General features: G+C 56.6%; 40 protein-coding genes and 3 tRNA genes. 32 read left to right on the plus strand and 11 right to left on the minus strand.

All coding sequences use genetic code 11. The features are described from left to right. Positions 1 to 227 precede the first annotated feature (227 nt). The 17 genes from IPL32_18205 (at position 228) to IPL32_18285 (ending at position 22,397) form a co-directional block, all read left to right on the plus strand. Positions 228 to 692: a hypothetical protein gene (locus tag IPL32_18205; GenBank protein ID MBK8467751.1), complete on the plus strand. Its 465-nt coding sequence runs from the start codon at positions 228 to 230 to the stop codon at positions 690 to 692. 9 nt (positions 693 to 701) lie between these two features. Continuing rightward, a tRNA-Trp gene (locus IPL32_18210) sits at positions 702 to 774 on the plus strand. A gap of 5 nt (positions 775 to 779) precedes the next feature. After that, a tRNA-Tyr gene (locus IPL32_18215) sits at positions 780 to 863 on the plus strand. A 100-nt stretch (positions 864 to 963) separates the two neighbouring features. Next, positions 964 to 2,862, plus strand: coding sequence for a hypothetical protein (locus tag IPL32_18220; GenBank protein MBK8467752.1), 1,899 nt, complete (start codon positions 964 to 966; stop codon positions 2,860 to 2,862). Next, positions 2,863 to 3,156 carry a hypothetical protein gene (locus IPL32_18225; GenBank protein ID MBK8467753.1) on the plus strand — a complete coding sequence of 98 codons (294 nt, stop codon included), beginning with the start codon at positions 2,863 to 2,865 and terminating at the stop codon, positions 3,154 to 3,156. A gap of 10 nt (positions 3,157 to 3,166) precedes the next feature. Next, on the plus strand, positions 3,167 to 3,367 hold the full coding sequence (locus tag IPL32_18230; protein ID MBK8467754.1) for a hypothetical protein: 201 nt from the start codon (positions 3,167 to 3,169) through the stop codon (positions 3,365 to 3,367). 6 nt (positions 3,368 to 3,373) lie between these two features. Next, the gene (locus IPL32_18235; protein ID MBK8467755.1) at positions 3,374 to 4,999 is read left to right on the plus strand and encodes a hypothetical protein; all 1,626 of its coding nucleotides are present in this window, start codon (positions 3,374 to 3,376) and stop codon (positions 4,997 to 4,999) included. 288 nt (positions 5,000 to 5,287) lie between these two features. Continuing rightward, on the plus strand, positions 5,288 to 14,062 hold the full coding sequence (locus IPL32_18240; GenBank protein MBK8467756.1) for a hypothetical protein: 8,775 nt from the start codon (positions 5,288 to 5,290) through the stop codon (positions 14,060 to 14,062). A 125-nt stretch (positions 14,063 to 14,187) separates the two neighbouring features. Then, a tRNA-OTHER gene (locus tag IPL32_18245) sits at positions 14,188 to 14,309 on the plus strand. 125 nt (positions 14,310 to 14,434) lie between these two features. Continuing rightward, positions 14,435 to 15,070: a hypothetical protein gene (locus tag IPL32_18250; GenBank protein ID MBK8467757.1), complete on the plus strand. Its 636-nt coding sequence runs from the start codon at positions 14,435 to 14,437 to the stop codon at positions 15,068 to 15,070. A gap of 25 nt (positions 15,071 to 15,095) precedes the next feature. Continuing rightward, positions 15,096 to 16,250 carry a DUF5309 family protein gene (locus tag IPL32_18255; protein ID MBK8467758.1) on the plus strand — a complete coding sequence of 385 codons (1,155 nt, stop codon included), beginning with the start codon at positions 15,096 to 15,098 and terminating at the stop codon, positions 16,248 to 16,250. A gap of 78 nt (positions 16,251 to 16,328) precedes the next feature. Beyond that, positions 16,329 to 16,925 (plus strand): hypothetical protein, encoded by a 597-nt coding sequence (locus IPL32_18260; GenBank protein ID MBK8467759.1) that lies wholly within the window; start codon positions 16,329 to 16,331, stop codon positions 16,923 to 16,925. A 12-nt stretch (positions 16,926 to 16,937) separates the two neighbouring features. Then, entirely contained in the window at positions 16,938 to 17,288 is a 351-nt protein-coding gene (locus tag IPL32_18265; protein MBK8467760.1) for a hypothetical protein, read from the plus strand. 75 nt (positions 17,289 to 17,363) lie between these two features. Beyond that, a complete protein-coding gene (locus IPL32_18270; protein MBK8467761.1) occupies positions 17,364 to 18,251 on the plus strand; it encodes a hypothetical protein in 888 nt (295 codons plus the stop codon). Further along, entirely contained in the window at positions 18,251 to 19,471 is a 1,221-nt protein-coding gene (locus IPL32_18275; GenBank protein MBK8467762.1) for a hypothetical protein, read from the plus strand. Before IPL32_18270 ends, IPL32_18275 begins: the two co-directional genes overlap by 1 nt. Positions 19,472 to 19,482: 11 nt before the next feature. Continuing rightward, a complete protein-coding gene (locus IPL32_18280) occupies positions 19,483 to 21,792 on the plus strand; it encodes a hypothetical protein (GenBank protein ID MBK8467763.1) in 2,310 nt (769 codons plus the stop codon). Beyond that, positions 21,792 to 22,397, plus strand: coding sequence for a hypothetical protein (locus IPL32_18285; GenBank protein MBK8467764.1), 606 nt, complete (start codon positions 21,792 to 21,794; stop codon positions 22,395 to 22,397). The genes IPL32_18280 and IPL32_18285 overlap by 1 nt, the downstream gene beginning before the upstream one ends. Positions 22,398 to 22,632: 235 nt before the next feature. On the opposite strand, the gene IPL32_18290 is transcribed toward IPL32_18285, so the two are convergent. After that, the gene (locus IPL32_18290) at positions 22,633 to 22,776 is read right to left on the minus strand and encodes a hypothetical protein (protein MBK8467765.1); all 144 of its coding nucleotides are present in this window, start codon (positions 22,774 to 22,776) and stop codon (positions 22,633 to 22,635) included. 158 nt (positions 22,777 to 22,934) lie between these two features. On the opposite strand from IPL32_18290, the gene IPL32_18295 reads away from it, so the two are divergent. After that, the gene (locus tag IPL32_18295) at positions 22,935 to 23,423 is read left to right on the plus strand and encodes a MerR family transcriptional regulator (GenBank protein MBK8467766.1); all 489 of its coding nucleotides are present in this window, start codon (positions 22,935 to 22,937) and stop codon (positions 23,421 to 23,423) included. A gap of 371 nt (positions 23,424 to 23,794) precedes the next feature. Here the strand turns inward: IPL32_18295 and IPL32_18300 are convergent, their stop codons facing one another. The 4 genes from IPL32_18300 to IPL32_18315 all read right to left on the minus strand — a co-directional run bounded on the left by IPL32_18300 (position 23,795) and on the right by IPL32_18315 (position 29,499). Beyond that, complete coding sequence (locus IPL32_18300; GenBank protein MBK8467767.1) at positions 23,795 to 26,716, minus strand: hypothetical protein; 2,922 nt, start codon at positions 26,714 to 26,716, stop codon at positions 23,795 to 23,797. Positions 26,717 to 26,961: 245 nt separating this feature from the next. Further along, positions 26,962 to 27,849: a hypothetical protein gene (locus IPL32_18305; protein MBK8467768.1), complete on the minus strand. Its 888-nt coding sequence runs from the start codon at positions 27,847 to 27,849 to the stop codon at positions 26,962 to 26,964. Then, entirely contained in the window at positions 27,846 to 29,228 is a 1,383-nt protein-coding gene (locus tag IPL32_18310) for a hypothetical protein (protein MBK8467769.1), read from the minus strand. Before IPL32_18310 ends, IPL32_18305 begins: the two co-directional genes overlap by 4 nt. Before the next feature lie 67 nt (positions 29,229 to 29,295). Next, positions 29,296 to 29,499, minus strand: a complete 204-nt coding sequence (locus IPL32_18315; GenBank protein MBK8467770.1) for a hypothetical protein — start codon at positions 29,497 to 29,499, stop codon at positions 29,296 to 29,298. Positions 29,500 to 29,684: 185 nt separating this feature from the next. Between IPL32_18315 and IPL32_18320 the strand changes: the two genes are divergently transcribed. Together IPL32_18320 and IPL32_18325 are read left to right on the plus strand one after the other, a co-directional pair. Further along, positions 29,685 to 30,581: a hypothetical protein gene (locus IPL32_18320; GenBank protein MBK8467771.1), complete on the plus strand. Its 897-nt coding sequence runs from the start codon at positions 29,685 to 29,687 to the stop codon at positions 30,579 to 30,581. Between the two features lie 14 nt (positions 30,582 to 30,595). Next, positions 30,596 to 30,781 carry a hypothetical protein gene (locus IPL32_18325; protein ID MBK8467772.1) on the plus strand — a complete coding sequence of 62 codons (186 nt, stop codon included), beginning with the start codon at positions 30,596 to 30,598 and terminating at the stop codon, positions 30,779 to 30,781. A 306-nt stretch (positions 30,782 to 31,087) separates the two neighbouring features. Here IPL32_18325 and IPL32_18330 read toward each other — a convergent pair whose 3' ends face one another. The 6 genes from IPL32_18330 to IPL32_18355 form a co-directional block, all read right to left on the minus strand. Further along, positions 31,088 to 31,573 (minus strand): hypothetical protein, encoded by a 486-nt coding sequence (locus IPL32_18330; GenBank protein ID MBK8467773.1) that lies wholly within the window; start codon positions 31,571 to 31,573, stop codon positions 31,088 to 31,090. Further along, a complete protein-coding gene (locus IPL32_18335) occupies positions 31,560 to 32,033 on the minus strand; it encodes a hypothetical protein (protein ID MBK8467774.1) in 474 nt (157 codons plus the stop codon). The genes IPL32_18330 and IPL32_18335 overlap by 14 nt, the downstream gene beginning before the upstream one ends. A gap of 12 nt (positions 32,034 to 32,045) precedes the next feature. Beyond that, on the minus strand, positions 32,046 to 33,536 hold the full coding sequence (locus IPL32_18340) for a hypothetical protein (GenBank protein ID MBK8467775.1): 1,491 nt from the start codon (positions 33,534 to 33,536) through the stop codon (positions 32,046 to 32,048). A 2-nt stretch (positions 33,537 to 33,538) separates the two neighbouring features. Next, positions 33,539 to 33,748, minus strand: a complete 210-nt coding sequence (locus IPL32_18345; GenBank protein MBK8467776.1) for a hypothetical protein — start codon at positions 33,746 to 33,748, stop codon at positions 33,539 to 33,541. After that, positions 33,745 to 34,665: a hypothetical protein gene (locus tag IPL32_18350; GenBank protein ID MBK8467777.1), complete on the minus strand. Its 921-nt coding sequence runs from the start codon at positions 34,663 to 34,665 to the stop codon at positions 33,745 to 33,747. The genes IPL32_18345 and IPL32_18350 overlap by 4 nt, the downstream gene beginning before the upstream one ends. A 165-nt stretch (positions 34,666 to 34,830) precedes the next feature. Beyond that, the gene (locus IPL32_18355) at positions 34,831 to 34,998 is read right to left on the minus strand and encodes a hypothetical protein (protein MBK8467778.1); all 168 of its coding nucleotides are present in this window, start codon (positions 34,996 to 34,998) and stop codon (positions 34,831 to 34,833) included. A 211-nt stretch (positions 34,999 to 35,209) separates the two neighbouring features. On the opposite strand from IPL32_18355, the gene IPL32_18360 reads away from it, so the two are divergent. From IPL32_18360 to IPL32_18415, 12 genes are all read left to right on the plus strand, one after another. Continuing rightward, positions 35,210 to 35,437, plus strand: coding sequence for a hypothetical protein (locus IPL32_18360; protein ID MBK8467779.1), 228 nt, complete (start codon positions 35,210 to 35,212; stop codon positions 35,435 to 35,437). A 2-nt stretch (positions 35,438 to 35,439) separates the two neighbouring features. Next, positions 35,440 to 35,889 (plus strand): hypothetical protein, encoded by a 450-nt coding sequence (locus IPL32_18365; protein MBK8467780.1) that lies wholly within the window; start codon positions 35,440 to 35,442, stop codon positions 35,887 to 35,889. A gap of 104 nt (positions 35,890 to 35,993) precedes the next feature. Further along, positions 35,994 to 36,362, plus strand: coding sequence for a hypothetical protein (locus IPL32_18370; protein ID MBK8467781.1), 369 nt, complete (start codon positions 35,994 to 35,996; stop codon positions 36,360 to 36,362). 689 nt (positions 36,363 to 37,051) lie between these two features. After that, complete coding sequence (locus IPL32_18375; GenBank protein MBK8467782.1) at positions 37,052 to 37,588, plus strand: hypothetical protein; 537 nt, start codon at positions 37,052 to 37,054, stop codon at positions 37,586 to 37,588. A 38-nt stretch (positions 37,589 to 37,626) separates the two neighbouring features. After that, on the plus strand, positions 37,627 to 37,878 hold the full coding sequence (locus tag IPL32_18380; protein ID MBK8467783.1) for a hypothetical protein: 252 nt from the start codon (positions 37,627 to 37,629) through the stop codon (positions 37,876 to 37,878). Beyond that, complete coding sequence (locus IPL32_18385) at positions 37,878 to 38,291, plus strand: hypothetical protein (GenBank protein MBK8467784.1); 414 nt, start codon at positions 37,878 to 37,880, stop codon at positions 38,289 to 38,291. Before IPL32_18380 ends, IPL32_18385 begins: the two co-directional genes overlap by 1 nt. Further along, on the plus strand, positions 38,288 to 38,500 hold the full coding sequence (locus IPL32_18390) for a hypothetical protein (protein MBK8467785.1): 213 nt from the start codon (positions 38,288 to 38,290) through the stop codon (positions 38,498 to 38,500). Before IPL32_18385 ends, IPL32_18390 begins: the two co-directional genes overlap by 4 nt. Then, a complete protein-coding gene (locus tag IPL32_18395; protein MBK8467786.1) occupies positions 38,484 to 38,801 on the plus strand; it encodes a hypothetical protein in 318 nt (105 codons plus the stop codon). The genes IPL32_18390 and IPL32_18395 overlap by 17 nt, the downstream gene beginning before the upstream one ends. Next, positions 38,782 to 39,078 carry a hypothetical protein gene (locus IPL32_18400; protein MBK8467787.1) on the plus strand — a complete coding sequence of 99 codons (297 nt, stop codon included), beginning with the start codon at positions 38,782 to 38,784 and terminating at the stop codon, positions 39,076 to 39,078. The genes IPL32_18395 and IPL32_18400 overlap by 20 nt, the downstream gene beginning before the upstream one ends. Before the next feature lie 47 nt (positions 39,079 to 39,125). Beyond that, positions 39,126 to 39,296, plus strand: coding sequence for a hypothetical protein (locus IPL32_18405; protein ID MBK8467788.1), 171 nt, complete (start codon positions 39,126 to 39,128; stop codon positions 39,294 to 39,296). 115 nt (positions 39,297 to 39,411) lie between these two features. Then, positions 39,412 to 39,825, plus strand: coding sequence for a hypothetical protein (locus tag IPL32_18410; protein MBK8467789.1), 414 nt, complete (start codon positions 39,412 to 39,414; stop codon positions 39,823 to 39,825). Further along, the coding region (locus IPL32_18415) for a hypothetical protein (GenBank protein ID MBK8467790.1) at positions 39,813 to 41,231 on the plus strand (1,419 nt) is incomplete at its 3' end. The genes IPL32_18410 and IPL32_18415, both read left to right, overlap by 13 nt.

The raw sequence follows: 41,231 nt of genomic DNA on the forward strand, positions 1-41,231 counted from the left end.
CCTTGCTTGAAAAAAAGCGCAAGACGAAAAAAGTCATTAAGAGGGCATATTGGAAATAACAGCAGAACAGTTTCAAGCCCTGCGGGGCCGGGTGGATGACCTGGAACGGATTCTAGCGGTAGTATTGCATTCGTTTCGTCAAACTGCTATTATGAACACAGGGGCCATCGAGGCAGCGACAGGACTGGATCGCACCCGTCCGCCCCGGAAAGATAAGGGAAAAAAAGTTGCAAAAAAACCGTCTGGACCTCCAATTGCTACTCGCCAAAGCTAACGCCAACATGCCGACGTTGGGCTTTGATCCGAACCCGCCCAAGTCGCCACGCCCGGCTTATCAGTTTGTCGGCTTTATGATCACGCCGACCGACGTTCACGATTACACCGTCGATTTTCAGGTCGACGAAATCGAGGGCTACACAGAGGACCCGGCCACGGGCGAGTATACGGTCCCGTCTGAAACGTTGCCCTATCTGACTTGTATGATCAAATGGGATTCGTGCAGTCATTTTACATTTGGCGACGGGGGCGGCTATCTGCATTTGTGCGGCGTGCGCGATCAGATTCGCCATTTGGCCCTGATGCACCATTTGTACACGCAGGCTTTTATGCTAATGAGGCGGGCACCGGAAAAAAGCGAAGAATGGCCCAAGACCGATGAAGAATTGGCGGCCATTGTCAGGACGTTTATGTAAGAATGTTTCGGGTGCCGTGGCGCAACGGTAGCGCAGCAGTCTCCAAAACTGCCGGTTGTAGGTTCAAATCCTACCGCACTCGCCTTTGTGTAAGTATCCAAGCGGCCAAAGGGCGGCGACTGTAAATCGCCTGGCGCAATGCCTTCGCTGGTCCGATTCCAGCCTTGCACACCTAATCGAATAATAGTCCTACCGGGCAAAACCTAGCGGGCAATTTGTATCATCTGATACAGGTTGCCCGCTTTTTCTATTGTGTGGAAATTACAACGAAATGAGACTGACAGAACAGCAGATTTTGGATCGGGTGAGTCGAACCGAAGCCGAACGCAACAATTACGCCATTAAGGCCGAAATTTGGGAAAATATGTGGCGGCTAAAGCAATTTGAACTGACGCCCCTGGAAGCCGTCGAACAAAACGCCCAAGAACAGGTCACGCTGCCCACGCCGCGCAACGTCGTCAACCTGGCGCAGCGGTTGATCTCGACCTTGCCCAAGATCGACGTGCCAAGCCCCAAGGTGTCCAAGGAAGCCGACGCCCTGGCCGAAAAAACCGAAGCCTGGCTGTCTGCCGTCTTTCAGTCGGCCAATCGCCAGCAAAACCGCAACTTGATCAGCGACGCCACTTGGCAATCGTTGGTCCGGGGCCGCTTCTGTTTTGAAGTCAAATGGATCGGGGATGTGCTGCCGGAACGCCTGAAAAAGACGACGCTGCCGATCTTGATCCGGACGTTGGACCCGCTGAACGTGGGGATCAAACGTGGCCCGATCTATACCCATTGGGCCTACCACAAATGCGACGAGGAACGCCTGAACGTCATGGCGAGTTTTCCCAAGCTAAAGCTGGATGAAATCGTAGCGGTCGACACGGGCGACGACGTACGCACCGAAAAAGACACGGTCGAGGTGGTCGATTTTTGGTGGACTAGCCCGACGACGGGCGACATTTGGAACGCCATTTTGGTCAACGGGCGCTTTGCCAAAAAGCCCTCGCGCACCGATTACCCGGATATTCCGATCATCGAAAATTATGGCGACACGGCCCCAATCGAGGATGAAGAATACCGGGGCATGTCGATCCTGGACCCGATCCGCGAGTTGTGGCCCTACCAAAACCGCCTGGCGTCGCAGATGGGCACCGGCCTCTTGTGGTACTTCTGGCCGTCGATCACGGTGATGAATGAACACGGTGAAGAAGTGGGCGACATTAAAATCAAGCCGGGCGAAACGACCCATTTGCCGATGGGCACCACGACGAACGTGATTCAAATCTCGCCCAATGTGCCGCTTGCGACACTCATGGACGGGCGCATCGACGCCGAAATCCAAAACTCGACCTTTCCGGGCGTGATGTACGGTAAGGCACCGGGCGAACTGTCTGCCGGGTACGGCGTGAGTTTGTTGTCGGATGCCGCCAAGGGGCGCATCAAATCGACCCTTGAAAACTTGGAGTTTGGGATCGCCCGTGTCTGCCAAATGGTGCTGGGCCTGGTGGCTGCCTTTGGTGACAACAAGGACGGCGTGGCGGCCTGGGGCATTGACGACCGGACAACCAAAGCGTATCGCCTGTCGATGACCAAAAAAGAGGCCCAAGACTTTTGCGACGTGGTGGTGAGTCTCAAGCCGCAAGTGCCGCAAGACTTGCAACAGGTGCAAACGCTGGGCCTTCGCCTGGTGGAAGCCGGGATCATCTCGATCCGCACCTATCGCGATAAATTCATGTCGATCACAATCCCGTCCGATGAACAAGCGCGGGTGGAGTTGGAAAAAGCCTTTAATAGTGAGGCCATCGCGCCAGTGGCCCAAGATTCGGCCCTGGAATTGTACTTTGGCAAAAACTGGAAAGAAGAATTGGGCATTGTCCCGCCGCCGCCGCCCGAACCGCCGCCCGCCCCGCCTGAAATGATGGGGCCGCCGCAAGGGCCGCCAATGCAGGGGCCGCCGCCTGGCATGATGCAACAGGGGCCGCCGATGCCGCCCGGCCAATCTGAGGCCGTGCTAACCGGCCCGATGGGCGGGGGCATTCCGCCCGAACTATCCGGGCAACTGACGCCCGAAATGATGGGGATGCCTGCCGATATGGACCCAATCGAATGGGCACGACTGACAGGCCGCCCGATGCCGCCCGCGCAGGAATTGAACCGGCTGCAAGGGCTGCCGCAAGGGGGTTAAGTGGACGCGGATCAATTCGTTGAACTCAAGGCGGCCCTGTACGTCATCCAGAACGCCGACCGGGCGGGCGATTATGAGACACGCAACCGATTCGTAATTGGGGCCGTGTTTGTGGCCCTGGGGGCGGGCCTGGTGGCCGGTTTTCGCATCGACCCGCAAGAACCGGATTGGCCCGCCGCTTTTATCGAACTTCCGACCGGACAAGTATCTTGGCACCTTCCGCAACACGGCGTCGCCTACGATGGGCACACGACCGACGAAAAGAACGGGCGGATCGATGCCTTTCGCAAATAGAGGAAAAAACATGATCGCACTAATGAAAAGCCTATTACGTGGTAATTACATCGAAATAGCAATCTTTCTAACCCTGGGCATGGCCTGTCTGTTGCCCTTGAACGCCCGCGCGGGTGAACAACCAATCGCTGAACCGGCGCAGGCGCCAACCGCTACGCCCTCGCCCATTACGATCAATACCGTATTTCTGCCCCTGGTGGCAATGGAGTAAAACAAAATGGCAACACCGTACGATTTTGCCCGTAGGGGCGAAGGATCACAACCCGGCTACGGGGGCGGCGCGCAGGCGCAACCCAATCGCTACGCTATGCCCCAAGGGGGCGGTGGTGGGTCGGCGGGCTGGAATAGCCAGGCGCAAAACCAGCAGCAGGGCATGGCCACGCGACAAGGGCAACAGGCGGCAACGGGCGGCTATCGTGGCCCGGCGACGGGCATGGCCAACCCGAACGGCCAAGGCCCGGTGACAGGCATGGCCAACCCGAACCAATACGGCATGGATACGCGCATGGGTGGCGGGGCGCTGCCGGGCGGTAATACTCGCGGCATGACGATGACCTCGCCCGGTGCCCAACCTGCCGTCCAAACGGGCGGCTATCGTGGCCCGGCGCAAGTTTATCAGCCGGGCACGGGTGTTCCGGGCCGTAGCCTGCAAGGGCAAGGTATGGCCAGCGGCACGCCCGGCCAAAGCACGCAACCGACCAACCGGCCCACGACCGGCACGCAGGGCCAGAACGCCCCGCAACAGTACAGCGGGGGCAACGGGCAACCGCAACCCAACCCGGACCCTTACGGGTCGCCCTGGGTGGATTACGTCAACCCGGACGGGTCGCCACATATTAACTACCAATACGGGCAAAATTCCGGGGGTGGCGGTGGCCAGCAGACGCGACAGACCGGCCCGAACGGCGGAAGCAATGACTATTGGACGGGCGGTGGCGGCCAACCGGAACGCGTGCCCGTGGGCGGGGGCGATAATTCGCACGGCCCGATGTATGGCAACATCCCGCAAGGGCCAGGTCAGCAGGGTTTGCCGTTTACGTGGGATCAGTACGCCGCGGCCCGCAACGACAACCCGCGTATTGCCCAAGAATACGCGCAAATGAATCAGCCGTATGTGCAGATGGCCCAAAACGCCTACCAATACGACCGTGATTTTGGCGAGTCGACCCGGCGCGATGATCGAAACTACGGCTTGACCCGTGAACAACAGACCTTTCAGCAGGGCATGGACACGCGCCAGCAGAATATGGCCGAACAGTCGTACCAAACCGGCGTCAACCAGTGGGATCGCCAGTTTGAACAGACCAATAATCAATTCGACCAAAATTTTGGGCTACAACAAAACCAGCAAAATTTCCAGCAAGGCATGGATACGCGGGGCATGAATTTGCAGGAGTTGAACAGCAATCGGCAATACGGCCTGGATAACCGGGGCATGGGCTTGCAGGAGTTGAACAGCACCCGGCAATATGGCCTGGATAACCGGGGCATGAGTTTGCAGGAATTGCAGAACAGCCAAAACTACGGCCTGCAAAATCAACAAATGGGCCTGAATGTGCGCAATCAAAACATGCAGGAACAGGGCCAATCCCAACAGTACGGCCTAGCCCAAAACGCGCAGGCCATGCAATCGCAGCAGATGCTTCATTCGATGGGCATTGACACGCGGGGCATGAACTTGCAAGAGTTGCAACAGGCCACCCAAGCGGCCTACCAGCAGCAGCAATTGACGCAACAGGGCCAAATCTCACGCGAACAGATGGCGAGTCAAGAACGCCAAGCGCTAATGGCGGCCACGGGGCGCGATCAGCAAACCGCGCTGAAATGGGTACGCAGTTGGTAAAGGAAATTTCTTTCCGCGAAGGAAAATACCCTTTTAATTTTTACCTGGGCAAGCGGGGGGTGTATGTGTTCCTCCGTATCGGGGATCACAACCTCCGCTTGTTCAATTACGGGGCCGGGTGGAAGTTGCGCCACGAAGTCGCCCCTTTCCCGTGGTTAGCCCTCTTTGACGGGGCCACGGGCACGCAGCACGGCCCGCCCTACTTCGCCACGGGGGCGCGGTGTATGTTTCGTCGTTAGTGGTGGTATAAATCAGCCTTGCCCGTCCTGTGCGGTTTAGGGGTAATCTATGGCAATCAGTTCAATCGAAGAAATTTTGGAACAACGCCGCCGCCAAGCGGAAACCAAAAAGCGCAACGAAGAAAAAGCCAAGCGCGACGCGCAGCGCCAGCAGTACGGGCCACAAACCCAAGCGCAGGCGCAAGCGGCCAAACAGGAAAAACCGCAATTCTTTGCGGGCTACGGCGCGCAACCGACCAAGGCCCCGGTGAAAGCGCCTGCCCGTAACCCGGTCTACGCGCCGATCAAGTTTGTGCCCGCCGCCAGTGATCGCACGAAAGACGATCAGGCGCAACCGGCGCGCTATGTGCCGGTGCCTTACCAAGTGCCCGAAATGAAAAAGGATAATGACAAACCGGACCGTTATACGCCGATGCCTTATGGCCCTGCGGGCATGGGCAAGGACACACCGGCCCTGATCCCGGTTGGGCGGCCAATGGAGATCGGCCTAACCTCGGATCGCCCCGATACGGGCGTGGCCGACCTAAACCAAACGCAGATCGCCCAAGCGCCGACGACCGCACTTGATCCCCGTGGGTGGCGGCCCGAACGGACGAAAGACGATGAAGCGTTCCCGGTCAAGAAAAAGCCCTGGTACACCGATTGGGGCAAAGATAGCCCGATTGGGGCGGGCGCGGCCCTAGAGTACGGCGTGCAACAGATGGGCGCGGCCAAAGACTTCTTGCGGCCTGACACGGGCGCGACGAATAATCCGGCATGGGATTATCGCGACGAACAAATCAGAGAACGCGAAGCCCAAGACAAAAGTAATGTGGGGGACATGACGTTTGAAAACCCATTTAAAGGCGTCATTAACTCTGCCGGTCACCATCTGGATGGAACGGTAGATAACCCTGACGCCGGATTGGGTGGGTACTTCGATCCAGGTCGCCTTTGGTCTAACCTGTCCAAAAACACAGAGTCCATCCCTGGCGTTGGTGAGTTGTGGCGCGGTGCTGGCGACTTGGCATGGAACGGCGCTGATTGGTTGAGTGCATTGAGTACGGATGCATTGTCGACGCGGGTGCCAACACCCATTGTCGATCCCGAAACGGGTGAAGTGACCGTCACGAATGACGCCAATATCGGTCAGGCGAGTAACGCTTTCTTTGAGACGGTCAACGATACGCTTAATCCATTCTCGGACGACTACAACCCAATCGGTAAGGAGGACGCTACAACCGATCCGTGGGAGAAATGGAATAATAATTCGCCGATTAATCAACTCGGTAATGCATTCATGGACAACTTTTACCGAAATATAGGCGAAGGTGTTGCAGCGAGTACGATGGATGATGCCGATAAAGTTGGTTTGACGCCAGAAGAAATCGCCAACCAAGAAGCTGTTGTGAAAACGATGCTTTCTTTTAGTAGCGTTGAAAGTCAAGAATCGGCCCTGCGCGACCTTGCGACACAAGATGAAACCGTGGCAAAGATGGAAGCGGAAGCGGCCCGGCTTTTGGCGATGGCGAACGGCGACGGTATGACGGTGTTTGAAGAACAGATCGCGGCGATGGCCTACGATCCAAGAACGGACCCGGCGAGTAAAGAAAAGATTTGGCAGATTGCCACGAATCCAGAAGCGGCGTTGCTTGATCCGGTGCTTTCCGATGAAGCCAAGAAGCTGGCGCAACAAGTCATTGATGCCCGAAACATGACCGACGAGGACCGTAAGGCGATGCAGGCCGCGGCTGCCGATCTCGGTATGCAAGCTAACGACTTGCGCAAAATGACGCCAAACGACATTGTTGATCAGCATACCGACGTTCTGCGAACGCTGGCGCTTGGTATCCTAGTCGACCCGCTTGATTGGGTTACGGGTGCCGCTGGTGCGCTTGTAAGCCTTGCGCCCGGTGCGCGGCGTCTTAGCAAGGCTGTTAGCGCTGCCGACAAACTAGACGAAACGACTGTGATTAAAGCGTTGACAACGGCTGGTAAATTCGACTTTGGCCCGGATATTGCAGCGATTGCCAAAAATGTCCCTGGAATGAGTTTCCTGGACCAAGTCGACACGGCCATCTTTACGCCCAAAGTCACCAAGGCGGCGCAAGAATCAAAAACGCTTTTCAGTGGGATCGCCGTCTTGATTAGAGACGCCGACACGACCGACGACATAAAAACCATCTTGCGTATTCTGGCAACCGATCCGGCCCAACTCGTAAAGGGTGTTCCAGCCAACGTGTTTAGTGGCGCAGGTCTACAAGACTTGGCCCATAATGGCGTCGTAAAGTTTGCGCCGCAAGTCTTCAATAAACAATTTGTCGATGCGTTGCAAAGGAGTTATCGATCCGTGGTTGGCGAAATCCTAAACAGCGCTACATTGTCCAAAGCTGGCCTAATCGACAAGATTCCGTTCATGGATGAGTTGGTCGCTAACCTGAATCAAGGCGGTGCCCGCGTTTATAACGTGGCGACGGCGTTTGGTGAAGCGCCCATCGGCACCACAAAGGCGACTGCGCGCATGACGGGCAACGGTCAAGCGGTGATTGACTATATTGACAGTAAGGGCACATTACTTGGATCGTCGGACGAGATGGCCGCCGCGGCGGCGCGGCGGTCGGCAATGGCGATTGAACAACAAGCGAAGGTTGGCAAGATCACTGATCCTAACTTCGTGCGGAATATTGGCAGTACACAGCGTAAAATTCAATCGGCTATCAGTCTAAACTTGTCGCCTGGATCGATTGTGACAAATGCGGTCGGTGCCAATATGCAACTGATCACGGACGGCAATTGGTCATTCCGTAGGATTGACGACATTATGGAACACGCCGCGCGGTTTGGTGGTGGCGGGCAACTCAACCTGCGCATGGCGGGCGACACGACGGCAAAAGAATTTGTCGGCGGCATCGGCCTGGGTCAAATCCGTGGCGGCAAGGCGTCGGTGCCGTTGACGGGTGGACGGGTCGGCTTGGGTGAAGAAAACTTGGCGGCCCGCGCTTGGTACGGCGCATTCAAACGTTCGTTCGATAGGTTTTGGGAACGGTCGATTAACGTAAATGTCAACGCTATTTTTGACGCCGTTGGTATTGACGATCCGTCGTTCCGAAAGTCGTTCATGGGTGCAATTCGTGATGCTGGTCGCCACGGCGACAAACAAGCCATGATCAAGACGGTGGGCGACATTGTGGCGGGTAGAACGCGCCCGTTTGACCTGGGCGATCTAAATCCGATCTTCGTGGAAGCGCTTACACCGGACGGCCTGACCGAATTTAACAAAATTATTGCTACTGCCAATCCGGCTGACCTTGACGCCACGCGCAACGCAATTGCCGACTTGATGCTTAAAGAACGTTTCCGGTGGGAAAACTACCTACTAACCGATCCACCTGTAACCGGGCGCACCGTGTTCTCTCAGATGGACAACACGCGCGACGTGGCCGACATGCAAACCGACGCCAAGGCGTTTATTAAGGCGGGCGCCGATCCGGCTGCCGTGAATGCAGAACTTGAAATTGGCCTTGAAGCGCAAAAACAAGTTCAAAACCAACTTGACACGTTGTCGGCTATGATTGCGGAAGCGGGCGATCCGAAACAGCGCTATGTTCTCTACAATACGTGGATGGAACTTTACGACCTAAAAGCCGGTATCCGTATGGAGATTGGGAAACTGGCCGAAGAAGCAATGGAAGCGGGCGGTGACACGTGGAAAACGGTCTATTATCCAAGGGCCGCGGCGCTGTGGCAAGAATACGGTGATAAGGCCGGGATTATATTGGCCGACGCCCAAACGGGTCTGACGAGTGGCTTGCCTGTCAAGACAAATTTTTCGGCCTGGGATATTTTTCAGAAGCAGGCGGAAAAGTCAAACGCCGAACTACGCGCCGCGATGGATGTGGAAGTTGGCGCCGGAAAGTTTGACAGCCGCATGAAAGGCGTCATCGAGGCCGGGCGCGCAATGGAAGATAAGGCGGTAACGACCGCTTTTGCTGCGGCGCGTCGCTTCCAAGTCGATGGCGCAATGGATTACATTATCAGCGCCGAAAAGGACGCCCGTTACATTGGCGCCCAAGGATCGGCCTATCTCCAAAAAACGTTTGATGATGTGGTCCGGCCCGCGTTAGCTAGTGGCAATAAAAAGAAAATTGATGAGGCTTACCAAAAATACTTCGCTATCAGAAATCAGATCTGGCGTGAAGTCCGTGACGGGCAAGTCGAACGTTGGGCGGCAACCACGCGTCAAATTGTATCCGAAGGGATCGGCGGCGGTGCGCGCAAAGACCTAAGTTTCGACCTGGGCGGAACAATGGGTCAAGTGACACTGATTGGCCCTGGCACCGGCAAAAACAAAGGCATGTGGGCTGTCGCCCTCGATGATGGAAAAGTCCATTACATTCCTGGTGAGGATGCCAAGAAAACAACCGGCGTTGTTACGTCGGAACAATTCTTTGTGCCCAATACGGTCATCGACAAATACAAAAACCTGTCGAAAGAATCCAAGATCGCCGTTGAAATGGAGTTGGACAATATCGCCTCGGCGCAATTCGTGCTAAAGAATACGCCAGAAGCGCCACCTGTCCGCCCTCCTGGGACACCCACGGCTACAGAGATAGCTTATAAGGAACGCGATGCCAAGCGCGCCGAATCGATATGGAATACGAGTGGCGCAACCCAACAGTCGACTGGCGGTCTACCTGCACGAACGGTGATGCCTCCGCCTGTGGTTGGTGTTACGAAGTCCAACCTTCCCAACATGGGCGACATTGCCAAGGAACAAATCGCCGCCATTGCAGAAGCGCGCAATACAATGCGCGCCGAATGGGAACGGATCGCCGTGGGCGAGTGGGAATTGCCGTCGCTGGACACGTTGGTGATGCAGTATCAACGGAACGGCGTCGTGAACGTGCCCGAAGATTTGGCCGAAGATTTGTACGGTTCCGTGATCGCTGGCAACCGGATCGACAGTCAAAAAGATATTGAAACCTTCATTACCGATTACTCGAATATGAAGCGCCAAACGGACAAGTCGGCGGCAACGGTTCAACAGGCAAAAACTTATAGCAAGATGGATCGTGATGCGATCATCGAAGCGCGCGGCGTTGACTTGGCGGCCAACGGTTACACGCCTGAACAACTAGCGCGCATGAATCGACGCGAAGTCATCACGGCGCTAGATACGATTGACGACGTAATGCCCGATGAGGTCGGCGTGGCCGGTTATGATGGCGCGTTGGGTGGCCCGGAGTCGGTGCGGCTATGGAGTGAGACAAAAGACGAAAACTTACTCAATATCGGCAACATGAAGAACGGCCCGCAAGCGACGATGAACGAAGTCGTGGAAGCCACGACCAAGCGCGGCACCAATAGCGGCAATATTAAATCATGGACACTTAGCGACACGGCAACGCGCCAGATCGATGTTTTGACCAACTTGGAGAACGTCATCCAAAGACGGCTAGATAGCATCTTGGCGGCTTCACCAACGGCGCTGAATCCTAATCAGCAATTGCGGTTCATCGATATGTTCCGGCGCACCATTTTGCCAGAGTTTGACAAGATCGTTATCACGGCAAACGACTTTGGCAACAAGATGCAATCGTTCACGATGGTTGATTTTACAAATAACTATCACATCGACAACATTATTTCGGCAGCGGGCGTGCCTTACCATTTCTGGTTTACCCGCAGCGTCAAAAACCTCATTGAACGTTTCTTGACGCAACCCAATATCGTTAGCAAGCAGGCATTTTACGAACGAATGAACACGGTCGAGGACAAGCAAAGCGACGTTGCGCCGCGAGACCGCGGCACGGTCCCAATCAAGATTGGCGGCACTGAGTACCGTGTGCGGCTTGGAAACTGGCTGCCGTTTGGTGGCACATTTGGACAAAACACGTATGCCGATCCAGAAGATGCTAATAGCGCCTACGAATATTACGTGGAATCCTTGAAAGCGTCCGGCTTTGGTCCCAACACAGCTTGGAGTAACGCTATGTTGTTGGCAAGTGGGCGCGGCAATGAAATCGACTGGATGTCGGTCACACCGATTACAAGGATCGCCCGCGATGCGTGGCAAGCTGGCGGTGGCGAACTACCTGAGTTTATGGAAAGACCCAACAGCAACTACTTGACCGGGCGCGAAGTTGACCGGATGGCGGTCGAAGGGCTTGTCGTTGACGGAAAACCAGTCACAGAAAAAGAAGCGTTGTTGGTCCAAGATTACATTCGCCAACTGGAATCTGGCGAAGCGCCGTTGCCCGAACATGAGGCAATGACGGCGCGCACCAAGGCCATCTATGATGCCGCTTATCAGCGCGTTGGTGGTGAAAAACTACTCAACAGCGCGACGGGCGTGGCGACGGGTAGCCCGGTCTACACGGTTTACGATGCCGACCAACAAAACGCCGAAAACACCAACGACTTTTTCGGTCTGCAATATGGCCCGGAAAATAAGTTTGGTAGTTTGGAGTCCGCCAAGGCCGTCGATAGTTCGGAATCGTACCGCACGCGCCAAAATGTCGACAACCTGGACACGATGCGGCCCGGCGTGGTATCGGTGAACAACGAAAAAAGCGCCGAAAAGCAGACCATTTTTGGCGAAATGAACGCGGCGGTCGAAGCCTTCTTGGCGAAAAATCCCGGCGCCACTCGCGACGAGATCGACGGTGTCCAATCGCCCTTCTATGCGCGGGTCAAGGCCCTAGATGAAAAATACCCCTCGGCGCAAGCGTACGAAGGGTCGGGCCAACCGCCCAAGGGCATGAATCCCAAGGAACGCGCCCAATGGGAACTTAACCGGATTTTGTACAGCGTGCCCGAAGGTAAGCCGGTGATGCCCGAAAGTGCGACGCCGGAACAGGAACGGGCCTATTACGCGCAGTATAACGAATGGAAGATCAAACAATTCGACCTGATCGAACAAAACGTCGCGGGCCTGCTACGCCTGGACCCGACCGAACAGGCCGACGTGCAAGGGTGGCAAGGTGAACTGGTCAAGCTGGTAAAAAACCAATACGCCAGTGAACTTTTGCGCAACTTTGAGAACCGTTTTTCGGGTGAGAATTATAAGGGCTGGGACGATACCGTAAGCCTGCAAGAAGAAATGACACGGGCGCAATGGGCCGAACGTGAGGCCGCCGTTACCGAACGGGTCGGGGCGGAAGCTGCCGCCCTTCTGCAACAATACTACGGCCTGCCCAAGGGTAGCGAAGAACGGCGCAAATTCAAAGCAGCGCACCCGATTATCGCGCAAGCAATGGTGGCCAGCTTCACGCCCGAAAAATACGACGAAGTTACCGAAAAATTCGGGGCCGACGCCTGGACCGTGTACGCCAATCGACCCGTGGGGCCTGGCACCGGGGCCACCGAAGATCAGTTGGCCGCCTATTATGCGCAGCTTGATCAGTATAACGCGCAGCATCCGGGGGCCAATGCGGCTTACATGTACGTCCGGGGCCGAAGTCGCCAATACAACCCGGACGCCGGATCGGTCTACATGGATTGGGGGCAAGACTACAACGAAGCGATCCGCATCTTTGGCCCTAACATTTTTGAGATCGTCGACAACTTCCCGGACGGCAAAACGGCCCAAAGTGCCTACTATAAGGCGCACCCGGAATTGTCGGGGTATTGGGAGTGGAATAAGGCGCTAAAAGGCACGATGGCCCCGGCGCAAAGCGATCCCGAACTGGCCCCGCTGGACCCGGCCACGTATACCGGGGAACGCCCGGTCGGTAGTGGTCGGGTGCCGGTAACAGATGAGGCGGGGCGGCCCACGACGGGCGCGGCGTCCTTCTTCCCTGGGTTCACAGGGGCCTCTAGGGGCGATTTTGCGGCGGTGGGCGCACCATCGGCCACTATGCCCACGGAAACGCAAGCGGCGGCGGCTGGTGAGGCCACGGGGGCAACGGTGACGCCTGGCGCTGCGGGGGATCGCACCTGGCAAGATTGGGCGGCCCAAAACCCCAATTACGGGAAATATGGCAAGGGCAACCCGGAATTTGCCGCGGCCACGGCGGCGGTGGGCGCTGAGTTTGACGCCGATGGCCTGGCCACGTGGAACGCTTACTACGACCTGCCCAAGGATAGCGCGGCCCGCGAGGAGTACAAACGGGCGCACCCGGAATTGCGGGTGATGACGATGGCCGGATACAACCCGGACGAATACAAGCAGGCCAAGGAACTATTTGGCGACGATGCTTGGATGGAGTGGGCCAATATCCCGCCGTACGATGAGTCGGACGACGCCAAGGCGGCGCGGGCGGCCTACCTGGACGCGCACCCGCAAGCAAAACTTTTGTCGGCCTGGGTGAACGGGCGGCCCGGCAACTTTGACGAAAGCGCGACGGGTGATGACTTCGCCTATAATTTCGGCGCTGATTTTGCGGAAGCCGAAAGCATGTTTGGCGAGGACATTTGGTCTGTTTGGGCGGGCTATTCGTCCAAGTGGGACAAGGCCACAAAACGGGCCTACCATGAACGCTTCCCCAATCTCGGCCCGATGATGGATTGGTGGTACGGCAACGAAGCCGGGCAAGGCCGGGCCGCTGGGGCCGGGGCTGCCCGATCCTACGGCGGCGGCGGTGGGCGGTCTTACGGGGGCGGTGGTGGCGGTGGTGGATATAGTGGATGGGGCGGCGGCGACGATGGCGGATGGGGTCAACCTGTCGATCTAAATATGCCGTACGTGCAAGCGGAACAACTAAGCCGGGAACTACAAACGCAGGCCCCACGCCCGGCCCAACATCGCAACTTTAGCCCGGATTGGTGGATTAAGGCCGGGGATCGAACTGGCCCCGACCCAATCAAGCCGGTCAAAGTGTGGAAAAGTGGCAATTCGTGGTAATTACGACGTAATAGGGTATTGACACGCTTTTCCAATTTGCTAGGATGGGATCAGTAAGTGGAAAACGTCGACCCCTACGCAGGCGCAGCGCCGGAAGTCTAAGGGGCGGCCCATTTAGGACAGGCGGGCCAGTGGCGGAATCTGGCAGACGCTACCGCCCATATAGAGGCGGTTGGATCGGGAATTGACCCGATCTGCTTATCAAAGTGGCGCTTAGGCCGTGCGGGTTCAAGTCCCGCCTGGCCCGTCTGTAAAGCAATCATAGTCCTACCGGGTTTCGACCTAGCGGGCAATTTTCTCAAAACGAGAAAGTTGCCCGCTTTTTTTTATTTTCTTTTCAGAACAAGTGTTCGACAGGAGTACGAAGGACCAATGGCCCTAGAAAACGAGATCGATGGCACCGCCCCGCTAGAAACGGGCACGGCCCAAGCGAACGAGATTCAAACGCCAGAACAGGCCGCCACAACCCCGGCCACGCAAGCGCAGATTGATCCTGCCCTAGAAGCGAAACGCGAGTTGCAACGCATCAAAAGCGAACAGGGCCGAATTGCGGCCCAAGCGCGACGTGCGCAGGAGGACGTGCAACGCCTGCAAGCACAAAACCGCGAGTTGGTGATGCGGGATATGACCGAAGTGGAACGGCTGAAATTTGAACGCGACGAGGCTTACGGCTTCGCCAACGCAACCCAAGCCCAACTCCAAGACCAAGAACGGGAACGCGCCCGCCAGGCCGATCTACAACAGATTGCCGACACGACCGGCGCACCTGTCGAAGAACTGCAAGACGCCGAAAGCCCACAAGCCGCTTGGGCCAAGGCCGTGGATTACATGAAGCGGCAATCGCAACCAGCACGCGCCGCGGCTGCCGAACGCAGCGAAGCCAATGCGGTCTACCTGGGCGGGGGTGCGCCAAGTACGCCGACGACTCGGCAAGAACAGCGCTATCAACAGCTTATGAGGGAACGTAACGCCGACGCGTACGTGCTGGACCTTTTGAACGGGCGCTAAAGAAGCGCCACTGGAATAAACAAACGTGGCAACTGGACCTCGATCTACTTATACCGACACCGGCCCCAATAAGCGGTCGGTCAACGATCTGATTTCGATGATTGATCCGTCTGAGGCGGCCCTTCTGGACCTCTTTGGGATCGACAATGTAAAAAAGTTTAAGCTGCAAAACTGGCCGTCGACCAAGTACGAATGGCTGGAAGATACCCTTTCTTTGCGCGCGGGCACGCTGAACGAAGCCCTGACCGATTCGGAAACGGATATGGACGTGCAAACGGGTGAGGGTGCCCTGATGAAAGCGGGCGACATTGTCAAAGTGGGCACCGAATTGATCTACATCGTTTCGGTGGCGACGGACACGGCCACGGTCACACGTGGTTTTGCCGGGTCTACCGCTGCGGCCCACGACGACGATTCACCGTGGAAGATCGTCACGATTGCCCGCAAAGAGGGCGCAAGCGCCTCGACCGGGCATACGACCGCCCTTTCGATTCCGTACAACTATACGCAGATTATTTCTGAGGCCGTCAAGGTCACGGGGTCCGCGCAGATCAATAGCCAGTACGGGATCAATGACCAGATGGCGCACCACATCACCCGCTTGATCGGTGGTGGTGGCGGCATGGGTGGCCGCAATAAGGCGGGCAAGTTGGCCCTGGCCCTTCAAGGCATCTTTTATCACGGTTCCCGCTACATCGGCACCGATGACATTTCCCGCGCTGCGGGCGGTTTTGAATACTTCGTCACCTCAAACGTCGAAGACCTTTCAAGCGCCGCTTTGACCCGCGAGTATGTCGAGAATTTGCAACAGGATTGTTTCGACGCTGGTGGCGACCCGGACACGGTGATCGTAAACAGCCGCCTACGGCGCAAGCTGACGACCCTGTACAAAGAGAACATCGAAACGACCATCGACGAGGAACGCGGCGGGCACCGGATCACGCACATTGATACCGACCTGGGCAAACTCCGGATCGTGCTGGATCGCTTCTGCCCGACAGATCGCTTGTACATGTGCGAAAAGGACAAAGTCGGCTGGCTGCCTTATCGCCCGTTCGACATTCACGACCGCGCAAGCGATGGCGATTTCAAACTCAAGGAAGTTTTGGGCGAGTTTGGTTTCGTGGTTATGAACGAAAAGGCCCACGGCTATTTGAAAAACGTCTCGACCACTAAGTAATTAGGGGCCGGGATCATCGGGGCGGTGGAATCTTCCGCCGCCCCGCCAGGTATTAACGCCTGGATAGGAGTAGTAAAAATGTTTTTTCCAGAAGTCCCCGTACAACGCGGATCGGGCACCTTCGGCCAATACCCTTTCGCCTGGGTCGGTAACGATCTCCCGGACGGTGACGCGCTGCCCTTTAGCGCGGCCCCGCTGAATAGTGTCTATTTGTACACCAATGAGACAACGGGCGGCACCCGTGTCTTTAAGAAAGTTTTGCTGAATGATCGCAATGACGATTGGCAACCCGTAGCGCCATCGGTGATCACAAAACGCGTTACCCGCGCCATGATGACGGACGGCGGCGCGGCCATCGGCACCTATACCTTGGCCGATGAAGTCCCGATTGGGGCCTTTGTCCAGCAAACGATTTTGTCTGATCTGACCGGATTTACGGGCGACACGTCGGCCACGATCCAAGTGGGTGATGGTACGGACGTAGATCGCTACTCGACAGGCACGCCAAGCGTATTCACGACCGCCGCGGCGATTGATCTAGGTGTGCCAAGTGGCACCAAGATTCACGTGGCCGCCAAAGCGCCCGTGATCACGGTTACGTCGGCGGCTGATTTTACCAATGTTGCTGCCGGGGCATTTACCCTTCGCCTGTTCTTCTTGGGCGGCTACCAATAAAGGGGGCTGGCCATGTTGCAACCTGGCGGTGAAATTCAATCCTTCGCGATGCACACGGCGGCGGTGGCCACGGCGAACGGTCTGCCGATGGCCCCGATCACGCTAACGCAGGGGCATTTTAATAAGTTTACGGCGCAAATCCAAGGCGTTGTGACTGCGACGATCACGTGGGAATGCACGGTAGACGGCAACAACTGGAAGGGCCTGCTGATGCGCCCGACCACGTCCGACACGGCGGCCCTGACGGCGACGGCGGACGGGATTTACCGGGGCGACGTGACCGGGTTGTTTGCGGTGCGGGCGCGTATCTCGGCCTGGACTGAGGGCGCGATCACGGTTACGGGTGTTTTGACGACTGTTTAACCGATTTTTCATCTAACAGGCGGATAAGGGCGCAATTATTCGCGTTCGTATCCGCCTGTTTTTATATAGGGCACCATGAACGTAATTCAAGAACTCCAAACACAAGCCGAAATTTTGGCCCGGATTAAGGCGATCATGCGTGATTCGTCCAATAATCGCTGGACCAATGTGGAAATTTACGAAGCGCTAAATCAATCCTTGTCCAAGTGGGTCGGGCGCGTTTCGGTGCCCTCTGTCTACACGATCCCGGACGGGTGGCAATCGAACGTCTACGCCTACGCCCTGCCCCACTACATCCGCGGGCACATCGACGTACAGCAAAAAGCCTATACGGGCGTCCAAGTGGGCGATATTACGGTCGATCCGGAAAATGGCGCGTTTACGTGGGTTGACGTGCCCGCCTGGGAAGTGGAACCGGACGGATCAGGCGGTGAAGTGTTGCGCCTGGGGGCCTTGCCGTACAGCGTGGACGGGCGGGTGATCTTTTGGGCGGCCAATGGCCCGGTGCCGACGACCGTACCGACGACCTCGGCGGCGATTACGGACGTGGCCGCGACTTCGCTAACCCTGACTGGCGTGCCGATGATTGGGGCGTCGGGTTTCATCAAGATCGACCAAGAATGGATGAGTTACGCAGGCTACACCCAATCGGCCACGATCACGACCTTGCAAAACCTGGTGCGGGGCCTCAATGGCACAACTGCCGCAACCCACCTGATCACGACGGCTTGTTATTGGGGCGTGGCGGCGTTCCGTGCCGATCTATTTTCGCAACTTAACGATCAGATTCGGGCCTTTTTGTTCGCCCTGTTTCTGACCGATGCCTCGCCGTTGGAAAAAGAACACCATACCTTTCAAATGCGATTTTGGCAGCAATCCGCCGACGAATATTGGCGGCGCTTTGTGCCCAACCGGCCCGCAAAATTCCGGCATAGTCGGCAAAGTCTAGGGGGGCGGCGCTAATGGACCTATTCGCCCAAGTGCAAAACTGGGTTAAACAGAATTTTTGGCGCAAGCGCGATCACGTGGACGCCTCCACGGGCACCAACGACGCCGGATTGCCCGTGGTCCTCAATGCGGCGGGCCGCCTGGGCCTAACCCTCTTGTCGCCCCTCCTGGGCATTCTGAGGGCTTACGGCGTCAACTTGACCGACGCCGCGTTTGCAAGTCAAGGCAATTACACGGCATACGTTGGCGAGATCGCCAAAGATTACACGCCGACCGCCGCCAACTGGAATACAACCGAAACGACACTGTTGATCAACGGCCTGACTTACACCGTGATCGGCTTTCACGATTCGGGCGCACGCGTTGATTTTATCCGGGTTGGCGCCGGGGTGATCGTCCTGGGTTACGACGGCGGGTTCGGTGGTGCCAATGTCGAAATTGTGGGCACCTTGCGCTTGGGCAAGCCGGGCACAGGCGGCGCTACCAGCGAATATATTTTGGTTCAAGGTGGCGCGTCTACCGTAAACAGCGGCAACGGGCGCAACCTGTATATCATAGCTGGATCGTCCGACAATGCGGCTGGAAAAAGAGGTGGCAACACCTATATCGAAGGCGGCGTTCCTACTTCACCGGCAACAACCTATGGTGATGTCCATCTTGCCTTGGCGGGCGGGCAAGTTGGTATTGCCTACGACACGGATCGGCTGGTGGTTGCTGGCAGATCGGCACTCAGTGCAACCGGGCACGGTGATTGCGCGTCTGTGTCCCATGTTGACCACAATAACACCAGCGAGTACGGGTTTCTTCAAGACGGAAATGGCGACACGTACATAAACGCTAAAACAGGTGCCGGTGTGCGTCTCCGTATCAATAACGGAGATATGTACACCATCCTTGGTAGTGTACATACTTGGTCTGGAAACTTCGGCGCGTGGAATAATCTATCGTTTGGTTCCGGGTGGGCTAACTATGGTGGTGGCTGGCAAGGTGGGCAATATCGAAAGATTGGCGACATGGTCTACTTGCGCGGACTGGTTGCCCGAACGTCGGGCGTCGGCACAATCATCGCCACGTTGCCAGCGGGCCATTACCCACCCGTACAAATGTTAAATCAAGTAAATGGAACTGACGCCCACGCGCGTGTTGACATTACGACGAGTGGCGTCATGACCCTGGCCGCTGGCACGCCAACATACATTTCATTGAACGACATTCCGCCTTTTAGTGTTATTTAAGGATTTTATTTATGGGTTCTGGTCACATCAAAATGGGCGTTCCGGGTTCGCTGCGGGATTACCTGCTTTTTAATTATCAGTCGCGCAATAAGTCGTTGGCCAATCCGATGGCCGCCAAACTGGGCGCGGGCCTGGGAAGCTACGACGATTACATGAACTACGCCGGATGGTTGATGGAATCCTGGGAAGCCGGGATCAGCAAGCGCGAAGCCGACACGGGGGGCACGCTGTATTCCGAATTGGATACGCGCTTCCCCAATCAGGTCATCTTGCCGCCTTACTACTCATTCAATAACATTTCGTTTACGGGCGGATCGTACACGCACACAGTGGAAAATCTGCCGGTTGTCGGTGTAACGCCGTTGGTGGTGGGCGCTGCGGGCGGCGCGTATACGCAGGTGGCCTTTCTCTTTCGGATCAACAGCCCGGAGGATGCCATTGATCGCGTGTTTATCCCGATTTACGGGGGCACCGGGATCAGCGTTACGGCCTTGATTTATTCCGACATTTCGGCAAGTCCATCGCTGACCACTAACCCCGCGGCGGGGTCCAATTGGGGCACGGCTGCCGTGGTCCTGGATGGGGAGTTGGGCCTAAATTATTATTCGTTCAACATCCAAGAACAGACGATCACGACCGGACAATACGCTTGGGTCATCCTCAAGCCGACCACGCCCGGCCAAACGTTCACGCTGCCTGTTTGGGATCGTGGGGCGTCGGCCTACACCCAAAAGAAGTACAACGGGTCGGTCTGGTCTGACAGTCAATATTTCCCGTTCTATTACATGGTCACGTACACGGGCGGCGATCCGTTGGAGAATATCGCCAAGATCGAGATTTACGAAAATAAGGCCGATTCGGGCGCGACGCAAACGGCCTGGTTCATCGGCACCGATTACTTGTCTTATTACAGTGGGAGTGAGGGCGTCAACTCTGGCAAGACGGTCGCCAATGCTGTCGATATGTGCGCCTTTGGCGACGTGCTTTGGATTGCCAAAAGTAGCGGCGCTGACGCCCTGACCTACACGCAAAGCACAGACGCGCTGGCCACCAAAACGGGGATCGATGCCCATATGTTCGCCCGGTGGGGCGGCCTACTCTGGCGGGCCTATCAAAACGACGTTTGGTACACGGGCGACGGGTCAACCTGGTCGGGGCCTTTCCAGATTGGCCCGGACGGCTACGAAGTGACCGGCATGGCGGGCCTGGGCGACGATATGTACGTATCGACCGACGAGGGCCTTTACCGGGTCGGGGCGGGCAATAAAGTCTATGGTGTGACCCGGTGGAATCAAATCGATCCGAATAATGGCAAGGGCATGATCCACCATCAAGGGGCGATCTTTATCCCGGTTGGCCTGGACTTGTTGCAATTTAACGGATCGCAAGTCTTGCCCGTGGGCCTCAACAAAGAGGAGGGCTTGCCGCCCTACAAACAGGGCCGGGTGGTTTCGCTGTGTTCCCATAACTATTGGTTGATCGCCCTGGTGCGCGCCGAAGATACCACGCTGGGCTGGTCGACCGTGTGGGCCTGGAATAGCCAAGGGTGGCATTATGTCGCCTCGCTGCCCCGCCGCGTCACGGGCAACGGCCTCGCCTGGGACGTAACGCACAATTGTTTGTGGGTTGGCGCCGGGGCCACGCCAATGAAGATTTACTTGCCCAAGAACGCCGAAAACCCATACCGCGACGCCAGCGGCACGGCCAAATTTAACCAGTTGGGCTACATGGAAACGGGGTGGTTTTACGGCCAATTGAAAGAAATTCAAAAAGATTGGGAGTCCGTTTACATCGCAGGCGAAAATATCACGTCGGCCCGTTATGTCGACGTGTACTACCAAGACGACGCGTCGACCGATTGGGAATACCTGGGCCGGGTGACAAGCAACCGCCAAGAATTGCGTTGGTCGGACTATTCCACGCGCCCGGCAAGTCGCCAACTCAAGATCGCCGTGGCACTGGCCACTGATGATTACGCCGAAACGCCCGTCGTTAACGCGATCCGGGTCAAGTACATGCCGATGGTGATGGATCGCTGGCGCTGGTCGCTGCCGATCACGGTGGCGGATGCCCTGCAAATGTTGGATGGCACGATCTCATCCTACACCGCGGCCCAAATGGTTACGCATCTGGACGCCTTGATCAAACAAGTGCCGCCCTTTATCTATGAAGATGTGGACGGCCTGCAATATGAGGTCAAGGTCTTGAACGCGTCGGAAGCCTTGCAACAGTACGAACGGCCCTCGTCGGGCGTCAACCGGCTAAAAAGTGTTTACAATATTACGATTGAACAGACGCAAACCGGGACTTATTCGGCGTAATGAAAAAACTGTCACGGGTGGGCGTCAAACCGCTGCCCAAACTGCACGATCTCAAACAGAAATTTGATGATCTGCCGTCCGTTAAATTTAGTATGTCCCTGCCGCAAACGGTGGCCGGGGCGCTAGATGGGGCGGAAGATATAGAAACGCGCCTGATCGGGGAAATTGCCGACGAATTGGGCGGCGACAGTGAATCGTATCGCGTGGCCCGGCGCATCCGCAAGCTACAAAAGGCCGGGGTAGGCAACGGCGTCACGTCGGGCACGATCCCGGAGTTGCTGGTCTACGACTTTTTGCAACAGGAGGGCCACCAATTTCTATTTCAACCGGAGATCGACGGCGGGCGCACGCGGGCGGGCGGCGTGGTGCCCGACTTCGCGGTGATGGACGGTGGGCGCTGGACCGTGTTTTTGGTCAACGGCGTTTACTGGCACAATCGGGCCGCCGTCTCTAACTCCGATGTAACCGACAAGGTCACGATCTTGGCGGCCACGATCCAAGGGCTGCCCGTGGCCCGTGTGATCGAATTATGGGATAAGACACTCTACGCCGCCCGCAAAAAGACGATTACGTACGGGCTGAACGGGATCGAGTTGGGCTATTGACACGCTTTTCCAGACTGGTACAATAAGGGCGGGTGATGTTGTTGTTGTGGTGATGAAGTTGGTACTTTCTTGCTTGTTGTTGTCTCCTTACTTCCTTTCTTTGATGGACGTGGCCGGGTCTTGCTAACCCGGCCACTATTTTTTAAGAGGCCCGCCCGGTTTTCGTCGCCAGGCGGGTTTTTTGTGCCCTATTGTGTGGTAATTACCACGTAATAGACGTGTAAGCGCTTACACCTTACCCGGCCAAGGCCGCAAACACCTGTGGCCCGTATCCAAGCGCCAGGCCGCCCACGATCACCGCGCCAACGATGCCCGCAAAATAGACCCGGTGCTGGGTCGGTATCTCTTTCCACGCAGCGATCAACAGACTGATCTTCATTTGGTCCTCCACCATTTAGAAAAATAAGGCCCGATCCGTTATCATGGGCCTATTACGTGGTAATTATGACGAAATAGGCCGTGGTTTGCAACGTTCCAATCTGTAATCCAAGGCTGCAAGGTTGCAATCCAACTATGCAAGCGGGTGCCAAGTGACCTATGGACTATAAGCCAGCCGACGCGGCGCGGGCCTGCAACGCGTCGCCCAATACGATCCGCAACTGGTGCCGGGATTACGCCGCCTTTTTGTCGCCCGGCGCAAGCGGCCACGGCGGGGATCGCCTCCTGACCGACCGCGATATGCAAGTCCTCCAAATGATCGCCCAACTGCGCGCCGAAAAAATGTTGCTGCCCGAAATTACGGCCCGGCTGCGGGAAGTCACATTTGGCGACATTGCCCCGCCTGGGCCATCTGCCCCGCCAAGTACCCTCCAAGCGCCGCAAAACGCACAGGACGGCCTACAGCAAGCGCAGGGTGTCCTAGTAGCACTCCAAGCCCTGCAAGCGCAGGTGGACGCTATACGTGAGGCCACGGGGCAATATAGGCAACAGCGCCGGGATAATGTAACGGCGTTTGGCTTGGGTTTCATCGTGGCCGGGTTTCTATTCCTGGGCATGGTCTTGTTGTCGTGGCTGTACGGCGGCTAGGGCCGATTGTGTGGTAATTATGACGAAATAGGTGCGCCCGGCCTGGATTGGGGCGGCGGCGCAAAAAGTGGTAGGGGATCGAAAATGATCCCCTACCACTTTTTTATACGTCTGACAGGTGTAAATCGATGGAAGTGGTAGGGGATGGTAGGGGATTCTACACCGATTGGCCCCTATGAAAATACAATATTTTTTCATTTCTGATCATAATACATTTTAGAAAAAAACTTTTTGTTTCCCGCGTAGAGATCGGTGTAGAATCCCCTACCATCCCCTACCACTTTAGCAAAATTACACCTGTCAGGGGCAAAAAAAAGTGGTAGGGGATCAAAATGATCCCCTACCACTTTTCGATCTTTGGCCCCGTTTTCTTAGCGGGCGGCACTTTCCAAGCGCCAGAACGCCTTGCCGCGCTGCATCTTGGCAAAAACGATCTTGTATCCGGCGATCACCTTGTCGCGGTTGCTGCCTAACAGTTTACCCAAGGCCACCAATCGCCCGGTTTGCGACGGGCTTGTGAGAATGTCGGCCAACAGGTTCGACCATTCGCCCGTGCGGTTGTCGGCGTCGTTGTCGGACACACTCGCCAATTTTAGCAGGTCGTAAGACGACGTGGCGGCGTTGTTGTGTTTCTCCCACCACGCCTTGATGAAATCGTTCATAATGTCGGACTTGCTGACCACCCGTTCGTACAATTCGGCTTCGTTCTCCAAAAAGCCCGGAATGCCGACCGCTTCCAAGATGCCGCCCAAAACGCCCGACCATTCCTCGTAGCTGCCTTTTACCCGTTCGGTGAAGCGGGGCATACCCTGGGCCACCCACGCATTGATCAGGGTAAGCAGGGCCGTCGCCAGGTTGTCGCGGTTGGCCTTCACCCACTCATTAAGATTAGGGTGCCGAAACTCGGTGCGTTCCCAAGGTTTTTCGGTGTTTGAGTCCAAGCGAATCCAAGCGCAGCGCCGGGCCATTTCTTGCGACATTTTGACATTGTTGGCCGTGATGGCCCAAGCCGTGCGGATCGGAATGGCGATCCCCTTGTTGGCGCCCAAGGTGCGGTCCTTCCAAACTCGTTCGGTGAACGCTGTCGCCAAGGCCCCCGAATCTAATTCGTGGTTCACGTTGTCGATGACGACGTGCGTATCCCCGGCGATCATGCTGGTCGTGATGCGCTTGCGCCACTCGTCGTCGTCCTTGGCGGCGGCCATTGATGGCACGTCACGGCCCAAGAACGGAAAAGCGCAGGCGTTGATCAATTTACCCTTGCCCGTGCCCGGCGTGGGCGAGTCTACATCATGGGCCGGGGTCGGGCCGCTGATCAGGTCACGCACGAAGGGCAATAAAGCGTAGGCGACGGCGTGGGCCTTGCTGGCGTCATCCTTGAACGGGAAGTCGCCCAACAATTCATCCAAGATCATCGTTTTGGCCCACGCTACATTGTCGGGCGTCGGTTCGACGTTGCCGATTTTGGCCCCGCCCGTGTAAAGTAAGTGGGTTTTGGGATTGTAGCCCGGCGTGGCGCTGATACTGCCGTCACGGCCAAACACCGGGGCCGATACGATCCCGGCCAAGGCGGGCACGTTTTTCCACTCGCCCGCACTCAATAGCTGGGTGGCTACGTCTTGGTGGGGGAAAACGTCCTGCGAATATTCCTCGCCGCGCTTGTCCTCGCCCATCTTCACCCAATCGGCCACGACTGACAACAAATGAAGCATTGGCCCGCTGCCTAACTCCTGGATGCCGTGGACCCCGTTTTCATCCTGCACCACCCGGCACAACGCGCCGCCCCGGACAAACATCACCGGGCCGTCGACGTGGCCTACAATGGCCGCCAGGGCGTCATCGGCCACCGCTGACAACTGGCGGTCGTTGATCTGGATTAAGGGCCGTGTGCGGGCGTTCTGGCGGTCCTGGGCGGCCTGGGCGGCGTCGGCCCGTTCGATCAACTCCGTGGCCGCTTTCACCCACTTGTTATACTCGCGCTTGCCCATCCCCAACAGCGCCGGGACCGTGTCGGCCCACTTGCTGCGGTAATAATCGTCGTTGATTGCCGCGATCAGGGCCACGGCCTCGCGCTGGATGACCATTTTTTCTTCGTCGGTCGTGGCCTGGGCCATCGCCTCGATCTTCAAGTCCAGCACGGTCTTGGCCTGGGGTAATAGCGCCCGGAAGCTGTCAACGCCCTGGTTTTGCAAGAAGTCGTTCAAATCGATCTTGTCGATGCCCACGGGCAAGGGCAAGGTGACGATCTTCGTCATGCGGCCCTGCATCCATAACATTTCCGCCGTGGCCAATGCCCCTTGTTCGCCTGCCTTGCTTTTCTCGTTGTCGTTTACGATGTAAATCACCTTGGCGCCCTCGGTCAAGGATAGCAGGCGGGGCCAATCCTTTTCGCTGAATCGGGTGGTGCAAGGCGAGATCGCAGCAAAACCTTCTTGCATCGCCGCCAGGCAATCGGCCAAACCCTCGGTCAAGATCAGTGCGTCGGCGCGCATGGCGCTGTCCTCGCCGTAAAAATAACCGTTGAACACTTCTTTGCTGATGTACGGGTGTTTGGCGTTGTTCACGGCCAATTTTTTGTACTTCATGCCCTGCTTGCGTTCCCATTCGGGCGATTCGGTTGTCTCGCGGGCGTTGAAATAGACCGGGCGGCCAAAGCGCAAGTAAGGGAAAACGATCCGGCCCTGGAAATAGTCCTCCATATTGTCGTCGTCGTGCCGGTGGAACAGGCCCGTTTTCAGCATGTCATCCAAGATCACGCCTTTGTCGACCAAGTGGGCGAGTAGATTGGTTTTGCCCGCTGGTGCGTAGCCAATCCGGGCGGCCTGGATCGTGGCCTCCGTAAAGCCGCGCCCGGTCAAGTATTGCACGTGGGCGGGCGTCAACTGGCCCACAAAGTAATCGGTGGCCATCTGCCAAATTTCTTCGATGCTGCGGCGTTCGGCGGCGGCCACGGGGTCGAACGTCGGAACGTCGACGCCTGCCAAGTGCGCCAGGTCGGTCAATACCTCTTTGAACTGGTCGGCGTTCTTGTCGTTGTAGCTGCCGTTCCATCGGGCATGTCCGGCCCAAGAGAAAATGTCGCCGCCTTGGCCACAATTGAAACAGTGATACACGCCTTGGCGGTTGTCGACGGTCAAACTGTCGCCGCTGATGGACGTGTGGGCGGTGTGGTGCCCGGTCAACTGGTCGCCCTCGCCGTGTAGTTCCGCGCCGCCATAATGGGCGATCACGTCGCGCAGGGTCAACTTGTTTTTAATATCTTCGATCAGGGTGCGGTCGTTGTGCTTGATCATTGGTGATTGTCTCCAAGACAATTATTAAAAAATTCAGGGGGCGCTACTCTAAAATAGCGCCGATTGCGTTGGGCGGGGCGTTTCGGCGTCGAGGGTTAAAACCTTTAAGGCTTCCTCGGCCCGGTTGATCTCGGCCATCGCGTCGGTGTACGGTTGTTTGTTGGGGCGGTCCCTCAATTGGGACCGCCTCCGCTTTCGATCCGCCTCTAAGTAATGATGTAAAATCGTAAACGCTTCTTTGGTAGTCATTTGGTTTCGTTGCTGCCGGTGTCAAACGACAATTCGGCTTTAAGCTGGGCGGGCGTCCATTTGAACTTCTCCGCCTTATCCATGTACATCGTCCGGGCCTCACGGGGCTGATCCGCCAGCATGGCGTGGTGTAAGTAGCGGATGGTTTCCGTTTGGCGCCGTTCGTTAAAATCCCACGCCCACGCCACCCGGCCCGCCGCCTCCAACTCTGCCCGGCTGTGTTCCGGGTAATTCTCCAACAGATCGGCGTATTTCTGGTCGAGGGCCGCCCGGTATTGGGTGGCGGTCCATTTGCAACGGCGGGCGGCAATGTTGACTTCATCCTCTGCCTTGCGCACCTGGTCGGCCAGCAACCAATGCCCGGTGTCGTCCATGATGCGGCGGTAGTCGGCCAGGCTGCGGTTTTCCTCCGGCGTCAACGTGGCCGGGAGATCCGCGAGGCCCGATGTGGTCAGCCATCGCTTTCGGTTGATCAAACTCATTGTCTCGGCGGGTAACATTTGTTTGTCCTCTAATTGAACCTGCTGGCCACGATTGGCCCACTTCCACCACTTTTCCACGATCCATCGTAAGTCGTCGATATTGGCGTTCTCGTATTCCAGTGTGGCCCGTGGCGTCAATAGGCGCATTTGGACGGGCTTGTTGGTGTGGCCAAAGATTATTAAAACCGAATGGCCGCTTTTGATCAGGGCTTGGTGCGTAATTTGTTGCCCCTGCGGGATTAGAACACCGGGGCGTTTTGTCTCTATAAAGAGACACTTGCCCTTTCGTTCGATCACGCCGTCAATGTCTGAAATACTTGCTTTTCCTTCGCCAAAACAACCGTCTAAGATGGACCAATCCCAAAAACCTGCGGCAAATAATGCGGGGTTCTGAATGGTCACATTGCCCTTACCGTCCGCCCCAATTCTTTGAACTGCTTGGCAAAGTGGGCGGGATATTTGCCAAGGTAAAACACGACTTGCCGGTGGTCCGCCAAAAAGCAAGCGGGGTAAAGCGCCAACATTTTCTGAATCGGGGCCGTGTTGGTGGCGTTGGGCGCTACGGTGATCGCCTCGTCCACGCGCCCGGCCCCGTATTCTTTGATCAGGCGTTCGACAAAAAACCTGTCATCCTCGACGCCGCGCAACTCGACGAACATTTTGCCGAACCAACGATCCTCGGCGGCCTCGCGCCAGGCGGTCGGCGCGTAGTCGATAAACTGCAACGTTTCGCGCACCGCCTCGATCACGTCCGGGGTCACGGTGGGCACCGCCTCGTCGACTTCGTATTCGGCGGCGGGCACGTCGTCGTTGATGTCCTTCATCAGGTAGCCCGCAAACTCGGCGGCGTCGCCCGATTCGTCGTTGATCAGGGCCTCGACGATCCTGCCGCAAACGTCGAACGGCACGTCGTCGGGCGCTGGTGCCGGGGCCGGTTCTGGCGTCGGGGCAATAGATGCTTGATAGTTTTTCACCTCGATCTTTAATTCCCGTGTCGACAGGTCAAGCCGTAGGGCCTCGGCCAGTAGCGCCCGCTGGACGTGGGCGGGCAAGTGGGCAACGTCGTGGTGATGGGTCCATGATAGTCCCTCGACCCGGTCCTCTTTCTTGACATTGCGTTCCACCCAAGCGGCCTTTTTCAGGTTTTCCAAGCCGTGCCCTGTCAATTCAATCGCCTGGGTGTAAGTCTCCCCGAAACGTTTCTCGCCCTCATTCAGCCAGGCCCCAAGCCACCATTTGCCCGATGCCTGCATGAGTTGGAAATCTCTCCCGATGGCCTCCCATTGGTCGTACGTCATATGGGCCGGGGGCGTCCAATCGTTCGGCGTCATTTCGCCCATTTCGGGCATGGCGTCGAATAGGCCCGGCTGTGTAATACCCGTGGGCACCTGGGCGGGCACCTGGGCCGCCTGGTGGGCCTGGGGGGCCTCCTGGGCGACGACGGGCACCGGGGCCTGGGGCACGTAGTCGGTGGGAATTTTGAAGCTGGCCACGTGGGCGATTGTACATTCCGCGCCCGCGGGCGTCGGCACCTGCATCAGCCATTCCTCGACCTCGTCGCCGTGAAAGATCAGGGCGTCCTCTTTGGTCAAAAAGTAATGGATCGGGTAATCCGGATCGTCGGTGTCGGCGTCATCGACAACACACCAAACGGTGTCGGCGGCCTGAAATTGCGCCATTGCTGCCTCGACCTTGGCCTCGTAAGCGGCCTCGCGCTTTAGTTGCCGGGCGTCGTATCTCTCTCTCTGTGCTTTGTACTGTTCTGCCGTTAAACGTCTCATTTTGAAGTCTCCGTATAAATGGGTGCGTGTTTCAATATACTACTTTGAAAATTCTTGTGAAGGGGCCTTATTTGTTGGCCCCGTTGCCCTCGGCTTCATCCTCAAGCGGCAATAGCAACCCGAACTTTTCGGGGTTGCGCATGGCGATACGCAGCAACCGGCGCACCAATTCGGACTCGTTGCCCGATGTGTTGATCTCGGCCAATTGGGCTAACCACTGTAATTCTTCCGGTGTAAACATGACCATTTTTCGTTGTGTCAGGCGTGCCATAATATTTGTCTCCTATTGGTTAAAAACCTTTTGATTTTGTCTTACGTGGCTAATCTTATCACGGGAATCTTTTTGGTAATGTAGCAATCTTTACATTCTATGCAGATGTTTTGCGGTATACTTATAGTGGATAGGCGATAATTATAGCCAGGTTATAATTAATTTCAACATAGGAATAATTACCGATGACGTACAAATTTAGGGCCTCAATTCCATTTTACCGGGCCGATGGGGTGCGGGTGGATATGTCCGTGGGGGCTGAAACAGAGATCGGGCAATTTGAAGCGATTGAAGCATTGCTGCAAGCGGCCCACGGGCGCGGTTACACAACCGACGCCCCGACCGTGGGCGCTGGCGACAAAACAGAAAACGTGTGCGGTTATGTGGTGGGCACGTACGACGATAAGAAGTCGGGCGAGTTTAGACCGTGCGTCCATTTGTACCCGGACGACAAGCGCCAAATGAAGATCGTCACGGTTTACCCGGAAGCGTTCCACCTGCTGCCGTTTTCGGTCGAGGGGGTGGCGCAATTTGACGGGGAAGCGCCCAAGATCGACGTGGCCCGTAAGCGCCGGGTGTTTCACGAATACAAATTCGAGGTCGTGATCGAACCAAAGAAAGATTTTAACGGCGATCCGGTTCTCAGTGAGGCGGGCAACGTGGTCTATAAATTCAAACGCGCCAAGGCCGCCCCCGTGGCTGCCGCTGACGTGATGGATGTGGTGGACCGGGTGGTGCTGGCCGAAGTGGGCATGGCCATCTATGGCACGCAAGACGCCTGTGATCGCAAGCTGGGCGAGTGGTGCAAACGATTCAGCGGGGGCCGGGCCGATAATAGCGCCGACCTGACCCACGCCGAAGGGGTGGCCATTCTGACCCACGCCAACGCCACGGGGCGGGGCTGTGTCGATGCGCTGGCCCGTAAGATAGGTTTATCTGTCGATGAGTTGGGCGACGTAATCCTGACCGTCGTGGGGGCTTTGACGCCCGTAAGTGAGTTGCACGGCGTCGACCTGTCCAAGGTTGTCGCCGCCTTAGTCGAGTTACACCGGAACGCCAACGCGGCCCCGGCTTTTGCATAAAAAGGAAATTGAAAATGAACGCCAACAAATTGGAACGTCAAAACGTGGAATTGATCGGGCGGGTTGTGGAGTTGGAAACGGAGTTGGTCCAGCGCGACGTGGCGGCCCTGCAAGAATGCACGGCGCAAGTGCAACGCCTGCGGGTGCAAGTGGGCAAAATGGTCGAGGAATTGCGCGACGGGGACACGGTCAAGCGCTAATTTGTGGTAATTACCACACAATACGGGGATTGGAGGGTTGCAAGTGTCCCAAAACGAGATCGATAAGCTTTTGTCGGGTTTCGATAAACTGCCGCCAAGGGAACAAAACGCCTTGGTGCGCAAGATTAAGCGAATTGTGGGCGAAAAGCAGCGCCGCCCGACCAAACACCGGGCACCCGTCGCCCCGTGTAAGCGCTTACACCAATAACCAAGTAACAAAAAAGCGGCCTATCTAGCACTCAATCCTAGATAGGCCGCTTTTTTGTTGCCCGGCGTCGGGGCCTATTACGTGGTAATTACCACGAATTAGGCTTTAGGCTTGCAACCCTTCAATACCCACGGCTTTGGCATGGTGCCATTGTGGCGGCTGGCCCATTCCCGATTGCGCCCGTCGATGCTGCCTCCGATCACGTCGACAAAATTGGCCCGGTGCAATAGATACTCGACCCATCCGGCTTGCGCCCGGTTCACCGTCAACTTGACGCGCTGGGCGACGGTGTAACGGGCCTGGGGTTCGGTGGGGCTTTGGAATTGAAAGCCCTTACTAAGTGCGCCCCGGCTATCCAGTTGTAACAGGTCCGACCATACGGGATTGACGATGCCGTACTGTTCGAGGATCGGGTCCATCGCCGCCCGTGGTGGTGCGCAGACGGGGGCGTGCAATAGAAACGTGTGCCGGGCCTGGTCCTTCGCCTTGGTGGCCTTCTTGGTGCCCTTGGTGCCCTTGGTGCCCTTGGTGCCCTTCTTGCGGGTGGGCGTGTCCGTGCCTAAAAGGTAATCAAGAAAGCCCATTGGCGTCATCCTCCACGGCGGCCATCTGCCACCATTGCGCCTCGGCGGGTTCCTCGGCGGCGGGCGCTGCGGGGCCGGGAAGCTGCTGCTGCGACAACATCACGCGCACTTGTTCCTTGGCCATGCTATTGGCCAGGCGGGCGATCTCTTTGTCTTGGCCGCCAATGCCTTTCATCACGTGCCGGAACGCTTCGCCCCGGTCGTCGGCGGCCTGGAAGCGGATCAGATTGTTGGTGCTGACGTGGGCCACCAATAACGTGGCCCCAACGATGCCAAACATGACGACGATGGCCCCGATTACGATCAGGGCGTGCCAAGAAGTCGTCAAGGCGTCGTTTACGGCCTGCCCGCCGTTGATAATCCAGATCAGGCCCAAGATGATCAAAAAGAAGATCATCAGGGCCACCAATCCGATTACGATCATAATAATATTGCGGGTCGTGTCACTCATGCTTTTCATGCGGTCCTCCTTTTACATTGCCTTCAAATCGCTACTACTACTACTACTACGGGGAAAAATGCCTCTTTTTGGCTGTTTTTGGTCAAAAATAGACGCTTTTGGCGTAGTAGCGGTAGTAGTAGTAGCGATAGTAGCGATTTTCTCGGCCTTTAGGGCCTCAATCGCTGCCAAGGTGCGGGTGCGGCCCGCGCCGCCCGTGTTCACGGTTTTGTCGCCCGGCTTGTCGACCATGATACGGATCAGGTCGGCCAACTTGGCGCCGTCCTGCCACGCCTGCCGAATCTTGGCGGCGTCTTTGTCCACTTGCCCCTGGGCGGGCGGCACGGGGGCCACAAACGTCGTGGCGGGCACCGTGGGCACCGGGGCCTGGGCATGGGCGATTTCGGGCACCTGGGCGACTACAGGTACACGGGCGACGATGGGGGGCACGTCCTCCCATATCATCTTGGCCCGGCGTACGATGGCCATTGGACCCTCGACCAACGGGGCCTGAAAGCGTTTCATGCTGCCGGTGTTGCGATAGATCATCGCCCCTTTGCCGGGCAACATTTCGGCCCCGCTGCCGGGAATATTCACGGCAGTGTTGGCCTCGACTTTGCTGGTTACGGCCCCGACTAGGCGCAGCGCCAATAGTCCTTTCAGTTGGTCGCCCAATACGGTCTGCTTGGGCGATTGGGTGCAAACGATTAGGTTCTCGTTAGACTCGCGGCACTTGCGGGCAATATCAGACAACAAGTCCAAGACGACGGCCCGGTGCTTGGATTCGGTCAAGCTGGCCAACTCGTCAAGGATTAGGACCCGGCGCACGGCCTTGCTGGCGTGCCCGCGTTCGCGTTCCTCCATGTTGGCGTGGAACGCTTCCAACATTTCGACGGCGTCGCCTGGTTCACGGGCCACGGCTGCCACGTGGGGCAATAGGTCCAACGGGCGCAAGTCCTTGCTGCGTTTCATGTCGACGATGTAAAACTGCAAAACTTCCGGGCTGTTGTTGAAAGCCAGGCTGGCAATGATGCCCATTAGGGCGTTGGTCTTGCCGCTGCCCGTGGTGCCCGCGATTAGCACGTGGGGCTGGTTGTCGTCATCCAAGCGCCAGGTGACAGACTTTAGGCCGCCGAACGTGTACGCCAGGCCGCAAAAGGCCGTCATCGGGCGGGCCTTCCAATCCTTCATGCAATCCATAAAGGGCACGATCTGCGGGTCGACCCGGTTGATCTCAATGGTTTGGCTATCCCGATCCACCCGGACGGTGGTATAAAAGTCGTCGGGCAAGTCGATGTGGTCCACGCGCCAGCGGCTAACGTGGCTGCAAAAGTCGGGCTGTAAGGCCATGACCTTATCGACGGGCGTTTGGGCGTCGATGCGCAGGCGGTAGATCACGCTGGACGGCGTCATCAAGTGAACGACGCGCCGGGCCTCGTCCAACTCAAGCCCGGCTTTGACGCCGCGGGCCTGCAAGACTTTGGTGATAATGTTTGCTTCAATGCTGATCTGTCTGGTTTCCATTGTTATACCTCCGCCTTGATCCATGCTTGCCGGGCTGCCCGGTCTGCTTTGACGTTGCGTTCTGCCTTCGTTCCGATGTACATTCCGCCAACCGTGCCGACAATTAGCCCTAGCGCCAGGCCCCGGAAGTCGTTCCAAACTTGTTCGGGCAACTGGCCTAGAATGAATGCCGCCACGGCCAAAATTAAGGCAATGATGATCAGTCGTTTCATTTCACCACCTCGACCCCGTTGCCGTTCACGTGGATCGTTCCGGCCTTCTCCCAAAACTGCACGGCGTTGTAGACCGTCGTTTTGCCGATGCCTAAGTCGTTCGCCGCGGCCTGGTAGGACACGCCGGGGTTGTCTCGGTAGTAGTCCAAAACGATGCGGCGGCGCTGGTCGGTGTCGGCCTGGGTGTTCGCTTTGGCGTTCGTTCCAGGTGTGGCGGCGTTCGCCTGGGCGCTGGCCCGTTCCGCCAGGCGGGCGTTTTCGATCCGTAGTTCATTCAACCGTTCCACCTCGGCCTGTCGGTCGGCGTTCATCCGTTCACGTTCGGCTTGGCGTTCGGCGTTCACCCGGTCGCGTTCCGCCTGTCGTTCGGCCTCAATCGTTCCAAGGGCTTGTTCTAAGTGAACGTTCACCGAACGGGCGGTCGCCAACTCGTCGGCCTGCCGGTTCTTGTTCCGAATATCCCATCGGCGCAGCGCCAGGGCTGCGGCACCGGCTGCCGAAAATAGGGGCAAGACGGCCAGAATGGGGTGGGCGGTTTCCAACCAATAGACGATTAGAATGATCAGGATCATCGTCAAGGTGGCCACGCCGACCGACAGGCGAAACGGCCATCGGTACACGGCCTCGTTGTCCTGCAACCCGTCGAACATCATCAACACGACTTCCGACAGGCCAAACAGGGCGCACTCAATCGCCAGGGCGAAAGCAAGGGCCTGGTGATCACTAAAGCCAAGGGCCGATTGTGAAACGAAATAGATGCCGATGGCGTTGGGCACCGGGATCAGGATGGGCAAGGCCCGGATCGCAATGTCGGCCAACTGATCCGACGTGTGGCTGATAATGAAGCCGACAAGGTTTACAAGTGAGGCGTACAAATCTTTAATTACTTTGGTAACGGCGTTTTCTTGGGTGTTCATGTTGTTGTCCTCCCACAAAAAAGCGTATCCTTTGACTAAAAGATACGCGGGTGTTTGTAAGGCCCGATTAGAGGCGTTACAATGGGGGCGACACGTTGTTCAAGCAACGTGTCCACGGGGCCGGGCGTGTTAGTCTCACGTGCCGGTCCCAACCGATCTATTGGGTTATTCTTTCGGGTCCGTCTCCTTTTGTTGGATGCCCAACCGCTTCATTTCTGCCTCGGTCAATCGTTCGGCCACTTGGATAATCGTCTCGTTCGTCTCGGCGCCAATCTTCTTTAGTTTGCGGGCCGTGGTGCGCAGCAATCGCACATGCGTATATTTGTTGTCCATGATTCCCCGGTTCGGTTTGTCGATATAAATGTATAACCAACTGGTTATGATTGTATAACATGGCTAACAGGTTTGTCAACCCCCAATATAGGCCAATTTGATCGGAATTACCACGCAATCCAATTACATCGTAATTACCACGTAATACACCTGGGCACCGGGGCCTGGCGTCTGGTATTGACTTCTTTTTCCAAGTTGCTACACTTGGGGCATGGCAAAAACATCGCATAGTAAAAAAGAGACAGGGGGCAATGGGGCAATTGCTGCATTGGACCCGGCCTTTGATCAGGATATGCACGAACGCGAGGGCGCTGCCGTCAACGCGCCAAGTACATTCATCCCGATGACACGCGAAGAAAAGAAGCGCCTGCTGGAATCGTACGCCCTGACCAAGTTGATCGCAGGCCGGGGCACTCACTGGAATAGAACGGAGTCATAAAAATGCAAGATAACCAAGACCGGCCAATGGTGATCATTCACACGCAGCTTTTTGCGCAAGACGCCCCGCCCGATCCAATCGTGGTCCTTCACACCGATCCCATCACCCAAGACACTCTCGACGCCCTGGAATACGAAAGCAAGTACGGGGTGCGCGTGTCCGTAGATGGGGCAATGGTGCCTGTGATGCAAGTGGGGCCTGAACTCATCACCGATCAAGACCTGGCTGCCGTGTGGGCGGCCATGACGACGGGGGTGGGCCGTGTGCCTGCCGTGGATCAGGAGTACGAATTGTGCCCGGTCTGCGCAGCAATTGACGCCCGGATCGCCGCCTCCAACCTGATCAGCGATGGCCTTGTTAGTGTTGAAACGATGACCCGGCTGTTTGGCCTGGGTGACAATGGGGCAACTGGTGCAACTGGTGCCGATGATACATTTGGGCAAGTTTATTAGATGCGAAAGACACGGCGCACGCGGGCGAAATAGACCCGATCCGGGTGGTTAGATGCGGAAGACTTAGTGAACTAACGCACGATAACCAGAAAAAAACAAGAATTATGGCAAACAGAGATGAAAAAGGCCGGTTGTTACCTGGTCACACGCTGAAAATTGGTGGACGCCCGACAAAACGCCGTGAGGAACGGGTGCTTGCCGTGCTGGACGACGTGATCAGCGATGACGAATGGCGCGAGATTATCACCGTGGCCAAGGAAAAGGCCCTCGGCGGCAATTATAGATACACCGAATTATTGATGGCGTACGGCCTGGGTAAGCCGGTGCAACACATTAAGCATACGGACGTGGGAAAGATGGAAGAAGCACTGGAAACAATGCGGCAATTGCGCCAGGATGCAATGGATCAGTTGGAGGACGGCCCGGCGTACGTGGTGGTGGATGTGGTGCCGGAAGCGTTGCCCGGTGGTTGACACGCTACCGTGTATTGTCGCTATAAGGCAATCTAACCATGCTTATCTTGCATCATTTCACACGGTCAGCAGGTAGATTGTCAACACAATAATTGACATGCACGCAGCAAAAGCCGGTATTTTCGTCGCCCGGCCTGGTTATTGTAGACACAAGAAAGCAAGGGAATAAATGAATGCACGCTTTTCGCCCGTCGCCTTCGTGGTCGGGGCCTTACTCGGATGGCTGATCGTGGCGCTGGTCTGGTGGCTAGGCTAACGGGTGGCCATGAATCAATGGGGCAATGGGGCAAGGGTAGCATAGGCGAGTAGGTAAGAACGGGGCAATAGGTAACAGGCGACAGGGCAACAAGATAGATAGACAAGAAGAAAGAAGAAGCAAAAGAAGATGAGGCAAGAAGGGAAACAAAACAAGAAAACATAATATAAAACAAAGACAATACAACATATAACAACATATCATACAATAAAAGATAGCAAAGCAACACAATATAACATATAACATAGCAAAACAATACAATACAGAATAAAACATTACACCATAGCACTACTACACCATACTACATCACACTACACCGAATCATCTATCACGTACATTTTATAAAAATAACACGGGGTAAACAGTCAAAATGTGTTTTAGCTTTTACAAGTCGCCAACACCATCGACAAGCCTGCAAGCGCCAATGCGCCAAATGGTCCAACTGAATCAATTGTATCAAGTAGACCGAACGACGGCGGGGCCGGTGGAACAGGCCGCCAAGGCCCTGGTGGAAGCGCAGCAAGAACGGATCGACGCCGGGGTGCCCAACGTGGCCGTGTTGTCGAATACGCCCGGTCTGGTGGAATACCTGAACGCCGCCAGCGATGGCTTTTACTGGTGGGGCGGGCAATGGCAAGTCGAGGCCGCCAAGTACGCCGAAGGGGTGGCCCGTGATACTTTCGTGGTGGACTTCTGGACGCTTGACACGCCTGGCCTGCCAGAACGCATCAGACGGGCCTGTGAGGCCGTCACGGCTGCCGGTGGACTGGTGGGGGCCTTGCTTATGTCACGGGCCGCACACGCCGCCCTGGCCGCCCAAGCGGGCAATCCGGGGGGCACCGTCCAAGCGCTAAACGTGGGCGGGCATAGTCTCGTCGTGGCAGTAAGCAAGTGGTGCCCCGGCTTTAGAATTTACGTCGGCCCGGTCGAGTTGGCTGCGGCGGCAACTGAAACAATTGGGCCTGTGTAGCATTTTTTTTATGTAGATATATAACCGGAGGGTTATACATGCAAGATTCGCTTTTCCCTTTGCCCGTGTCGGTCGGGGCGCCAACGCCCAAGTGGGCCGATTGGTTTGATCAACTGGACACGCGCCAACAGTCTGAGGTGCTTTTCGCCTGGACGTACGCCCGAACGTTTGGGCATGGCACGGACGGGCACAATCGTCTTTTTCTGATCGACCGCCTGGCCGATCTGTTGCAGGCGGCCCACGCTGAGATCGCCCGCTTGCGCCTGAATTTGGCCGGGGGTGATTACTAATGCAAGACAAACCGATCCGGCTATCTAAGGCCGATGTAGTCGAACTCCTGGGCGCCACGGGCCTTAAAACTTTTCCCGCGGGCGACAACCTTTTGGACGTGGGCGGCACTTTGTACGCCTATTATCAGCCCTCGCGCAAGGCCCTGCGGCCTGCCAAGCCCGTCGTCAATCGGGCCATTGTTCGCATGTTGCACAGCGTCACCCGTAGCCAGTTGGAAAAGCGCATCGGGGGCGAGTGGTTCATGGTTACGGAACTCCCCAACCGGCGCACCAATGGCCGGGTTGTTACCTACCGACAGGCCCGCAAGGGTAAGCCCGGCGTGATCGAGTGTTGCGTCCGGGTCCTGGGCGGGCGTCTTGTTAGCGGGCCGACGTGGTCCGCCGTTGCTGCAAAGATTGGAGTCTCTAATTGATTGGAAAGTTATCCGAAGATGGCCTTGGTGGCCTGGTGATCAACCGTAGAGAAAAACCGGCGCGCCCGGCCTACATCGACGGCCACGCCGAAAACGTGCTTGGCCTGATGATGGATTACGGCTTTACCTTTGAACAGGCGCACACGTTGGTTATTACCGCCGAAGCCATCCAGCGCGGCAAGGAGATCAACAATGCCCAATTTGACTGACATTGAAGTACGACCGCACGAAACCGGCCTTAAAATCTTTTTTCATCACATCGGGCGACAGGTGGAAATCGTAACGCTGGAATACAGCGAAGCGAACGCCCTTTATTACCAAATGGCCTACTTTCTCGGCCCGATCCAATCGGCACCCACGCCCGCCCCACCTCCACCCGCGCCGGGCCTGGTGCTGGCCGAAACGATCCGCGAGATCATGCACTACAACGATTTTACGTTTGGCGAAGCGCTAAACATTATGCGCGAAGTGCGCGAAGGGGAAAAACAACGTGGCCAAACGGAAAACTGACGCCCTGCGCGTCGTCGATACTGACGCCTTGATCAAAGAAGCGGACGACAAGATGCCGTTTATTGGGCAGATGGTCCACTTTGTAACATTGAGTGGCCGCCATCGGCCCGCCGTGGTGGTCAATGTCAACGATAAGGCGACGAAAAACGTCAACCTGATCATTTTTCTGGACGGCCCCAACGATGGGCACGCGCCAAGCGCCTGCACCGAATGGGCCAACAACGTGGATCACGATAACGTCGGACGTTCTGCCACTTGGCATTACGTCGAAATCTAAAAATAGTTTTTTTAATTAGTTTTATTCTCACAGGAATACAAAAAAAAATGAAGAAGAAAGAAAAAACGCCCGCCAAGGGTGCCGGTGTCGTCAAAGTGCCCAAGGTGGCGGTGGTCAAGGTCGAAATGGTCAAGGGCCACGGGGCCAAGGGCAAGGGCGGCATGTGCCCCACTTGTCACAAGCCCTACGGTAAGGGAAAAAATAGCTGTAAGTGTTAGGCGGCGGCGCTTTTTTCGCATCGGGGGAAGTGAAAGAACGCTGACAGGGCGGGGCGTGGGTTTGGCGGCCCGCCCTGCCCGCTAAGAGTGGAATTTTTTTTGTGAGGTTGTGCCGATGCAAAGTGTGGACGCCGAAGGGGCGGTGATAGGGGGCGGCGTAAAGACCGGGGGCGGAAGCCTGACCGGACGCGATGCCCAAGCGGTGACGGTCAACAACTACGAAGAACGCCAGGCCGGGCAACTGTCTTTTGAAAAACAGTTGAACACCCTGTCGGATCAAGTTGCGGCCATGACGCGCCAATTTACCGAAGTCAATACAAGTGTGACGCGTTTGATCATCCTCATCGACGGCGATCAAAAGTATGGTAGCACGGGATTGCGCGAAGAGATGAAAGAAGTTATCGACAACGAAAAGTCGCAACTGGCCCTAGAACAGCGGGTGCAGGCGCTATCGACACGGGTGATCGTGGCCCTGGTGGCGTGCGGCATTCTTACAGCGGAATTGGTGTTTAGAATTTGGATCAACTAGAAAGAGATAAAAACGACCTTCGCGAATTAGTTTGGTTGTCGTGCGGCTACCGACCGACCCCGGCCCAAGACGCCTTTCATAAACATTTGGGCCGCCTGAAACTGGTGGCCGGGGGCGTCCGGGCGGGTAAGTCGAATTGTACCGCGATGGACTTCGCGGGCGAGTGCGCGGTCCCGAACGGGTTGATCTGGATCGTTGGCCCGGATTACGACCAATGCAAACCCGAATTTATGTACCTGTACAACGCTTTCAAGGCGTTGGGCTGGGTAGTCAAGGAAAGTTTGCCCGAAAAGGGGTCGCGGTCGATGACCCTGGACAATGGCTGCCGAATCCAAACAAAATCCTCAGATGACACGCGGGCGCTGGCCTCTTTCGCCCCGCACGCGATCCTGATGGTCGAGGCCGGGCAACAAACCTACGAAATCTACCTCAAGGTGATCGAACGGGCACTTGAACATAACGCCCGGATCATTCTGTCGGGCACGTTCGAGGGCGACTTGTCTTGGTACGCTGAAATGTGGGAGAAGTGGCAAGGCCCCAACCCGGAAGGCGGCCAAAGTTTCTCGCTGCCGTCGTGGTCCAATACGTTTCTCTTTCCGGGCGGGCGCACCGATCCGAAAATTTTGGCGATGGAAACGTCGATGCCCGCCGAATTGTTCGCGGAACGCTGCGGCGCCATCCCCTACAAACCCGCGGGCCTGGTCTTTCGTTGCTTTACGCCTGCCGTCCACGTGGCCGAACTGGACTTTGATCCGTCGTGGCCTGTGGAATTGGCCATCGACCCGGCGCAGCACACGTACGCCGTGCTGGCGGTCCAGTGGAAAACATTAAACCTTTTGGGCTGGTGGTACTACGATCAGATGAAAACGGGCAAGTATGCCAACGTTGACGCCGTGCCGCCGCCCACGCAATTCAGCGCCGCCGAACTCCTGGTCGAGTATACACGGGTCCGGGTGGTCGATGAGGTCTACCACCACAATATCACGGCCCAACAGATCATCCCGATTGTGATGATGAAGCCGTGGTGGAAGCACATTAAGCCAAGCGCGGGCACCATCGACATCGCGGGCACGCATCGACAGGCCAATTATTCACAAGTCCAAATTTGGCGCGAGATCGCCAACGTGAATTTGCGCAGTCGATACATTTTTATCGAGGAATCGATCAACGTCGTTTTGCTTCGCCTGCAATCGAAAGACCCGCTGGGCGTGCCCTTGCTGCAATTTAGCCACAAGATGCGCCAAGACAAAAACATCGAGGGCCGGGCGATGGGCACCGTGGCCGAAATGGGCCTGTATCGGTATCCGCCCTGGTCCGAAGGGCGATCAATTAGTGATAAGCCGGTCGATTCAAACAACGACGGCGTCAAGGCGTTGGCTCATCCTGGTTATTCTCGAGTTTGGGGC

The organism is Chloracidobacterium sp. (genome assembly GCA_016711345.1).
Taxonomy (GTDB): Bacteria; Acidobacteriota; Blastocatellia; order Pyrinomonadales; family Pyrinomonadaceae; genus OLB17.

What these genes read in the sequence shown, in the direction of transcription:
- IPL32_18295 (MBK8467766.1), top strand. Translation starts at nt 22,935, where the DNA reads ATGGACTATAAGCCAGCCGACGCGGCGCGGGCCTGCAACGCGTCGCCC.
- IPL32_18315 (MBK8467770.1), bottom strand. Translation starts at nt 29,499, where the DNA reads ATGGCACGCCTGACACAACGAAAAATGGTCATGTTTACACCGGAAGAA.
- IPL32_18360 (MBK8467779.1), top strand. Translation starts at nt 35,210, where the DNA reads ATGGCAAAAACATCGCATAGTAAAAAAGAGACAGGGGGCAATGGGGCA.
- IPL32_18250 (MBK8467757.1), top strand. Translation starts at nt 14,435, where the DNA reads ATGGCCCTAGAAAACGAGATCGATGGCACCGCCCCGCTAGAAACGGGC.
- IPL32_18270 (MBK8467761.1), top strand. Translation starts at nt 17,364, where the DNA reads ATGAACGTAATTCAAGAACTCCAAACACAAGCCGAAATTTTGGCCCGG.
- IPL32_18385 (MBK8467784.1), top strand. Translation starts at nt 37,878, where the DNA reads ATGCAAGACAAACCGATCCGGCTATCTAAGGCCGATGTAGTCGAACTC.
- IPL32_18285 (MBK8467764.1), top strand. Translation starts at nt 21,792, where the DNA reads ATGAAAAAACTGTCACGGGTGGGCGTCAAACCGCTGCCCAAACTGCAC.
- IPL32_18280 (MBK8467763.1), top strand. Translation starts at nt 19,483, where the DNA reads ATGGGTTCTGGTCACATCAAAATGGGCGTTCCGGGTTCGCTGCGGGAT.
- IPL32_18260 (MBK8467759.1), top strand. Translation starts at nt 16,329, where the DNA reads ATGTTTTTTCCAGAAGTCCCCGTACAACGCGGATCGGGCACCTTCGGC.
- IPL32_18405 (MBK8467788.1), top strand. Translation starts at nt 39,126, where the DNA reads ATGAAGAAGAAAGAAAAAACGCCCGCCAAGGGTGCCGGTGTCGTCAAA.
- IPL32_18410 (MBK8467789.1), top strand. Translation starts at nt 39,412, where the DNA reads ATGCAAAGTGTGGACGCCGAAGGGGCGGTGATAGGGGGCGGCGTAAAG.
- IPL32_18395 (MBK8467786.1), top strand. Translation starts at nt 38,484, where the DNA reads ATGCCCAATTTGACTGACATTGAAGTACGACCGCACGAAACCGGCCTT.
- IPL32_18235 (MBK8467755.1), top strand. Translation starts at nt 3,374, where the DNA reads ATGGCAACACCGTACGATTTTGCCCGTAGGGGCGAAGGATCACAACCC.
- IPL32_18230 (MBK8467754.1), top strand. Translation starts at nt 3,167, where the DNA reads ATGATCGCACTAATGAAAAGCCTATTACGTGGTAATTACATCGAAATA.
- IPL32_18220 (MBK8467752.1), top strand. Translation starts at nt 964, where the DNA reads ATGAGACTGACAGAACAGCAGATTTTGGATCGGGTGAGTCGAACCGAA.
- IPL32_18325 (MBK8467772.1), top strand. Translation starts at nt 30,596, where the DNA reads ATGAACGCCAACAAATTGGAACGTCAAAACGTGGAATTGATCGGGCGG.
- IPL32_18275 (MBK8467762.1), top strand. Translation starts at nt 18,251, where the DNA reads ATGGACCTATTCGCCCAAGTGCAAAACTGGGTTAAACAGAATTTTTGG.
- IPL32_18240 (MBK8467756.1), top strand. Translation starts at nt 5,288, where the DNA reads ATGGCAATCAGTTCAATCGAAGAAATTTTGGAACAACGCCGCCGCCAA.
- IPL32_18350 (MBK8467777.1), bottom strand. Translation starts at nt 34,665, where the DNA reads ATGAACACCCAAGAAAACGCCGTTACCAAAGTAATTAAAGATTTGTAC.
- IPL32_18375 (MBK8467782.1), top strand. Translation starts at nt 37,052, where the DNA reads ATGGTCCAACTGAATCAATTGTATCAAGTAGACCGAACGACGGCGGGG.
- IPL32_18265 (MBK8467760.1), top strand. Translation starts at nt 16,938, where the DNA reads ATGTTGCAACCTGGCGGTGAAATTCAATCCTTCGCGATGCACACGGCG.
- IPL32_18320 (MBK8467771.1), top strand. Translation starts at nt 29,685, where the DNA reads ATGACGTACAAATTTAGGGCCTCAATTCCATTTTACCGGGCCGATGGG.
- IPL32_18300 (MBK8467767.1), bottom strand. Translation starts at nt 26,716, where the DNA reads ATGATCAAGCACAACGACCGCACCCTGATCGAAGATATTAAAAACAAG.
- IPL32_18355 (MBK8467778.1), bottom strand. Translation starts at nt 34,998, where the DNA reads ATGGACAACAAATATACGCATGTGCGATTGCTGCGCACCACGGCCCGC.
- IPL32_18290 (MBK8467765.1), bottom strand. Translation starts at nt 22,776, where the DNA reads ATGAAGATCAGTCTGTTGATCGCTGCGTGGAAAGAGATACCGACCCAG.
- IPL32_18310 (MBK8467769.1), bottom strand. Translation starts at nt 29,228, where the DNA reads ATGAGACGTTTAACGGCAGAACAGTACAAAGCACAGAGAGAGAGATAC.
- IPL32_18380 (MBK8467783.1), top strand. Translation starts at nt 37,627, where the DNA reads ATGCAAGATTCGCTTTTCCCTTTGCCCGTGTCGGTCGGGGCGCCAACG.
- IPL32_18365 (MBK8467780.1), top strand. Translation starts at nt 35,440, where the DNA reads ATGCAAGATAACCAAGACCGGCCAATGGTGATCATTCACACGCAGCTT.
- IPL32_18330 (MBK8467773.1), bottom strand. Translation starts at nt 31,573, where the DNA reads ATGGGCTTTCTTGATTACCTTTTAGGCACGGACACGCCCACCCGCAAG.
- IPL32_18335 (MBK8467774.1), bottom strand. Translation starts at nt 32,033, where the DNA reads ATGAAAAGCATGAGTGACACGACCCGCAATATTATTATGATCGTAATC.
- IPL32_18340 (MBK8467775.1), bottom strand. Translation starts at nt 33,536, where the DNA reads ATGGAAACCAGACAGATCAGCATTGAAGCAAACATTATCACCAAAGTC.
- IPL32_18345 (MBK8467776.1), bottom strand. Translation starts at nt 33,748, where the DNA reads ATGAAACGACTGATCATCATTGCCTTAATTTTGGCCGTGGCGGCATTC.
- IPL32_18370 (MBK8467781.1), top strand. Translation starts at nt 35,994, where the DNA reads ATGGCAAACAGAGATGAAAAAGGCCGGTTGTTACCTGGTCACACGCTG.